This window comes from Streptococcus infantis, assembly GCF_019929575.1.
GTDB classification, from domain to species: Bacteria; Bacillota; Bacilli; order Lactobacillales; family Streptococcaceae; genus Streptococcus; species Streptococcus infantis_L.
In genome coordinates this window covers 56661-98791 of sequence record NZ_JAHZPU010000004.1, presented here as the reverse complement: position 1 = coordinate 98791, position 42131 = coordinate 56661, and the positions used below count along the sequence as shown (strand labels likewise).

At 40.4% G+C, this 42131-nt stretch carries 32 protein-coding genes (1 of these 32 only partly in view); 3 read left to right on the top strand and 29 right to left on the bottom strand.

The window, feature by feature from the left end:
* Nucleotides 1–111: 111 nt before the first annotated feature.
* From K1I67_RS02905 to K1I67_RS02810, 20 genes are all read right to left on the bottom strand, one after another.
* The gene (locus tag K1I67_RS02905; protein ID WP_004252288.1) at nucleotides 112–315 is read right to left on the bottom strand and encodes a helix-turn-helix domain-containing protein; all 204 of its coding nucleotides are present in this window, start codon (nucleotides 313–315) and stop codon (nucleotides 112–114) included.
* Between the two features lie 17 nt (nucleotides 316–332).
* On the bottom strand, nucleotides 333–809 hold the full coding sequence (locus K1I67_RS02900; protein WP_223338683.1) for a DUF2975 domain-containing protein: 477 nt from the start codon (nucleotides 807–809) through the stop codon (nucleotides 333–335).
* A 67-nt stretch (nucleotides 810–876) separates the two neighbouring features.
* Nucleotides 877–1368, bottom strand: a complete 492-nt coding sequence (locus tag K1I67_RS02895) for a hypothetical protein (RefSeq protein WP_223338682.1) — start codon at nucleotides 1366–1368, stop codon at nucleotides 877–879.
* Nucleotides 1369–1647: 279 nt separating this feature from the next.
* Nucleotides 1648–2763 carry a peptide-methionine (R)-S-oxide reductase MsrB gene (msrB, locus tag K1I67_RS02890; protein ID WP_223338681.1) on the bottom strand — a complete coding sequence of 372 codons (1116 nt, stop codon included), beginning with the start codon at nucleotides 2761–2763 and terminating at the stop codon, nucleotides 1648–1650.
* Nucleotides 2764–2772: 9 nt separating this feature from the next.
* The gene (locus tag K1I67_RS02885; protein ID WP_223338680.1) at nucleotides 2773–3333 is read right to left on the bottom strand and encodes a redoxin family protein; all 561 of its coding nucleotides are present in this window, start codon (nucleotides 3331–3333) and stop codon (nucleotides 2773–2775) included.
* Nucleotides 3334–3490: 157 nt separating this feature from the next.
* Entirely contained in the window at nucleotides 3491–9544 is a 6054-nt protein-coding gene (locus tag K1I67_RS02880; RefSeq protein ID WP_223338679.1) for a ZmpA/ZmpB/ZmpC family metallo-endopeptidase, read from the bottom strand.
* 1 nt (nucleotide 9545) lies between these two features.
* Entirely contained in the window at nucleotides 9546–10109 is a 564-nt protein-coding gene (locus K1I67_RS02875) for a TIGR01440 family protein (RefSeq protein ID WP_061862798.1), read from the bottom strand.
* Nucleotides 10110–10614: 505 nt separating this feature from the next.
* The gene (gene mecA / locus K1I67_RS02870) at nucleotides 10615–11352 is read right to left on the bottom strand and encodes an adaptor protein MecA (protein ID WP_049526248.1); all 738 of its coding nucleotides are present in this window, start codon (nucleotides 11350–11352) and stop codon (nucleotides 10615–10617) included.
* A gap of 478 nt (nucleotides 11353–11830) precedes the next feature.
* Nucleotides 11831–13090: a TRZ/ATZ family protein gene (locus K1I67_RS02865; RefSeq protein WP_223338678.1), complete on the bottom strand. Its 1260-nt coding sequence runs from the start codon at nucleotides 13088–13090 to the stop codon at nucleotides 11831–11833.
* 117 nt (nucleotides 13091–13207) lie between these two features.
* Complete coding sequence (locus K1I67_RS02860; RefSeq protein ID WP_223338677.1) at nucleotides 13208–14956, bottom strand: ABC transporter ATP-binding protein; 1749 nt, start codon at nucleotides 14954–14956, stop codon at nucleotides 13208–13210.
* Nucleotide 14957: 1 nt separating this feature from the next.
* A complete protein-coding gene (locus K1I67_RS02855; RefSeq protein ID WP_223338676.1) occupies nucleotides 14958–16682 on the bottom strand; it encodes an ABC transporter ATP-binding protein in 1725 nt (574 codons plus the stop codon).
* A 49-nt stretch (nucleotides 16683–16731) separates the two neighbouring features.
* Entirely contained in the window at nucleotides 16732–17670 is a 939-nt protein-coding gene (gene msrB / locus K1I67_RS02850) for a peptide-methionine (R)-S-oxide reductase MsrB (RefSeq protein ID WP_045763190.1), read from the bottom strand.
* 276 nt (nucleotides 17671–17946) lie between these two features.
* Nucleotides 17947–18816 carry a homoserine kinase gene (gene thrB / locus K1I67_RS02845; RefSeq protein WP_223338675.1) on the bottom strand — a complete coding sequence of 290 codons (870 nt, stop codon included), beginning with the start codon at nucleotides 18814–18816 and terminating at the stop codon, nucleotides 17947–17949.
* A 1-nt stretch (nucleotide 18817) separates the two neighbouring features.
* Entirely contained in the window at nucleotides 18818–20104 is a 1287-nt protein-coding gene (locus K1I67_RS02840) for a homoserine dehydrogenase (protein ID WP_223338674.1), read from the bottom strand.
* A gap of 140 nt (nucleotides 20105–20244) precedes the next feature.
* The gene (gene yaaA, locus K1I67_RS02835; RefSeq protein WP_223338673.1) at nucleotides 20245–20967 is read right to left on the bottom strand and encodes a peroxide stress protein YaaA; all 723 of its coding nucleotides are present in this window, start codon (nucleotides 20965–20967) and stop codon (nucleotides 20245–20247) included.
* Nucleotides 20968–21012: 45 nt separating this feature from the next.
* On the bottom strand, nucleotides 21013–21423 hold the full coding sequence (locus K1I67_RS02830; RefSeq protein ID WP_070458965.1) for a peptide deformylase: 411 nt from the start codon (nucleotides 21421–21423) through the stop codon (nucleotides 21013–21015).
* A 104-nt stretch (nucleotides 21424–21527) separates the two neighbouring features.
* A complete protein-coding gene (locus K1I67_RS02825; RefSeq protein WP_223338672.1) occupies nucleotides 21528–24212 on the bottom strand; it encodes a cation-translocating P-type ATPase in 2685 nt (894 codons plus the stop codon).
* A gap of 190 nt (nucleotides 24213–24402) precedes the next feature.
* The gene (locus K1I67_RS02820; RefSeq protein ID WP_223338671.1) at nucleotides 24403–25371 is read right to left on the bottom strand and encodes a glycosyltransferase family 2 protein; all 969 of its coding nucleotides are present in this window, start codon (nucleotides 25369–25371) and stop codon (nucleotides 24403–24405) included.
* Nucleotides 25364–26368, bottom strand: coding sequence for an acyltransferase family protein (locus K1I67_RS02815; protein WP_223338670.1), 1005 nt, complete (start codon nucleotides 26366–26368; stop codon nucleotides 25364–25366). The genes K1I67_RS02820 and K1I67_RS02815 overlap by 8 nt, the downstream gene beginning before the upstream one ends.
* A 28-nt stretch (nucleotides 26369–26396) precedes the next feature.
* A complete protein-coding gene (locus K1I67_RS02810) occupies nucleotides 26397–28007 on the bottom strand; it encodes a hypothetical protein (RefSeq protein WP_223338669.1) in 1611 nt (536 codons plus the stop codon).
* Nucleotides 28008–28164: 157 nt separating this feature from the next.
* On the opposite strand from K1I67_RS02810, the gene K1I67_RS02805 reads away from it, so the two are divergent.
* Nucleotides 28165–29355 carry a cation diffusion facilitator family transporter gene (locus K1I67_RS02805; protein WP_045615335.1) on the top strand — a complete coding sequence of 397 codons (1191 nt, stop codon included), beginning with the start codon at nucleotides 28165–28167 and terminating at the stop codon, nucleotides 29353–29355.
* Between the two features lie 39 nt (nucleotides 29356–29394).
* Here K1I67_RS02805 and scrK read toward each other — a convergent pair whose 3' ends face one another.
* Both scrK and K1I67_RS02795 read right to left on the bottom strand, forming a co-directional pair.
* Nucleotides 29395–30282 carry a fructokinase ScrK gene (gene scrK, locus K1I67_RS02800; protein WP_223338668.1) on the bottom strand — a complete coding sequence of 296 codons (888 nt, stop codon included), beginning with the start codon at nucleotides 30280–30282 and terminating at the stop codon, nucleotides 29395–29397.
* A 140-nt stretch (nucleotides 30283–30422) separates the two neighbouring features.
* Nucleotides 30423–32306, bottom strand: coding sequence for a sucrose-specific PTS transporter subunit IIBC (locus K1I67_RS02795; protein ID WP_223338667.1), 1884 nt, complete (start codon nucleotides 32304–32306; stop codon nucleotides 30423–30425).
* A 361-nt stretch (nucleotides 32307–32667) separates the two neighbouring features.
* Here K1I67_RS02795 and K1I67_RS02790 point away from each other — a divergent pair, with 361 nt between their 5' ends.
* Entirely contained in the window at nucleotides 32668–34122 is a 1455-nt protein-coding gene (locus tag K1I67_RS02790; RefSeq protein WP_223338666.1) for a sucrose-6-phosphate hydrolase, read from the top strand.
* Nucleotides 34103–35068, top strand: coding sequence for a LacI family DNA-binding transcriptional regulator (locus K1I67_RS02785; protein ID WP_223338665.1), 966 nt, complete (start codon nucleotides 34103–34105; stop codon nucleotides 35066–35068). The genes K1I67_RS02790 and K1I67_RS02785 overlap by 20 nt, the downstream gene beginning before the upstream one ends.
* Nucleotides 35069–35219: 151 nt before the next feature.
* On the opposite strand, the gene K1I67_RS02780 is transcribed toward K1I67_RS02785, so the two are convergent.
* The 7 genes from K1I67_RS02780 to rsmB form a co-directional block, all read right to left on the bottom strand.
* Nucleotides 35220–36494 (bottom strand): hydroxymethylglutaryl-CoA reductase, degradative, encoded by a 1275-nt coding sequence (locus tag K1I67_RS02780; RefSeq protein WP_223338664.1) that lies wholly within the window; start codon nucleotides 36492–36494, stop codon nucleotides 35220–35222.
* Nucleotides 36494–37666 carry a hydroxymethylglutaryl-CoA synthase gene (locus tag K1I67_RS02775; protein ID WP_223338663.1) on the bottom strand — a complete coding sequence of 391 codons (1173 nt, stop codon included), beginning with the start codon at nucleotides 37664–37666 and terminating at the stop codon, nucleotides 36494–36496. Before K1I67_RS02775 ends, K1I67_RS02780 begins: the two co-directional genes overlap by 1 nt.
* A 176-nt stretch (nucleotides 37667–37842) precedes the next feature.
* Complete coding sequence (locus tag K1I67_RS02770; protein ID WP_223338662.1) at nucleotides 37843–38292, bottom strand: threonine/serine exporter family protein; 450 nt, start codon at nucleotides 38290–38292, stop codon at nucleotides 37843–37845.
* A 1-nt stretch (nucleotide 38293) separates the two neighbouring features.
* On the bottom strand, nucleotides 38294–39052 hold the full coding sequence (locus K1I67_RS02765; RefSeq protein ID WP_223338661.1) for a threonine/serine exporter family protein: 759 nt from the start codon (nucleotides 39050–39052) through the stop codon (nucleotides 38294–38296).
* Between the two features lie 88 nt (nucleotides 39053–39140).
* Nucleotides 39141–41024, bottom strand: coding sequence for a Stk1 family PASTA domain-containing Ser/Thr kinase (gene pknB, locus K1I67_RS02760; protein ID WP_223338660.1), 1884 nt, complete (start codon nucleotides 41022–41024; stop codon nucleotides 39141–39143).
* On the bottom strand, nucleotides 41021–41761 hold the full coding sequence (locus K1I67_RS02755; RefSeq protein ID WP_223338659.1) for a Stp1/IreP family PP2C-type Ser/Thr phosphatase: 741 nt from the start codon (nucleotides 41759–41761) through the stop codon (nucleotides 41021–41023). Before K1I67_RS02755 ends, pknB begins: the two co-directional genes overlap by 4 nt.
* A 15-nt stretch (nucleotides 41762–41776) precedes the next feature.
* Nucleotides 41777–42131, bottom strand: partial view of a 16S rRNA (cytosine(967)-C(5))-methyltransferase RsmB gene (rsmB, locus tag K1I67_RS02750; RefSeq protein ID WP_223338658.1) — the 3' end only. Its footprint extends 959 nt past the window's final position; the window shows 355 of its 1314 coding nt (coding positions 960–1314); its start codon lies off the right edge, out of view — the gene reads right to left on this strand; the stop codon is at nucleotides 41777–41779.

Sequence of the window (42131 nt, the reverse complement as noted above, 5' to 3'; positions counted from 1 at the left end):
AGTCAGCTCAAACAGCTTGAAAGATACTCGCTTAATCAGAGGAACAACTTTGTTGCACTTGACTTGACAATTGGGGATAAAAAAAAGGTTCAGCTTATGCTGAACCAATTTTTAATCTGGCACATATTCCAATATATCACCAGGTTGGCACCCAAGTTCTTTACAAATGGCTTCTAGCGTTGAAAAACGTATAGCTTTGGCCTTACCTGTTTTCAGTATTGAAAGATTTGCGGGAGTAATACCTACACGTTCTGCTAAATCTCCTGAACGCATTTTTTTCTTTGCTAATTCGACATCTAGATTAATAACAATCATGTGATATTCTCCTTTCTCTAAATTGTAAACTCATTTTCTTCTGCAATTTCGTTTGCTTTTTCAAGGACTTTACCAATTGTCCAAACAACGAGAGCAGTAACCATGAATGTTATATTTAAGAATGAGTAACCATTGAGTGTCAAAATCCCATCTCCTAGAAATGAGGCAATAAAGAGGGAAAGAGAAATACGATTAGCAAGTTTGACATTATGAACTGTAAAAATCTGTTCATTAATGATATTTTGGAAGAACTGTCTAACACAGAATAGTACAAACAGAATGATAAAGCTATTGATAAAGGACAAAGCACTCACTAGTATTGAAGTATTCACCATATCAGGTTTTAAGGAAATAGTCCCAAGGTTAAATAGGCTAATCTCAGTTACATTGAAAACTGTTAAAAGGATGGATATAACTAAAGATACTCCCAAGATAAAAAGTAGGATATTAATAAAACCTAAAGCAAATGGTAAGTAGGAATTTTTCTTAGACATTAATTTCAAAACCTCATTTCTAATCTCTACTATATTATACAATATTAGTAAGTGTTACGTACATGTATTATGCTACTTTATCTGAAAATTTATTTTTGATTGAAGTAAGCACCAAGCTAGCAATAAATAAAAATGCTGCAATCGAAAAGTTAAAAATGATGTGGGCAGGATTCAAAATAAGTTCTGTAATACCTTGGATAGCTCCTACTACAGTCATTAAAACTGCGCCCTTTTTCAAGAATGAAATGGTTGTATTTTCAAAAAGATCACTTTCTTTAAAGTTCTTAGCAAACTGTTTTAATTTGATAAGGCCATAAGTCAGAAGTGTATTACCAGCAACAAAGGTTAGAACAAAGGCATTAACTCCTCCCCACGCTTCGTAGCCTGACCTTGTTACCTCTGCACCTTCAGGCATTAGTTGGCTGATATCAAATTGACCAAGGAGAAGGACTAAGGAAGCGATACTAAAGAAACTAAGGGTAAAGATTCCGAAATTAGAGCCTAATGTAACAAGTGACTTAGTAAAGTTAACGATTTTAGTTGATGTAGTTTTTTTCATGATGATTTCCTCTTTTATAAAATATTTTTAGCTTTAGTAACAAATGAGCTCTTTTTGTTACTACTCGAAAACTTATTATTGTTTATCGATATATCTAGTATAGCATAATTTTTTTGAAATGCAACACTTTTTTATCGTTTTTTGATAATTTTTTTCTTTTAATTAAAAATAACTTTATTAAAGAGTAATTAGACTTCAAATATTAAGGTTAAGACTTCTAAAAAACAAATATGAATCTAAAAGATTTTTCTAGTAAACTCTTTTGTAAGTATATCAGGTTCACTCAACATAATCTAACAAATAACCATAACCCTTTTCTTCCATTTGATCTTTAGGAATAAAGCGGATGGATAGACTATTGATACAATAGCGAAGTCCCCCCTTGTCCTGAGGTCCGTCTGTGAAGACATGTCCCAGATGGGAATCTCCAGTTCTACTTCTGACTTCTGTTCTGACCATATTGTATGACTTGTCTTCCTTATAGGTCGCAACATCTGGACTGATAGGCTGGGTAAAACTAGGCCAACCACAGCCTGATTCAAATTTATCCTTCGAAGAAAAGAGAGGTTCTCCAGTTGCCACATCCACATAAATTCCTGCTTCAAATTTATCCCAGTAACGATTTGAAAAGGCACGTTCTGTTTGACCGTTTTGAGTCACAGCATATTCCTCTGGAGACAGAAGTTTTTTCAATTCATCGTCACTCGGTTTTGGATACTTGCTAGCATCAATGACAGGATAGGCTGCTTGATTGACGTTGATATGGCAATATCCATTAGGATTTTTCTGGAGATAATCTTGGTGGTAGTCCTCAGCCACGATAAAATTAGTTAAGGCTTCCTTTTCAACCGCTAGAGGCTGGTCGTAGTTCTTGGCTACTTCCTCAAAAACTTGATTGATCGTTTCTAAATCTTTCTCATCTGCATAGTAGACTCCCGTTCTGTACTGAGTTCCCACATCGTTTCCCTGCTTATTCTTACTGATTGGATTGATAATGCGGAAATAATGGAGCAAGATTTCTTTTAGAGAAATTTGATTGGCATCGTAGGTCACATGAACAGTCTCAGCATGGCCTGTTTGGCCGATCAATTCATACTGGGTTGTTTCTCCTCTGCCATTCGCATAGCCAGAAACAGCATCTGTCACACCTGCTACTCTTGAAAAATACTCTTCAACTCCCCAAAAACAGCCTCCCGCTAGATAGATTTCATGTAAGTCAGCATCTTTATCTGGCACAGTTTTTTTCTTAACACCTTGACCTTGGCTGACTGCTGCCTTCTCAATTTGAGAGCTATCGGTGTAGATAGAGTTCCTTTTTTCCAAAAGAAACAAAATTCCTATGATGATGAAAATGATCACTCCAATTAAGAATATGGTTTTTAATTTATCATTCATAATAAGCCTCTAATTCATAGTCTTTAAATTCTCTAAAATAGTTTCCTTATCCATAAAGCCTGGTTGAGTCTTCACCAATTTTCCTTCTTTATCAATAAAAGCCTGAGTCGGATAAGAACGAACTCCGTAACTGGATAAGAGTTGTCCAGACGGGTCTAGAAGAACAGGGAGATTTTTATAGTCCAAACCCTGATACCATTTTTTAAAGGCTTCTTCTGCTTGCTCTCCTTTTTGACCAGGAGAAACAACTGTCAAAACGACATAGTCATCACTTGCTTCTTTTGCCAGTTCATCTGTATCAGGCAAACTAGCTAGGCAAATAGAACACCATGAAGCCCAAAATTTGAGATAGACCTTTTTACCTTTGTAATCAGATAAATGATAAGTCCTCCCATCCATAGCCGTGAGTTCAAAGTCCGCAACTGCCTCTCCTTTTTTTACAGTTTGAGAGCTAACTTGCGCCTTTTTATCTCCACTTTGCTTGTCAGTTTCGCTTGTCGTCTGATTTTTACAAGCTGATAGACAAACCAAACTAGTGCAGATCAATACAGATGCTTGCCATTTTTTCATCTTTATCACCTTTCTCATTCATCATATGAATATAGATATTGTATTATAGTTCTATTATATACCTACCATCCTAAAAATACTTAAAATCTGTTTGGAAAATAAGGCATCTTATTAAGTAGCAAAAACTCCCACCTGCTAAGCAGATGAGAGATTTGGATTATTTAAAGATTGAAGTTTTAAAGCTATTTGTCTGTTGAAGAAGTTTCTTGAAGACTTTTTCTTTAAGTGAGACGGTGTTGTCAAATTTGACAGATCCGTTACTTAGAGTAGCCTTATCTTTATCAACTGCTTCAGCAAATGCACGTTTCAAGTCTTCATAGCTATTGTATGTTTTACCATCAATTTCAATAGATTGAATTCCATTTTTGGCGCTTGTTACAACTTCTCCGAAGTATGCTTTCTTCCAATCTTCAAGATTGTTGAATTTTCCTTCAGAAATCTTGTTAATGATGAAGTCATCACCTAGAGTATCTTTACCAGCTTTTTTAGATTCAGCTTTTAGCATGTTAGAAGCATAGTTTAGGAAGCCTTTTTCATAGCCATAGTAACCCCAGATTCTGAAGGTATTGTGTTTAAATGACATAGCTCCAGGAGCACCTTCACTGGTATTTCCACCATAGATACCCGTCATCATTGGAACATTAACATAAGCAGAATCAAAGTCAGTAGGATTATAAACTCTGTTACCTGGACCACGGTTAGTCATAAAGTTATTGGTTACTAAGTCATCTACTGTACGCAAAGGAATAGCTTTTTCCTCATCACTTAAAGGTCGAACCTTATCGAATTGGTTCTTGGTGTTATTTCCTCTGGACTGCTTATCAACCTTCTTGAACCAAGCATTGTTTAAATTTTGATTTTCTTTATCGAGGACAGCCTCTCCTTCAAGATAATCCAGAAGCATGAGGGTGTCATTATAGCCCTTCATGTAACGATCAATTTCGTCACGTGATTTAAGGTCATTTGGATTTGTGTTGTACCATTGATTGCCATCGTTTGGACGTTCATAAGCCATGTTGAGACCTAGGGCTTTGTATTCACCATTTGGATTTGATACTGATGGAGTTTGCAACATTCCTTGTGCAAATGCTTCAAGATCTGTTCCTTCACGGTGTCTTGAGCCACCCAAGTAGACCATACGGTCATTTACGTGAGTTGTTTCGTGGGTAAAGGCAGAAACCCCAAAGTCACTAATCATGTCCGTAACCATGAAGAAGACAGAATCATCTTTATATGGATTCTGATAAACGCGAGCCACAGCTCCCATACGCCAGTCAGTCGCATGATAACGTCCTGTAGGTCCGTATAATTCACGGATAGGCGCCACATCTTTACCACTATTAGTGTGACCGTATTTATCAGTACTAATATCTTTATAGTTTTGGTTATCCAAAACAGGTGTTGGAACCATGTTATTACTCTTCAAGAGTCTGTTTCGAACTTTATCGATTGATAGACGTGACCAGAAGTCTAGATAATTCTGTTGACCTTTTGCAACCTTATCGATTTCAGCTTTAAAGGCATTACGTTCTGCTTCAGTATACTTACCATATTTCTCAAATGAACTATAAGCCATTGTATTGTAAGTTGAAATCAAGAACATATGTGCATCTTTCAAGTTCAAGAGTGGCAAGATCATCTTACCATGCACATCGTTGTTTAAACCTTCGTAAGCTCTGTGTTTCTTATCTGCAAACTCAGGAGTTGTTGTTGCTGGTTCAACGATATAGACATTGTCTTTGGTTGCTTTGATGAACCAATCATTTAGGTCTTTGTCTTCTGTGAATAGACGCATATTATAGTCTAAGAAACTGTTTAACTCGCCGATACCGATAACTCCACCGATAGCTTCACGATAAGCTTCTAGAGTTCTATCACCTTTAATGTTACTTTCTTTAGAACCAATCTGAATCAAGAAGTCTAACACACTTACATTTTTACCATAGAAGTCTGGTTTGAACAACATGAGTTGCTTAATATTGAAGTTATCAAACTTCACTCCGTAATAACGGTTAAGGTAAGATAGACCAAGGAGAACCGCTGCCTTGTTATCATCAATCTTCTTGATCAAAGCACGTTTAGCAGCCTCATCTGTGTTTAATTGATGATCTTCATTTTCAAGCAACTGTTTCACAAATTTAGGCAGATTATCCTTGACTTCTTTGAAGCTTTCTTCTAGGTAAAGATCTTTTATAGCGTTAACTTTATTTTGTCCTGTTCTACCAAGTTTTTGGTAAATTGGATCTGATTGTAGCTCAACTGGACTTAATTTTTCAACGATAGCATTGATAAGATCGCTACGGTCTTTGTCAACGATATTAGGTGTGTAAACAACTTCTCCAAGTTCAGCAATGCTGTACTCTTTCACTTGTTTAACCTTAGATTCTTTCAGCGAAACAGTAAAGATGTCTTTGGTCTTATCAGCATAGTGCACCATAATATGGTCAGCATCAGCCAATTCTGTCACAAAGGCATTGCCTTTCATGGCAGTTACAGACAATACTTCCTTGGTCAAGAGAGGACTACCTGCAGCAAGTTTGTTCCCTTGGTTTACGATCCATTCTTTATTATAGAATGGTTGTAATTTTTCGATATTACGGTAGGCAAGTTCACGAGAGGCGTCGTAATCTTGAGTATCTTTATAAGTATCAGCTTTTACTTTCTTATTATTGAGAGTATCCTCAACAAGAGGTTTAATTTCAAACGTATCAGCAGTGATACCGAATTCAGCGATCTTTTTATTTGCTTCTTCGAGACTGATTTCCTTAATTCTATTGGTACGTGAATATTGGAAAGAGTGCTTCCCTTCACTGACATCTTTAACAACGTAGTTCTTATCGATCCAGTTATTTGTGAAATAACCACCATCATCATCAAGATCCTTAGAACCATAGAACTCTTCACCATTTTCAACTTTCATCATTGAAACGTTATTGAGAACTCGACCCCATGGATAGTTTTTACTGATGTACCCTCCAACCTCGATTGGATTTTTCACCTTGATGGTTCCTTTAACGACCGACTCACTGGTAAAGGCATTTGTGTTGACACCATTTGGATCATAACCGTTATCAGTTCTTGAAACAAGACCACCGACACGAGCTTTATTACCAACGATATCCGCATCTACATAGGCTTTTTTGATGTTTCCTTTCCAAACTTCACCAGCGATACCACCCATATCCCAGCCTTTATCACCAATACCAGTAATCTTACCGATAAAGGCAACATTGGTTAGAAGTCCGCCAACATCGACTTTATTAACAATACCAGCTACACCATCTTTGCCAAGAATACTTCCAGTTACCTTAAGGTTTTCAACTGTCGCGTTTTTGACAACTCTAGCCAGGGCTGAAATGTTTTCAATCCAAGGCATGTTAATGTCCACATTTGCTAAGTTAACGTTTTTAACCGAACCACCTTCTAGGTTATTGAACAACTGACGGCCCATATTATGAATTGAGTACTGTTTGCCGTCAACACTAGTTAGATGACCACTAAATTTACCTGTCACATACTCTTTATTTGGTGTTGGAACATTGGCAGCATTCAAGTCTGCACCCAGTTTAAATGTACCACTTGGGTTAGCTCGCATTGCTTTTACAAGTTCATTGAAATCGTAATAAACATCACCTTCATGGACTTTTGGCTTAGCAAAGTAATGGACATATTCTTCTGCAAACTGATTATTTGCATTGCGTTGGACTAGGTCTGGTGCTTTAGCAGTGACTTTGAACAAGGCTTTACCATCAACTGTGACTTCTTCAATCTTATCAACTGCAAGTTTTGTCACCTTGTTATCATGAGTTGTCACTTTCAAGTAATAAGGTTTTACATCTGATGGTTTAGCTGACAAGAGACTATGATCAGTCTCTACACCCTGGTCATCAACACTGATAAGGCTTGTTTCCTTGATGTTTTTGACTTCGACTTTTTTGAGATCGAGTCGCAGTGGTTCTTCCGTGAGAACTACTTCTTCGTTCCCATTTCCACGATCGTAAACCATCTTGGTCGCAATCTTATAGTCCTTGTAGTATTTCAAGTTTGTAAGATTAGCAGTCAAGTCTCCCTCAGACATGTTGACTGTTTGAAGGTTAGTGTCTCCGTCTTTCAAAACAGCCTCAAGAGATTTAATGGTTACACCTGTTGGTTTGACCAATTGGTAACGAACCTTGGCACTACGATCTAATTCTTCTTTATCAATTTGAGTGATTGTTAACGTTGGCGCAGCGAGGGCTTGATCACCTTTCTTAATCAGACGATCTTGCGCAGCTTCAACAACTTCCTCTGAGATAGTTGGAGCATCAGCAGTTTTCACACCCTTAAGAGTCTTATAGACTTTGGTAATCTTTTTCTTACCGTTTTGACCAGCTTGAGCAACAACTTCTGTTCCCTTCGGAAGAGTGCTGTCTACTTCTGTTTTTGTCTCGAAAGGAATTTCTTCAAATGAAACTTCTTCAACTTTACCTTCAATAGCCTTGGTACCACGACTAATTTTTTCATTTACTGCTGCCTTAACAGTTTCTGTACTCGTGCTGATTGGGTCCCCAACTTTTTGGCCATTGACTGTCTTATAGACACGGTGAATCAGCTGACTTCCTGCTTGACCATTTTGAATCACTGTTTCTTCAGCAGTGTAGCGAGTATCGTCAGTTACATACTCTCTTGTGTATGGGACTTCTACAGTTTCAGTTTCTGTGACAGTTGCTTCAGCTACTTTATACTCTGGCAATTCTGGCTGGACTAGGGATTCACCTTCGTGACCCTCTTCTTGCGTGCCTTTTGCTGTAATCTCGCCAGTATAAGCTGGTTGTTCTGGCTGGACTAGGGATTCACCTTGGTGACCCTCTTCTTGCGTCCCTTTAGCACTAATCTCACCTGTGTAAGCTGGGACTTCTGGTTGAACTAGAGATTCACCTTCGTGACCCTCTTCTTGCGTGCCTTTTGCTGTAATCTCGCCAGTATAAGCTGGTTGTTCTGGCTGAACTAGGGATTCACCTTCATGACCCTCTTCTTGCGTGCCTTTGGCTGTAATCTCACCTGTGTAAGATGGCAATTCTGGTTGAACTAAAGCTTCGCCTTCGTGACCTTCTTCTTGCGTACCTTTAGCGCTGATCTCACCTGTGTAGGCTGGGGATTCTGGTTGAACTAAAGCTTCGCCTTGGTGACCCTCTTCTTGCGTGCCTTTGGCTGTAATCTCACCCGTGTAGGCTGGCAATTCTGGCTGAACTAGGGATTCACCTTGGTGACCCTCTTCTTGAGTACCTTTGGCACTAAGTTCGTCTTTATATGCTGGGGATTCTGGTTGAACTAAGGCTTCGCCTTGGTGACCCTCTTCTTGCGTGCCTTTGGCTGTAATCTCGCCAGTATAAGCTGGTTGTTCTGGCTGAACTAGAGATTCACCTTGGTGACCCTCTTCTTGCGTGCCTTTGGCTGTGATCTCACCTGTGTAAGCTGGCAATTCTGGTTGAACTAAAGCTTCGCCTTCGTGGCCTGCTTCTTGAGTGCCTTTTGCATTAATTTCTCCTGTGTAGGCTGGGGCTTCTGGCTGAACTAAAGACTCACCTTCGTGATCTGCTTCTTGCGTGCCCTTAGCAGTCGGCATTTGCTCTGCTTGTTCTTGGAAGTCTGATGCTTTAAAGTAGCCGATGTATTCGTATCCTTCGATTTGAATGACACCTTTTTCCAAGTCCTCTTGACTACTTGCAGCAATCGTTTGGTTGTAGGACACCAAGATTTTATTCTCAAATGCTTGAGCTGACTGAGGAATAAAATAGCTACCTCCTAGAGCTCCAATAAAGAGAAGTCCCAACATTTTATTACGGTGTTTTTTAGACATCACCACAACAACCAAGGATGCTGTTGCAAAACCAAGAGTTGCCAATGCCAACTCTTTGCTTCCAGTGTTCGGTAATTGTTGAGAATTCACTTCCTTCTTTCTGTAAACAAGATAGACAACATCATCTTGTTTCAGATCTGAAGGAATTTCTCGATGGATCAGAGCTTTTTCTGCTTCTGTCAATTCTTGTTCAGCCAAATAACGGTAATGAACTTGGTTTGGTGTTGCCACTTCATTAGCCGCAACAGCTTCAACTAAAAAGTTATTTGCTCCCAAAAGAAATGTCCCGATTACCGCAGAACCGACACCAACCGAGAACTTCCGAATAGAGTATTTGATGACTCTCTCAAACTGCATTTTTCTAGTATTCAATTTATATCTTCCTAATGTGATCTATTGGATATTGAGCACGCGCCCCTCCAATGAGTTTTGGTCGACTAGCAAGTGCCGTCACATGAGCCTGGCCAATCTCTCTTAAGATTGGTCGAATGGGTACCTGAACATGTTTGATATGCATCCCAATAGCAGTATCTCCGATGTCCAAACCAGCATCTGCCCTGATAAATTCGACCTCCACAGGATCTTTCATATAGCGAAAGGCGGCCAATTGACCAGAACCTCCTGCATGTAAGGTCGGGAGTACACTCACAATCTCCAACTGATGTTTTATAGCTACTTCTCGTTCAACAACTAAGGCGCGATTGACATGTTCACAACCTTGAACAGCTAGGTGAATGCCCTTAGCCACCAACAGCTCCAACAGTGTCTTGACAATTAGTTCACCGATTTCCTGACTCGAATCTTTTCCGATGTGTCCTCCCAGCACTTCACTCGAAGACAAACCCAAGACAAATAGTGCTCCCTCCTGTAAAGAAGCCTTGTCTAATACATCTTCAAGTATCTGCTGTGTTTCTGTTTGAATCCGTATTTGGTCCATATTTCACCTCGCTTTTTTTCATTCTATCATATCGTTTTTCATCAATTTTAGCAAGATTGAAAGGCATTGGAATACCATTTGCTAGGATTCAAAAACTATATGAGGGCGCTTTTTAAAAACTGATTCAAATTCATCTAGTTTCAAATATAAGATAAAATTATACTTTGAAAACAAAAAAAATATAATAGTTTAGTAAAACCGTTGATGTAACAACATTTACACCTAAAAGATTTGTCAGTTGATTCGATTCTAAGCTACCGAAAAGCAACTTCTACCATTCTACCCCATTTCTTCTATTAAAGCTACTACTTTGCTTATTTCTTAGGCACTTTTTCTTCCTTGTAACTTCAGATGATGATTCAGAAAATTTTCATGAAATGATGCTAAAACTTTAATTTTATCCTCAAATTATAATATGACAGTTTTTTGGATACAAACTGAATCCAATTTAAAAAAACTAGATTTTACAAAAACAGAGAAGGGTAGCTTCTCTGTTTTTTATAGATTAAACTTTTTGGAGTCCTTGGACAGCATCATGATTGATGAGTAGTTGCCCATATTCTTGTAGGACAGAACGACTGATATCACTATCATCCGCAAATTCGCGCATACGTGCCAACAACCAAGCTGGATAAAGGCTAGGTTGATCTTCTACATCAACTAATACTGTCAAATAGTACTGGTCATTCATCTTGTAGAGTTCTGAAGTTTCTATTTGGTAGTCAACCGTTTTGGCAAAAGAAACCAAACTAGATAAATCGTCAAAACGTAAGATGTAGTAGATATAAGGCTCTCTTTTTCCTTCTTCTACTTCGAGGGTTTCATCAAGCGCTGCTTCTTCTTCCTTTTCAACCTGCTCTAAAGATTGAATGGCTTCAATATCATCTTTAGTTTTTTCTGCCATGGTTTTCTCCAAGGTTTTTAAAAACTCATCTGGAGACATTTTAGCCAACTCATCCATATCAGGAAGATCTGCCAAATCGTCAAAATCTAAATTCTGGTCGATCTTAGATTTTGTCACAAAAACATCAACCTTGTCTGGCTTAGGTGTTACTCGGAAGCTAAGCATGCCCGTATCCAAGAAACTGTCTGGCATCTCTAACTCATCCAAGATTGCGTAGAAAAATTCTTCTGTTTTCTCTTGTGGAACGAGAAAGTCTGCGATTTCCATTCCACGATCCATCAAATCTTCTAAAGACATGGTGATTTTTAAAGTCGTATCACTGATTTGTTTCATTTTCATAGTTCGTAACCTCATACTTTCAGTTCTATCTATTATACAAGATTTCAAAAATTTTATCAAAAAAATGGCGTTGGAGTATCGATTAATATCTAGTATAGAATACTTATGACGCTATCACCCTCTTTATGATCAAAGATAAAACACTTCATGATGCACTTGACTTAGCTCTTGCTAAGATTAAAAGAGAGAGTGGGACAGAAATCGGTAATTCGTTAGAATTCGATTTCGTCGTCCCAGCCCCGCACAGTTGAGTAGGGCTGTAAAAGCTGATGAAATCAGCGTAGTAGAGCCCACTCAACCACTTCGTCTTGCTCGACAATCCAAAGACAAGTGAGAGGCTAGGACTTTTGTCCCAGCCTCTTTTTCTATGCATCCAACAGCATCACGGACAATAAATACTCGCTCAATGAACAGGTTAGACTATACTTAATCAAGGCTACACTAAGCCAACTTGAAAATATTTTTGGAGAAAATCATTTTACAAGGTTACTGTTAATACCTGCCCTGCTCTTACTACCTGCTCTCCTGCAATGTAAACATCGTCGATATCACTGGATTTGACGGCATAAACGAGGTGAGATAGCATGTTTTCTTGAGGTTGTAGGTGGATTTTGCCTTGGGGTTGGATGACGAGAAAATCAGCCTGCTTGCCGACTTCTAGACTACCAATCTCATCTTCCATTCCTAACACCTTAGCACCCTCGATCGTCAGGGCCTTGAGGGCAGTTTCGATTGGAAATTGGCTGGCATCGCCACTCTTCATTTTCTGTAAAAGGGCTGCTGTGCGTCCTTCCTCAAACATATCGAGGTTGTTGTTAGACGCAACGGAATCTGTCGCAATACCGACTGGCACTCCTGCTTTTTGAAGTTGGACGACTGGTGCAATGCCTGAGGCTAGCTTGAGGTTGCTGATTGGATTATGGGCGATAGCGACTTGCGAATCTGCCAAGCGGGTAATTTCTGCTTCATTTAACTCCACTCCATGGGCAAAGACAGCCTGATGGTCTAAATATCCGAGCTCATCTAGAAAGGCTAGTGGGCGTTTGCCATAGCGTTTCAGGATAATGCCTGACTCTTCCTGTGTTTCTGCAACATGGATATGAAGAGGGATGTTTTCTTCTTTTGCTAGCTCAAGACTTGCCTCCAGCAAATCTCGACTACAGCTGTAGGGCGAATGAGGAGCCACCATAACCTTGAACTTGGGATCCTGATAGCCTTTGATTGTCTCGATGACAGCTCGAGTTCTAGCTATGGTTTCATCCGTCGTTTCGGTTTCTGAAGAAAAGAGGGTCGGAGAGAAATAGCAACGCATCTTGGATGCCTTGACTGCTTCATAAATCTTCTCTATATCCACTCCATTAGGATTGTACATATCATTGAAAGTTGTCGTTCCTGATTGGAGCATCTCTGTTAGCGCCTCTTTGACGGCCTTTGTAGTCATCTCTGGTGTGAATTCTGCTTCTGCTGGCCAAATATAGTCCTCCAGCCATTCGTGGAGATTGCTATCATCACGAATGCCTCTCAAGCCTGTCATGGCAGAGTGAGTATGGCAGTTAACCAAACCAGGCATAATCCAGGCGCCCTGATAGTCTACGATTTGATCTGCCTGATTGAGAATTTCTTGATCTTCCTGACCGACATAGACGATTTGGGATTCTTTAATAGCTAAAATCCCATCCAAATAGACGTGGAAATCTTGGTCACAAGTCACGATATTTACATGCTGAAAGACTTTCATGAGGCTTCTCCTTTTCTAAAGACAATTTTGCATCACAATTTTTCTAGCTATTGTAACAAAAAAGTTACCCCAAGGCAACTTTTCTTGTTGTTTATTATCTTTAAAACCTTTTACCATTTACTCTGGGCTAAAGGCTGCTGCTTGCTGCATTTGATAGTATTTGCCTTTTCTCGCCATGAGCTCCTCATGATTACCATACTCGACAATATCTCCATCTACCAAGACAAGAATCAAATCTGCATCCTGAATGGTCGACAAACGGTGGGCGATGATAAAGCTTGTCCGCCCCTTCATGAGTTTGGCAAAGGCATCCTGAACCAGCACCTCTGTCCGAGTATCGATGGATGAAGTCGCCTCGTCTAAGATCAGAATCTTAGGGATGGCTAGAAAGACACGGGCGATGGTCAAGAGCTGAGCCTGACCGACAGACAGTGATTCACCTGCATTTTCAAGTTTGGTATCATAGCCTTGTGGCAATTGTTGGACAAAGAAATCTGCGTTCGCTGCCTTAGCTGCTGCAATGACCTGCTCTCGGCTAGCATCAGGATTTCCAAAGGCAATATTGTCATGAATGGTTCCTTGCTTGAACCAAGTTTCTTGGAGCACCATTCCAAACTGCTGTCGAAGAGAAGCTCGAGTATAGCCATAAATCGAATGACCATCTAGCAAAATATCTCCAGAGTTAATCGGGTAAAAACGCATGAGGAGATTGATAAGGGTGGATTTCCCAGCACCCGTTGGTCCAACGATGGCAACCTTACTGCCAGCTGGAATGTCAATAGACAAGTCCTTGATTAAGATTTTTTCAGGATTGTAACCAAAGGAAACATGTTTAAAGGAAATTGCTCCACTGACTTGGTCGCTGTTCAATTCTTTAAGGCCAGTTTCTGTAATCTCAGGACTTTCTAAAACAGTATAAACACGTTCTGCACAAGCCAATGCACTCTGCAACTCGGCTAAAACCGATGAAATATCATTAAAAGGCTTAGTGTACTGCTGCACATAGTTTAAAAAGGTCACTAAACGTCCAACTGTCAAAGTGGAGCCCATCATGATACGGAAGGCCCCTACTCCAGCAAGGAGGGCATAAATGAGGGCATTGACGAAACGAGTCGAAGGATTGACTGTTGATGAATAAAAGATGGCCGACTGAGAATAGCCTGCATAAGTATCGTTTGCCTCATGAAGTTTTTGGATAAATTCTTCTTGGGCATTGAAAGACTGGATAATAGTCTGTTGGGTAAGGGATTCCTCTATCAGCTGGGTTTGAATACCCCTAGACTCTGTCTGTTTTTGAAAGAGATGGTAGGATCTCTTGGCAATAAAGCGTGAAATGACCATAGACAGAGGTGTTAAGAGCAGAACTAATAAAGTCATCAAAAGATGAATTTGAAGCATAGCAAGGATGCTGACCAAAATCATCAAAACTCCTATGAAAAATTGGTTGAAAATCATATTCAATCCCGCTGCCAACTGTTCAATATCTGTCGTCACACGGCTAACCATTTCTCCGCTCCCCTGTCTGTCTACAAGGGCAATCGGGAGACGATGGAGTTTTTGAATGATTTTTTCACGTAAATCTCTGGTATAGGAGAAAATAAGACGGTTATAGAGGAGAGGATTGACCCATTGTACCAGTGTATTTCCTATGACCACCAATATCATCTGGAGGAAAATCTGCCAAAACACCTGAGATGAGCCCGTCACTATGACTTGGTCAATTACTTGTCCAATCAAGATTGGAAGATAGATTGATAGGGCCACTTGAGCAATGGTTCCTAAGAAAGCCAGGAAAAGAAGGACGGGATGACTTGCTAAATCTTTTGCCAATTGTTTGAGGGTTTGACTTGCATGTTTGCCTTTCATTCTAGTCCTCCTTTCCATGTTGGGATGCATTGATTTCACGATAGACTTGGCTAGATTTCATCAATTCCTCATGATTTCCAAGCGCTGATTGCTGACCTTTCTCTAAAAGAAGAATCTGGTCTGCAATCTTCAAGGTTGAAGTCCGTTGGGAAATCAAGATTAAGCTAGTATCTGGCAAGTTCTCCTGAATGGCCTTCAGAAGATTGGATTCAGTAATGGTATCAAGTGCTGACGTCGCATCATCCAGGATGAGAAAAGGAGCTTGACGTAAAACTGCTCGGGCAATCGACAAGCGTTGCTTTTGCCCACCTGAGAAATTTCGACCGCCTGCTTGAACCTCTGCGTCCAGCTGACCTTCCTTATCGCTGACAAAGTCCTTGGCCTGAGCAATTTCCAAGGCCTGCCAGAGTTCTTTGTCCGAGACAGGCTCTTCCATACCCAGAGTTAAATTAGAACGAATAGTCCCTTTAAAAAGTTCAACCTTTTGAGGGACATAGGCCATCCAAGAACGCCATTCAGAAAGATCGCGAGGACTACGTTCATCTCGATAAAGGGAAATGCTTCCCTTATCTGCCGGATAGAGGCCAAGTAGGACCTGCACTAAGGTTGACTTACCAGAACCAGTTCCTCCGATAATCCCAAGAATCTCCCCTTGTTGCATATCAAAAGAAATATCCCTTAGCGAAGGTTGAGCAGCATCTGGATAAGTAAAGGTCAAGTGACTAACTTGTAAAACTCGATGTCCAGATACTTTCTCCACCTGAATCTCAGAATGAATATCTTCAGGTTCTTCAGTGAAGACTTCCTCAATCCGCTTAGCTGATATATAGGACTGGTTGAGTGAATTAATCAGCATGGCTAGTTTAATCAACTCTACCAAGATCTGTAAGAGATAGTTGATTAGGGCAATCAAGGCACCCTGACTGAGCCAGCCTCCCTGGATAGAAAGATAGCCATTCCAGATAATCACCAGCAGAGTTCCGTTGACGATCAAATAGGTCAATGGGGTCAAGAGACTAGACCAGTATCCTGTTTTCATTTGGATAGCCGTATAGATTTGGTTGAGTACTTGGAACTGTTCAATCTCTCGTTTTTCTTGACCAAAGGCACGAATCACACGCATCCCTTGTATCTGTTGGCGCGTTTCCTGAACCAGCTGGTCTGTTTTCTTTCTCAAACTACTGTAGAGGGGATTGACCAAGCGTGATAACACGACAATGACAAAGGACAAAATGGCAACCATGACCAAAAACCAGAAGGTCAATTCAGGCGAGAGACGATAAGCCATAAAAATGGCACCAAAAACAATAATAGGAGCCCTTAAAAATAGGCGTAAAAATTGATTGATCCCTGTCTGAATCTGATAGGTATCTGAAGTCAAACGCGTCACCAAACTCGAGGTCGTTAAACGGTCTCTACTATCCTTGGGCAAGGAAAGAATATGACGATAGAGGTCATTGGTCAACTCCTTGGCAAATCCTACTGCTGCCTTGGCTGAGTAAAACTGAGCAACTAAGGCTACCAAAACACCGATAACCGCAAAAATAAAGAGGAGCCCCATTTGCATCCAGAGATGACCCTGATCTTTTTTGGGGATAGATTGGTCGACAATCCCAGCTATCACCATGGGAACCAAGAGTTCAAAAACGGCTTCTAGCAACTTAAACAAGGGCGCTAGGAAAGACTCCTTGATATAAGGTTTAAAGTAATAAAGTAAGTGTTTCATGTGTCCCTTCTATTTCCAAAATGAAGAAGGTGGAAAAACCACCATCTTTTTACTTACTCAAATATGGAAGCAGGTAGCCGTAGCCAGCTTCCTCCATTTCATCCTTAGCGATAAAACGTAAGGATGCAGAATTGATACAGTAACGGAGACCACCTAGTTCACGAGGGCCATCTGTAAAGACATGTCCCAAATGAGCATTTCCTGAACGTGAACGAACTTCGATACGCTCCATACCGTGACTCAAGTCCTGGTAGTAATGAATGAGTTCCTTGGAAATAGGACGGCTAAAACTTGGCCAACCACAGCCTGAGGCAAACTTATCCTTGGCAAAGAAGAGGGGCTCACCAGTCGTGATATCGACATAAATTCCTTCCTCAAAAGTTTGGTCATAAGCATTGCTAAAGGGAGCTTCCGTAGCAGCTTCTTGGGTAACTCTATAAGACTCTTCTGACAAATTTTCTCTTAAAACTGCCTGACTCGGTTTTTCATAGTTGGCGGCATCTATGAGTGGTTTCTCAGCATCTCTCACATCAATGTGGCAATAGCCACCAGGATTTTTCTTGAGATAGTCTTGGTGATAGTCTTCAGCTAAGATATAGTGGCGAAGCTTCTCCACTTCCACTGCAATTTTACAACCGATGAGGAGTTCTTGTTCACGAACTACTGTATTGATAGTCGGTAAATCCTCTTCATCTTTGTAATAAATCCCTGTGCGGTATTGACGACCACGGTCATTCCCTTGTTGGTTGACAGATAAAGGATCAATGACTCGGAAATAATAGAGTAAAATCTCACGGAGCGAGACCGCCTTTTCATCGTAGACAACTTGCACAGTCTCTGCGTGATCTGTTTCTTTGATCAGTTGATAATTGGTGGTTTCTACCTGACCATTGGCATAGCCAACACTGGTTTGCAACACTCCAGAAATACGGGAAAAGTATTCCTCTAAGCCCCAAAAACAACCACCTGCTAGATATATTTCTGCCATTTCAAATCCTCCTTGACCGTCTATCGGTCGATAAACACGGGAAACATTTCATACTCTTCGAAAATCTCTTCAAACCACGTCAGCTTCGCCTTGCCGTAGATATATGTAACTGACATCGTCAGTCTTATCTACAACCTCAAAGCAGTGCTTTGAGCAACCTGCAGCTCGCTTCCTAGTTTGCTCTTTGATTTTCATTGAGTATCAGTTCCCATGTTTCATTTTCAAAAAAAGGACAGGAAGCCTCTAATAGAGAGTTTCCCCATCCCATTGCTCTGTTTATTTTGCTTCGACGCGAACGCCTTGTGTATCTACTTGCAAATCATGAAGTTTGCCTTTGAACGGTTGCTTTTCAAGCTCAGCCTTAATTTTAGGCATCTTATCAGGCTCAGCTAGAACCATGACAGTAGGCCCAGCACCAGACAAGTAGGTCGCATAAGCACCGTTTCTCTTAGCAACTTTCTTGATCGTCGCAAATTCTCTCACCAGTTCTTGACGGTAACGCTCATGGAAAAGGTCACTCTCAATCGCCTGGCCTGCTTTGACCATATCTCCAGTCAGTAGGGCTGCAATAGCCACATTGGCGATAGAACTTGCTGCAACAGCTTCTTTATAAGAAAGTTTCTTAGGCAAGACACCACGACTATCTCGAGTACGCAATTCATAATTTGGAATGTAGGCTAGAAAGGCACACTCTGGAAAAGGTGCCACTACTGCTGAAACCTGACCCTCGACTGAGCTTGCAATGACTAGATTTCCATAGATAGCAGGTGCAACATTATCAGGATGTCCTTCAATCTTAGTCGCCAATTGCAACTTATCGTGATCCGTTAATTTTAGGTTCCCTAATTGATTTGCCAACTCAATTCCTGCAACGATGACTGAACTAGAAGAACCAAGTCCACGCGCAAGAGGAATATCGCTGACCATCTTCAGACGTCTTGGTTGTAAATCTGGAACAATTTGTAGAGCAATCTTTAGCAAAAGATTACGTTCGTCACGTGGAATCCATTTGCCTAGTTGGTGTTCAATCATCCATTCTTCACGTTCTTCACAAACCTGAATCTCTAGATATTTGGTTACAGCTACACCAACCGAGTCAAAACCAGGACCCACATTGGCACTTGTAGCAGGTACAATAATCTTCATCTTAGTCTCCTAAAACCTTGAAGGTGTTGAGAAGTTCAAATTCAGCTACACCCTTCAAAGCATCTGTAATATTTTCAAGCTGTGCCTTGTTAATCTTATGGGTAATGATGACAATACGAGCTTTGCCTTCTTGCTTACCATCTTGAAGGATTTGCTTGAAGGAGATATCTTCCGCATTAAAGAGTTCAGCCAATTTCAAGACTTGACCTTTTGAATCTGGAGCCAGGATTGAGAAATAGTAGTTGGCTTTGACATCTTCTGGCTGAGCCAAAACAAGGTCACGATGGTATTCGTTAAAGGCTTTGCCAATGGTGCCGTCATTCAAACGACGAACGATACGGGCAATATCAGCCACAACACTTGTTGCAGTTGGTTTTTGACCTGCACCTGGTCCATAGTACATAGACTCGCCGATACCGATAGATTCCACAAAGACCGCATTCATAACACCGTTAACACTGGCAAGTGGATGAGCTTTAGGAAGGAAGGTTGGAGTAACCTCGGCAGCGATTCCAGAAGGTGTTTCTTCAATAGAACCTACTAATTTAACCACGTACCCAAGATCTTGGGCAACTGCCACATCTTCTGGAGTGATATTGCGGATTCCTTGATGGGCAACATCTTCAAACTTAACATTCATTCCAAAGGCGAACTGACTGAGGATGACCATCTTGTAGGCTGCATCAATCCCGTCAACGTCATTGGTAGGGTCGCTTTCAGCAAAGCCAAGTCGTTGGGCTTCTGCCAAAGCATCTTCATAAGACCAGCCTTCTGTTACCATTTTGGTCATCATGAAGTTAGATGTTCCATTGACAACACCAAGAACACGAGTGATTTTGTCTGATGCTAGTGAGTTAACCAAGGTACGAAGGATTGGGATTCCTCCCGCAACAGCTGCTTCATAATAAAGAGCAACATTATGAGCTTTGGCAATCTCAAGCAATTCTGCACCATGAACAGCCAAAAGGTCCTTGTTGGCTGTCACGACATGTTTCCCTGCTTCTAAGGCACGAGTGATAAATGTTTTTGCCGGTTCGATACGTCCCATCAACTCAACAACAATCGCGATGTCTTTATCTGACAAAATTTCGTCAATATTTGTTACAAAATTAAAATCATTTCCTGCTTCAAGCAAGCGTGCTTTCTCTTGATCGTCTTTGACCAAAACTTTGGCTACTTCAATTTCTGAATGTGCTGCTTGAACAATTTTTTCTCCATTTTCCTTTAGCAAGAATGGTACGCCACTGGCTACTGTACCAAATCCAAGTAAAGCAATTTTAACTGACATGTTTGTCTCCTTGAAATTTTCTAATAGTCCTATTATACCAAAATTGTGAGAAAATTCCTACCATTCTGAACTAAAAATAGAAGCATCAAATCATAAAAAAGCCTGCCCTGATTCAATCAAGAGCAGACGCTATTTTCAATCTATTTTACAAAGACCATTTCCTTGTCACTAGACAGGTCGTCTCGATAAGTAAAACCTGCAAAACTGAGCTTTTTAATCTCTTCTACCGAAGTTACCTGACCTTCCATCAGGGCTGTCAAAAAGGCTCCTCGGGATTTTTTAGAAATAGTAGAGTGGATTTTAAGTTTACCATCTCGCTCTTCCATAAACTTAAAGGTCACCATTTTTTCACGGATATCTTTTGGAAAGACAGTTTCAAACTCCGAAGACAAGAGTGAAAAGATTAGTTCTTCACCCTTCACCAACTCTTCATAAGCTGATTGCCAGTGACTTTTCAGGCTTTTCCCAGCAATTTTAAGCTTCATCAAAAAGTCTAGTCTGTGAGGTGCAATCGGTGCAAAGGCTGGAATCACACCATAGAGAGCTGACGTTATCATGAGGTGTTTCTCCAGATAGGTTTGCTCCTCCTTGGTGAGATTGTCCCGTTTGATGTTGCGATACATGAGTCCATCAAAGAGGTGCAAGGCTGGATAGTTTGTCGCAGTTTCATCTTTCAAGGCCTGGATATGGTCATACTCCTCTTGTGCTTTTTCAGCAGAAATTTTGTAAAAACTTTCCAGCTCTTGGGCAGAATATGTCGCTAATGCATCCAATACAGCCTGACTTTCAGGACGCAAGGGATTTGCTTCAAAACTAGGAACATTTGTATTCATTTCTTTTGCAGTTGGGATTAGAATTTTCATAGTCTTAGTGTAGCATATTTTTTTATGACTACCAAGGATTTGAGCCTAAATAATACGACCTTCTAAATGATCCAATTCATGCTGACAAATCTGAGCTGGAAAACCTGTCAGGCTAATGGTTTGCTCTTGCCAATGGATATCTCTGTAGCTTACTGTAATCTTCTCATACCTAGTTGTCGGTCTGACACCTGTCAAAGACAAACATCCTTCCTCCGTTTCATATGGCCCTTCAAAGGATTGAAGAACTGGATTAAACATAACCATGGGAATCATGCCGATATTAAAAATAATAACGCGCTTTTGCACTCCAATCATATTGGCGGCTAGTCCAACACAAGTTTCTCGATTAGCCTGTAGGGTATCCTGCAAGTCCTTTGCTAGCGGTAAATCTTCCTGACTAGCAGTCTGGGATATCTGCGATAAAAATATCATATCTCTTACGATTTTCTTTTCCAAGTCTTCTTTCCTCCATCTTTTTCTCTACTTGATTATAGCACAAAATCTATTGACATTTATCTTATATAAAAGCAAAAAAGCCATCCGAAGATGACTTTTTATGCTTAAATCGCGTTTTTATCTTTACCAAGCGCACGTTGAACAGCTTTGACAATCTCAACCAAAACAACAATCATAAGGGCACCTACAGCAACAACCAACCATTGTGTCAAGCTCAAATGAGACACGTGGAAGAGTTTATTGAATCCAGGTACCATAATGGTCGCCATTAAAAGAATGAAGGCAACTGGGATAGACCAGTTAAAGGTCTTATTCTTGAAAAGTCCCACTTTAAAGATCGATTGGTAAACTGATTTAACGTTAAAGGCATGGAGCAATTGGATCAATCCAAGAGTTGCAAAGGCCATCGTCAAAGCATCTGCATGAATTTCTGCACGAGTCGCATGTTCTGGAGAAAGCAAGGCCCAACCATAGACACCAAGAACCAGCATAGTTTGGAAGATTCCTTGATAAAGGATAGCCCCAAAGACTCCACCATCAAAGAAGTTGGACTTGCGTCCACGAGGTTTGTGGGTCATGACACCTGGTTCAGCTGGTTCAACGCCAAGAGCGATAGCTGGGAGAGTATCCGTTACCAAGTTAATCCAGAGAAGATGCACTGGTTGAAGAACATCCCAACCAAAGAGGGTTGCAAAGAAGATAGTGAAGACCTCAGCCATATTGGCAGACAAGAGGTATTGGATGGATTTTTGGATATTGGAGAAGACCTTACGTCCTTCTTCTACCGCGACGATAATGGTTGCAAAGTTATCATCAGCAAGGACCATATCAGAAGCCCCCTTAGAAACCTCTGTACCAGTAATCCCCATACCGATACCGATATCAGCTGTCTTAAGTGAAGGCGCATCATTAACCCCATCACCTGTCATGGCAACAACCTTGCCTTCTTTTTGCCAGGCTTTCACAATCCGAACCTTGTGTTCAGGTGATACACGCGCATAGACAGAGTATTGTTTGAAGACTTTTTGGAATTCTTCATCAGAGAGTTCGTTCAACTCTGCACCAGTGAAGACATGGTCTTCTGTATCATTTGGATCGATGATTCCGAGACGTTTGGCAATGGCTTCCGCTGTATCTTGGTGGTCACCCGTGATCATGATCGGACGGATACCTGCTTCCTTAGCGACTCGGACAGCTTCTGCAGCTTCTGGACGTTCAGGGTCAATCATGCCGACCAAACCAGAGAAGATGAGGTCAGATTCAACAATTTCTGATTCCAAGGTTGGGATTTCATTGCTAGTTTTATAAGCCATCATCAAGACACGAAGGGCTTGTTTGGCCAAGTCTTTGTTGGTTGCAAGAATAGCTTTCTTGTCTTCTTCTGTGATGGGGCGAACTTCCCCATTGACTTCAATACGAGTCACGCGCTTGAGCAGCTGATCAGGTGCACCCTTGACAGCGATAAAGTAAGAACCGTCTGCTTCCTTATGAATGGTAGACATGAGTTTACGGTCTGAGTCAAATGGCAATTCAGCTACACGTGGTTCATCCTTCAAGACTTCACGAACATCAAAGTTGTGGTCCAAACCAAACTGTACAAGAGCTGTCTCCGTTGGATCCCCAATCAACTTACCAGATGGATCCACCTTGGTATCATTGGCAAAGTTCATGATACGGAGGGTATTGTTGCTAGCAGCAATCTCGGATGCTGAGCTTTGCAATTGACCGTTGGTATAAACTTTTTCAACCGTCATTTGGTTCATGGTCAAAGTACCTGTTTTATCAGATGCGATGATTTCTGTTGAACCAAGTGTTTCAACCGCTGGCAATTTACGGACGATTGAATTCCGTTTGGCAAGGGTTGTAGTTCCCAAAGATAGAACGATGGTTACAATGGCAGGGAGACCTTCTGGAATCGCAGCAACCGCAAGAGCAACCGCAACCATCAAGCCTTCTAATGGATGTTCACCACGAACGAATACACCAACCAAGAAAGTAATAACGGCAATCACAATGATTAAGTAAGTCAAGGCCTTAGATAATTGTTCCAAGCTTTGCTTCAATGGTGTTTCTGTCTCATCGGCATTGGCCAACATGTCCGCAATCTTACCAACTTCAGTATACATACCAGTGTTAGTCACGACACCAATACCACGACCGTAAGTTACGTTTGAGTTTTGGTAACCCATGTTAACACGATCTCCGATACCAGCATCTGCTTCAACAAGTCCTGTCACATCTTTCTCAACTGGGACAGACTCCCCTGTAAGAGCTGCTTCTTCTATTTTTAGAGAAGCTGCTTCAAACAAGCGCATATCTGCAGGCACGACATCTCCTGCTTCAAGCAAGACAATATCTCCAGGTACTAATTCTTTCGAGTCAATCTCAATCACATGATCATCGCGACGGACACGAGCCATCGGGCTAGACATATTTTTCAGAGCTTCAATGGCTGCTTCTGCTTGCCCTTCTTGGTAAACCCCAAAGGCAGCATTCAAGACTACAACGGCCAAGATGATAATAGCATCCGTTAGACCGTCCATTCCTTCTGTAATCACAGAAAGTGCCGCTGCCGCAAGCAAGATGATAATCATCAAATCCTTAAATTGATCAAGGAATTTAGCTAGTAGGCTACGTTTCTCTCCCTCTTCCAACTCATTACGACCATAAGTCGCTAAGCGTTCTTGAGCTTGAGCAGTTGACAAACCTTCGATAGATGAGTCCAAGTTCTTTAGGACTTCTTCTGAGGCTTGTGTGTAAAACAAGTCTTTATTTTGTTCTTTTGACAAAACAGTCTCCTCCTTTTTGGCCTCTTTTTACAAAAAAAGAGACCTGTTTTTTAAAAAAACAAGTCTCGCTGTTTAATATAGTGCCGGAAATAATTCGTAATGACGACACTATCGCGGTTAACCGCCAGCTACTCCCTTGAGTAGTTCTATTATATCAGAATTTCAAAAGTTTTCAAGTTTTGAGGTGGGGTTACTCATCACTATCATCATAGGTGCGGTCGCTGATGATATATCTTGGACGTTGTTTCGTTTCTATATAAATTTTTCCGATATATTCCCCAATTACACCAAGACTAATGAGTTGAACCCCGCCAAGTAAGCTTACAATGGCGTAGGTACTGGCCCATCCGGCTACTACTGTACCAGCAAATTTGCTCCACAAAACCCAGATGATCAACAAAAAACTAAAAAGTGAAGTCATAACTCCCAAGCTAGTAATCAAGCGAATAGGTTTAATAGATAGGCTAGTAATTCCATCCATAGCTAGACCAAGCATTTTAGAGAGTGGATAGTGACTTTCTCCAGCAATTCGTTCATGACGTTTATAAGTCACGTAGGAATATTTAAATCCTACAAGAGGCATAATGCCTCGAAGAAATAAGTTTACTTCTTTAAATTTAGCAAGTTCATGAATAAAACGTTTGGAGACTAAACGATAGTCAGCATGATTAAAGACAACATCAGCTCCAAACAGATGCATCACCTTATAGAATCCTTCAGCTGTGATTCTCTTAAATGCTGAATCAGTATCACGATTGTCTCGAACCCCGTAAACAATCTCTGAACCATCTTTATATTCAGCAACCATTTGATCCATACAGTTGATATCATCTTGACCATCTGCGTCAATGGTAATCACGATATCCGCAAATTCTGCAGCTTCGTACATACCAGCAAGAACACTACTTTGATGACCGCGATTTCTGCTTTGTGCAATACCAACAACATGACTATTTTCTTTTGCATATTGTTGAATTAATGACCACGTCTCATCTTTACTACCATCATTGACAAACATCACTTTACTGTTTGAATGCACTTGTCCAGTATTGATTAAAGATTCAATCTTTTCAATAAACATTGGATTTGTGTGAGGTAATACTTGCTCTTCGTTATAACATGGAATCACGATATATAAAATCGGATTATTTCTACTCATTTTTGACTCCTAACCTTTTAATCCCAAAGGGAAAGTTTGTCCCTCTAAATACTCTGACAATCAATTCACACCCTACCAAAGTCAATATTGTCACAACACTTGTTGTAACGTAGCCATTCACAAAAATACCGGTGTATCTAGTAGATAATTGTAAAACTAATTTTTCTACCAATACTAAAACAATCGGGGCATGGACACCATAGTAAATCAAGGTTCTTTGACCGATTGATTTCAAGAGAGTCATTTCAGGAATTGACTTAAAGAATATGAGGGTGGACCATATACCTGAAATTGCAGCAATGTAAAACAAGAGATGGTTTCCTATTTGCTGATAGTAAAGATCAACAATCTGTTTCCCACTCCAATGATAGTTCAATCTACCAACAAATATAGTTAGCAATAAGGCAAGTGGCAAATAATAAATTGCAAAAAACTTTTCCATCTGCGCTAAATATTTTCTCACTCCGACACCTAAAAGTGTAAAGATAATGGCTACAGGGACCAGGTCAATATTCCAGATAAGATAAAAATTCCAAGCATAGATTTTTTGTCCCAAAACGACTAAAAATAAGAGTGATACACTAATCAAAAGCCATTGAATAATGGTCCATTTTTTTCTGAGAATAAAGTAACTAAAAACATGTGCTAAAAACATGACATTCAGAAACCATAACTGAAAATAAACATGCAAGCGGTCTGACAACAATAACTGTTTAGTAAAATGAATAAGATTAAAACTAAACACTTGTTCAGGATACATGACAAAGAGTTGAAAGAGAAAAACAAAAATATTCAGGCAAAAAAAGGGAACGACCAAACTTTTCACCTTGCTAAGAAAATATTCCTTAAATGTTTTGTATTTAGTGACATTTAAAGTAAAACCTGACAAGAAGAAAAATAAGGGGATATGAAAAACATAGAGGAGTATTTTTGCACGAAGAGGCACAAAACTACTATGCCCTATAATAACAAGTATAATCGCTAGCCCCTTAGCCATATCTAGGTAACCTATGCGCTTTTTCATCCTATCTCCCTTCTCCTGTTCTTAGTCGATAAAGATTCATATCAGAAGTGACCACCTCAACTTCTTCGAAATAAACATCTTTCTGGTAATGTTCTTTCATTATTTTCTTGACTTGATCCATCTTTCCTGAAGAGGGTGACCAAAAGAATAGGATATTCTCCTTATCAATAGCAGAAGAAAGAAGATTACTAGGCTCCTCAACATTATACTTTTTCATTAATTGATAATAATGTGGCGAAAAAGTTTGCCAGTTACCTAAGGTTGTTGTGTTTTCAAGCAACTGATCAGGCTTCCTTCTAATCGTAGCCAAGCTCGGTTGAGAATTGACAAGTGTTCCATAACCGCCAAAAACAAGCAATTTATCAGAATGTTTTTCCACTACATCATGATACTCTGATACCATGGATGATTGAATGATTGGGAACCAGTAAAGTTCTTGTCCCACACTATTTACCCAGGCCATACTCGCCAGCATTCCTACAAGTTGTAGACTATAAAAAATTCCTCTTTTTTTCAACAGTTTACGCTTATTGTAAAATAAGGGCGCATAGTAGATAAAAAAGATTAAAAAGCTAACGATAATCGGGATATAAACACGTTCTACCACTCTCTGCCTAACAAATAGAGCTCCAATTAGTGCAAATGGAACAAGCGGGAGTAACCAGCCATAGACTTTCTTAGGCTTGAAGAACAAAAACCAGCCAACCATAACAAAAAGAAAGGTTGTCAAAATAATATTTTGGAAATAATCTTTCACCATCTGAAATACATTAAAGGAGTACTTCTCAGAGAAAAAACGTACGGATTGAATTTTTGTTAACAACTCATTGTTCAAAGCATCTTTTTCTGCAAACAACCAGTAGGTTGAAGCAGATAAGTCGTTTTCACTGATCCCCAATTCCTGAAATTCCTTGGCATGTTTCTCATACTCAATCGCAGGGAAATCTCTCAAATTGGTACTTAGAGTATTCCAATTTAGGTATTCTTGAACATCTGGTCGCATTAAGGTATAAATTTTATTGGAAGCAAAGATAAGTAAAATGACAGCAGATAACAAGAATAATTCTTTTTTCTTTTTTCCTTTGATTACTTCAAAAGCTAGGAAGGGGAGTAAAAGCAATAATAAACTGGCAATAATTTGTAGCCTAATCGATAAACCTATCAAAGATAAGAGCACTCCAGTTATATATTTTCGATCAAATAATAAAAGTATAGCTGCAGTCGATAATAAATAAGCAATGACTGAAAACGAGAAATACTTCATTAAAACCATTTGAAGTAACATTACTAAGGGAAGTAAGAAATAATGTTTCTTTCTAAAAAAGAACTCCAAATAGATGCTAAAACTCAAGCAAAAACTGAGAGCTAAGAAAATAAAATAAATATTCCAATTTGTAAATAATTGCTGAAGAAATACTAAAGCAGATGATAACAAAATTCCAATATAGGGAAGCAACATATTATCACCAGATAATATGGTTTGATTGACCATGATATCATCAACCACTGGATAATCAAACCCCTTAACTACTCTATAGCCATAAAAAATAAGAAATGGTAGCAACAGCAAACCAATTCGAATCATTCTATCTGTGATTTGTTTATGGGTCATGGAAAACTCTCTCTAAAATTATGATTACTTTATATTCTATCATATTTCAATCAAAAAATCTGTTGAATCAATGCAAATCTCCCCAACCCCTCCATTTGAATTTTCCTTGAAAAACCAGTATAATGAAAGAATACTAAAATGCTAGAAGGGGAGTTAGATGAATCAATCGGTTTCAAACTTAAAATTAGCTGAGCGTGGTGCCATTATCAGCATTTTGACTTATCTTTTCTTATCTGCAGCTAAGCTAGCGACCGGACACCTCCTCCATTCATCCAGTTTGGTGGCTGATGGTTTTAATAACGTTTCAGATATTGTTGGAAATGTTGCCCTTCTCATCGGGATTCGTTTGGCTCGCCAACCGGCAGACAGGGACCATCGCTTCGGTCACTGGAAAATCGAGGACTTGGCAAGTCTCATCACTTCCATCATCATGTTTTACGTTGGATTTGATGTCCTACGTGATACCATCCAAAAGATACTCAGCCGAGAGCAAACCGTCATCGACCCTCTTGGGGCGACTCTGGGAGTCATCTCTGCCATCATCATGTTCGCCGTTTATCTCTACAATACCCATCTGAGCAAGCAGTCTAAGTCCAAGGCCCTCAAGGCTGCAGCTAAGGACAATCTATCAGATGCCGTGACATCTCTTGGAACTTCTATTGCTATCCTGGCTAGTAGCTTCAACTATCCAATAGTGGATAAGTTGGTTGCGATTATCATTACCTTCTTTATTCTTAAAACTGCTTATGATATCTTTATCGAGTCATCCTTCAGCCTTTCTGATGGTTTTGATGAACACTTGCTAGAAGATTACCAAAAGGCTATCATGGAAATTCCTAAGATTAGCAAGGTCAAATCACAACGAGGTCGTACTTACGGAAGCAACATTTATCTGGACATTACTCTCGAGATGAACCCAGATCTCTCTGTTTTTGAAAGTCACGAAATTGCGGATCAGGTCGAATCCATGTTATCAGAACGCTTTGGTGTCTTTGATACAGACATTCATATTGAACCAGCACCAATCCCTGAGGATGAAATTCTAGATAATGTCTATAAAAAATTGCTCATGAGAGAGCAACTGATTGACCAAGGAAATCAACTGGAGGAATTACTTGCAGAAGACTTCATTTATATTCGCCAGGACGGACAAGAACTGGATAAGGGAGCCTATACGGCTGAAAAAGAATTAACCTCTGCCATTAAAGAGCTTCATTTGACTTCTATCAGTCAAAAGACTAAACTCATCCGCTACCAAGTCGGTGATACCATTCATACCAGCATCTGGCGCAGACATGAAACTTGGCAAAATATTTTCCATCAGGAAACAAAAATAGAAAAAGACTAAAGAAAGAGGCCGAGATAAATCTCGACCTCATTTTTTTACTTATTTTGCTACGCTCTTAGCAAGAACGAAGTTTCCTAGTGTAGCTGAACCATTGCCAGCAACAGCTGGAGTCACGATATAGTCACGTACATCTGGAACTGGTAGGTAGCCATTGAGTAGGGCTGTGAATTTCTCACGTACACGGTCAAGCATATGTTGTTGAGCCATAACCCCACCACCAAAGACGATAACATCTGGACGGAAAGTTACAGTCGCATTCACTGCAGCTTGGGCGATATAGTAAGCTTGAACATCCCAGACAGAGTTGTTAAGTTCGATGTTTTCACCACGAACACCTGTACGAGCTTCCAAGCTTGGACCAGCCGCAAAGCCTTCCAAACATCCTTTATGGAATGGACAAACACCGTTGAATTCTTTTTCCTCGTCCATTGGGTGTTTAGCGACATAGTAGTGACCCATTTCAGGGTGACCAACACCACCGATAAACTCACCACGTTGGATAACACCAGCTCCGATACCTGTACCGATTGTGTAATAAACCAAGTTTTCAATACGACCGCCGGCATTGTTACGAGCTACCACTTCACCGTAAGCAGAACTGTTTACGTCTGTTGTGAAATACATAGGCACGTTTAGAGCGCGACGGAGGGCACCAAGCAAGTCAACATTTGCCCAGTGAGGTTTTGGTGTAGTTGTGATAAAGCCATATGTTTTTGAATTTTTGTCGATATCAATTGGACCAAATGAACCAATTGCAAGACCTGCAAGATTATCAAATTTTGAAAAGAACTCGATCGTTTTATCGATTGTTTCAATAGGAGTCGTTGTTGGAAATTGTACTTTTTCTACAACGTTAAAGTTTTCATCACCGACAGCACAGACAAATTTTGTACCGCCCGCTTCCAAGCTTCCATATAATTTTGTCATGATAAACCTCTAGTTTTTATTTTCTCTATTATAGCATATTTCCAGAAGGAAAGTTGCTCAATACTTTAGTTTTTCCTCTGTAAATTTTAAGATTCAATCAAAAACGAACAAACATAACATTTGTTCGTTTTTTTGATTTATTAAGCTTTAACTTCGATGATTGCATCACCCTTAGCAACTGATCCAGAAGCAACTGGATTTACTGAAGCAAAGTCCGCAGTGTTTGTCACGATAACCATTGTTGTGTTATCAAGGCCTGCAGCAGCAATCTTAGCTGAGTCAAATGTTCCAAGAACATCTCCAGCTTTAACCTTGTCACCTTGAGCAACTTTATGGTTGAATCCTTCACCGTTCATTGAAACAGTGTCGATACCAACGTGGATCAAGATTTCAGCTCCGTTAGCTGTTCTTAGGCCATAAGCATGTCCTGTTGGGAAGACAATTGTCACTTCAGCATCAGCTGGTGCGTAAACGACATCTTCACTAGGTTTTACAGCGATACCTTGTCCCATAGCTCCACTTGAGAAGACTGGATCATTCACATTTGAAAGAGCAACGACATCACCAACGATTGGTGTTTGAATAACACCTTCGCTCGGTGCAACAACAGCACCAGTAACTGCTTCGTCAGCTAAACGTTCAGTCGTAGCTTCTGAAGCCACTTCTGCTTCATCTTCATAACCAAACATGTAAGTAAGAGCAAAACCAAGAGCGAATGATACAGCTACCATAAGAAGGTATTGTGGAAGTTGTCCGTTACCAATGTAAAGCATTGTACCAGGGATGATTGTGATACCATTACCAGTACCAGCAAGACCAAGGATTGAAGCAAGTCCACCACCGACTGCACCAGCGATCAATGAAAGGAAGAATGGTTTACGGAAACGCAAGTTAACCCCGAAGATAGCAGGCTCAGTAATACCTAGGAAGGCAGAAAGAGCAGCTGGGAAAGCAAGTGTTTTAAGTTTAGGATTTTTAGTTTTCACACCAACGGCTACAGTAGCAGCACCTTGAGCAGTCATGGCAGCTGTGATGATAGCGTTGAATGGGTTAACATGGTCAGCAGCAAGCAATTGAACTTCAAGCAAGTTGAAGATGTGGTGAACACCTGATACGACGATAACTTGGTGAACTCCACCAATCAAGAAACCACCAAGACCAAATGGCAAGTTAAGGATAGCTTTTGTTCCAAGAAGGATATAGTTTTCAACAACGTGGAAGACTGGTCCGATAACAAACAAACCAAGAATTGACATTACGAGGAGTGTTACGAATGGTGTTACCAAGAGGTCAAGAACATCTGGAACAACCTTACGAACAGCTTTTTCAAACTTAGCTCCGACAACCCCGATGATGAAGGCTGGAAGAACTGAACCTTGCAAACCAACAACTGGGATAAATCCGAAGAAGTTCATAGCAGTTACTTCTCCACCAGAAGCAACAGCCCAGGCATTTGGAAGTGAACCTGAAACGAGCATCATACCAAGAACGATACCAACGGCTGGGTTACCACCGAATACACGGAAGGTTGACCAAACAACCAAACCTGGCAAGATGATAAAGGCTGTGTCAGTCAAGATTTGAGTGTAAGTTGTCACATCTTCTGGAAGTGTCATTCCAAGAGCATTCAAGAGACCACGAACTCCCATGAAGAGACCAGTTGCTACGATAACTGGAATGATTGGAACAAAGACGTCACCGAAAGTACGGATGGCACGTTGGAACCAATTTCCTTGTTTAGCAGCTTCTGCCTTCATCTCATCCTTAGATGATGTTGGCAAGCCAAGAGCTACGACTTCATCGTACATCTTGTTAACTGTACCTGTACCAAAGATAATTTGGTATTGACCTGAGTTAAAGAAAGCACCTTGAACTTTTTCCAAGTTCTCAATAGCATCTTTGTTAATCTTCGCTTCATCTTTAACCATAACACGAAGGCGAGTCGCACAGTGGGCTACACTGTTAACATTCTCACGTCCGCCCAAGGCTTCGATGACTTTTTTTGCAATTTCTGTATTCGTCATTTGCAAAAATCTCCTTATAAAATTTTTTCTTGTTTGAAAGCGATTTTATCCGCCCTACGAATATTATTCTATCACGTTTAAAAAATATGTCAAGCGTTTTGCAGAAAAAATTTTGCTATTTTTTATTTTTTGATTGTTTTTGCTATTTTTTCATCAATGCAGCAATAAACACCCTATAAACTCAAGGTTCTTACTTTAAAATTTTCAAAAACTTTCATATTTTCATTATTTTCCATAAAATAGTGCTTCTATATTCTGTCAAACGTTTGACATTTTTTTCGTTAATTTAGTGTAAAAGACTTGCTTTTTTATAAGGAAACGTTTACTATAAAGATAGTAGAATTTTATGGAGGAAATAGAAATGGAATGGACTACTGAACGTCGTTACAGACGTTACGAAGATTGGACACAAGAAGAAAGAAAAGAAATCCAAGAAAAGATGGCGCAATCCCCATGGCATGTCAGCTATCACATTGAACCAAAGGAAGGACTTCTCAACGATCCAAACGGTTTTTCTTATTTTGATGGTAAGTGGATTGTCTTTTACCAAAACTTCCCCTTTGGAGCAGCCCACGGCTTGAAATCTTGGGTTCAACTTGAGAGTGACGATTTGGTGCACTTTACTGAAACAGGTGTAAAAATCTTACCTGATACTCCACTGGATAGCCACGGCGCTTACTCAGGATCTGCTATGCAGTTTGGTGATCAATTGTTCCTTTTCTATACAGGAAATGTCCGTGATGAAAATTGGGTTCGCCACCCTTATCAGATTGGTGCCTTGATGGATAAGGACGGTAAGATTGAAAAAATTGACAAAGTTTTGATTGATCAACCTGCTGATACTACTGACCACTTCCGCGATCCACAGATTTTCAACTTTAAAGGACAATACTACGCTATCGTTGGTGGTCAAGACTTGGAGAAAAAAGGTTTTGTCCGTCTCTACAAAGCGGTCGATAACGATTATACAAACTGGCAAGAAGTTGGTGATTTGGACTTCAACAATGACCGTACTGCCTATATGATGGAGTGCCCGAACCTCGTCTTTGTTGGAGAACAGCCTGTCCTTCTCTACTGCCCACAAGGTTTGGATAAAAAGGTTCTTGACTATGACAACATCTATCCAAATATGTATAAAATCGGTGCTTCCTTTGATCCTGAAAATGCTCGTATGGTAGATGTTTCTGAACTACACAATCTAGACTATGGTTTCGAAGCATATGCTACTCAAGCCTTCAATGCTCCTGATGGACGCGCTCTTGCTGTTAGTTGGCTTGGTTTGCCAGATGTGTCTTATCCATCTGATCGTTTTGATCACCAAGGGACTTTCTCATTGGTCAAGGAACTTACCATTAAAGATGGCAAACTCTATCAGTATCCTGTAGCTGCTATCAAAGAACTCCGTGCTTCAGAAGAGGAATTTTCAAATCGTTCTGAAACTAAGAACACCTACGAACTTGAGCTGAACTTAGAGGCTAATAGCCAAAGTGAAATCATCCTTCTTGCTGATAAAGACGGAAAGGGGCTATCTATCAATTTCGATCTTGTCAATGGCCAAGTAACCGTTGACCGCAGTCAAGCAGGTGAGCAATATGCTCAAGAATTTGGAACTACTCGCTCATGTTCAATCGACAACCAAGCTACTACTGTAAATATCTTCATCGATAATTCAGTCTTTGAAATTTTCATCAATAAAGGAGAAAAAGTATTTTCTGGTCGTGTCTTCCCTCACAAAGATCAAAATGGAATCCTCATTAAATCTGGAAACCCAACTGGAACTTACTACGAATTAGAATATGGTCGCAAAACTAACTGATGTCGCAAAATTAGCTGGCGTCAGCCCTACTACTGTTTCACGTGTCATCAATAAAAAAGGTTATCTGTCAGAAAAAACCATTCAAAAGGTCAATGACGCTATGCGTGAACTGGGCTATAAACCCAATAACTTAGCTCGAAGTCTTCAAGGAAAATCAGCCAAGTTAATTGGGTTGATTTTCCCAAAAATCAGCCATGTTTTCTATGCTGAATTGATTGACAAATTGGAACACGAACTCTTCAAAAAAGGCTACAAGACGATCATCTGTAACAGTGAGCACGATTCGGAAAAAGAACGTGAGTATCTTGAAATGCTAGAAGCTAATCAAGTGGATGGCATTATCTCTGGTAGCCATAACTTGGGAATTGAAGACTACAATCGCGTAACAGCTCCTATCATTTCTTTTGACCGAAACCTATCACCAGACATTCCTGTCGTTTCTTCTGATAACTATGCTGGTGGAGTCCTTGCAGCTCAAACTTTAGAGAAAACTGGAGCTAAGTCTGTCATTATGATTACAGGTAATGACAACTCCAATTCACCAACTGGACTTCGCCATGCAGGCTTTGCTTCTATCTTCCCAAAAGCTCCCATTATCAATATTTCCAGTGACTTTTCACCCCTCCGCAAGGAAATGGAAATCAAAAGTATCCTGACCAAACAAAAACCAGATGCTATTTTCGCATCGGATGATTTGACTGCCATCTTGGTAATGAAGATTGCTCAGGAACTTGGTATTTCTGTTCCAGAACAACTTAAGGTTATTGGTTATGATGGAACTTATTTTATCGAGAATTTCTATCCTCACCTTACTACCATTAAACAACCTTTAGGAGAAATTGCTCGCCTGACAGTTGATTTACTCCTTCAAAAAATCGAAGGAAAAAAAGTTGCCACAACCGGTTATTTCTTACCAGTCAGCCTCTTACCAGGTAAAAGTATTTAATACTCTTCGAAAATCTCTTCAAACCACGTCAGCTTCCATCTGCAACCTCAAAACAGTGTTTTGAGCAGCCTGCGGCTAACTTCCTAGTTTGTTCTTTGATTTTCATTGAGTATAAACAAAAAAACTCAGACTAGATTCGTCTGAGTTTTTCTTATGATCTTAATTTTTTCAAAAGAGTCTGGGCTTTTTCTAAATTAAAGGTTTTTTCAGCAATCAAGCTTTCAACCAACTTAGGTACTTCTGCCTCAGTCGCACCTGCTAAAAGTGCTAACGATTTTGCCTGAAGTTTCATGTGTCCATGCTGAATCCCTGTACTAACAAGAGCTTTAAGGGCCGCAAAATTCTGTGCAAGACCAATTGACACGATAATTTGAGCCAATTCTTTGGCAGATGGATGACCTAGCAACTCATGACTGAGTACGACTCGAGGATTGAGACCAATAGATCCACCCTTGGTGGCAACTGGCATCGGCATGGTTATCTCTCCAATAAGCTCTTCGTTTTCCAAATCTATAGTCCAACGACTAAGTCCTCGATAGGCGCCATCATGACTTGCATAGGCATGCGCTCCCGCTTCTATAGCACGCCAATCATTTCCAGTAGCAATCAAGAGAGCATCGATTCCGTTAAAGATTCCCTTGTTGTGAGTCGCTGCTCGATAAGGATCTGCCTGAGCAAACTGACTGGCTAAAACCATTTTTTCCGCTAGTTCACGCGCTTCATCCTTCTGGCGACTCAAATAACGAAAGGCGATGCGACAAGTTGCAGTTACTAGAGAATCTGTGGCATAGTTGGATAGGATCCCCATTAAACTTTGCCCTTGACTGAGAGCCTCTAGACTTGGTTTTAAAGCTTCAAGCATGGTATTGAGCATATTAGCTCCCATGGCTTCCTGAGTATCGACATGGAGATAAACTACTAAAAAGTCAGCCTCACCAGAAATTTTTTCAACTGTTAGCTCTCTCGCTCCACCACCACGTTTGACAATAGAGGGATAGGCTTGATTTGCCAGTTCCATCAGTTCCGACTTTTGACTCAGAATAGCCTGACGAGCTTGGTCACTATCTGGGACTTGATAGAGAGCCACTTGACCGATCATTTGACGTTGGTGAACCTGAGCAGTAAAACCTCCAGCACGCTTGATAATTTTGCTGGCAAAACTAGCTGCAGCAACTACAGATGGTTCTTCGGTCACATAGGGAACTGTGTATTCTTGACCATTCACCAGAACTTCTGGAACGATTGAGTATGGAAGTGAGAAGGTTCCTACCACATTTTCACTCAGTTGGTCCGCAACTGCTAGACTGAGATTCTCATTTTGCTCAAGACTTTCTTGGGATTCAATAGTAGTAAGCGCCTGAGACTTAACGAACTCTAGGCGCTCTTGAATTGATTTTTTAGCAAATCCATTCCAATTTTTTTTCATTATTTTTCAACCTTGCTGTAGCGACGTTGGTGGTCTACAATTTCAACAAGGGCATAGTCTTGCCCTTCATAACCTGACATCGTTGCAGATCCAGACTCATCTAAGTTGGCTTCCTCAAAGAAGATTCGTTCATAGTCAGCAACACTCAAAGCTTGACGTTGATCTAGCAAGTCTAAGCGATTTTTCCGCAATTGCTTTTCAAAACCTTCAACCAATTCCACACTGAAGAACTCAGATACAGCACCACTTCCGTAGCTATAGAGAGCTAGCTTGTCCCCTGCTTTGAGACTATCAGAGTTTTCAAGAAGAGACAAGAGTCCTAAAAAGAGTGAACCCGTATAGATATTCCCAACCTTTTGGCTGTAAATAATGGACTCATCAAAGTGTTTTTGAAGTAAATCCTTTTTCTCTTGAGGTAGAGATTTATCAAGGATTTTTTTCAATCCCTTGAGAGCTAGCTTTGGATATGGCAAATGGAAACAAATAGCTTCAAAATCATTCAAGTCGCAATCATAACGCTTTTGGTACTCTTCCCAAGTCGTTTTTAAGCTATCCAGATACTGCTGTGTTGAGTAGACTCCATTTACAAATGGTGTTGTTGAATAATTTGGACGCCAAAAATCCATAATATCACGAGTCTGCGCAACGTTATCATTATTAAAAATCATAACACTCGGATTTTGGCTAATCAACATGGCAACACAGCCTGCTCCCTGAGTTGGTTCTCCAGGAGTTTCGACACCATATCTCGCAATATCACTCGCAAGCACCAAAACCTTCGATTTAGGAGAATTTTCTACATGTAACTTAGCATAGTGAAGGGCCGCAGTTGCACCATAGCAAGCTTCCTTGATTTCAAAACTACGAGCAAATGGTTGAATTCCAAGCAAACCGTGTACAAAAACCGCAGCCGCTTTACTCTGGTCAACCCCAGATTCTGTCGCTACGATAACCATATCAATCTCTTGCTTATCTTCTTCTGTTAGGATAGAATTTCCTGCACTAGCAGCCAAGGTCACAATATCCTCTGTTAACGGAGCAATACTCAATTCTTTTAAAAGGAGTCCTTTACTCAATTTTTCAGGATCAATTCCTCGGGTTTCTGCTAAATCTTGTAATTTCAAAACGTATTGACTGGTCGCAAAACCAATCTTATCAATACCGATTTTCATATTTACCTCTATTTTTATCATTCATTGTAAAAATTCGTTCACCTCTATTTTATCATAATTGAGGTCAAATGCGCGAAAAAAGACTTGATTCACCAAATCAAGTTCATTTTAAAAACCTTAGCTCATTTTGAAACTAGCTCAACAGACAGAACTAAGAACCCAAAAAGAATCGAGCTCTAGTTAACTCGATTCTTTTTGAGATAATAGTACAATTTCAACAAAACTGTTCCACTGGCCATTCCAATGGAGATAACCAGGGCCAACATCATAACTAACATAGCACTAGAAATGGCGTGACCGTAGTCACCTGTAACGAAGAAGGAAGTCGTTCGATAGGACAGATATCCTGGTACTAGAGGCGCTAAGGTAGCAAGAGCAAAGACAACTGCTGGTGTTTTATAGAGAATACTCATAATCTGGCTAAGACAAGAACCAATCACAGCAGCGATAAAGGTCGCCAAAATAACATTTGTTGGCTCCTTGAGCATCAGATAGAGCAACCAGATAGACATTCCCAAGACTCCACCAGGGATGAGCATGGAACGTTGGACATTTAAAACGATTAGAAAAGTGATAATAGCCAGCAGACTCGCAAGAGCTTGCAATAAAAATGTTGTTAGAGTCATATTAATTCATCAGTACTAGGGCGACAGATGTGCCTGCCCCTAAAGCAAGGGTAATCAGCAAGGATTCAAACATCTTGCTCATACCAGAGTTGATGTGGTTGGTCATAATATCTCTTACGGCATTGGTCAAGGCAATTCCAGGTACAAATGGCATGACCGCACCTGCAATGACCAAATCAGCTGTTGATGGTAAACCGGAATAGCGCGCCCAGAATTGTGCAATCAAGCCAAAGACAAAGGCTCCTGCAAAAGCTGTCATAAAGGGAATACGGATAAATTTTTCTACATAGAGCGAACAGGTGAAGGCAAATAAGGTCGCCACTCCCGCTCCAATCGCATCGTAGGTATTGCCGCCGAACATGATTGAAAAGAAAGGAGCACTGAGGGTAGCAGCAACCGTCAATTGAACATTGGTATAAGGTGAGGGCTTGGAATTCAATTCCTTTAGTTGGATAAAGGCTGTCTCCAAATCAAGCTGTCCCGACACAAGTTGCCGTGAAATCTGATTGACATCACACACCTTTTCAATATTATAAGCAGAGGAGGTTACTCGCTTCATGCGAGAAATATTTGTATTTTCAATGGAGAAAAAAATGGCGGCAGGCATGGCTAAAACATTACAATCCATAATGCCCTGTGAATGAGCAATCCGAATCATGGTATCTTCAACACGATAAATCTCAGATCCATTTCGAAGCAGAATCGTTCCTGCAAGCATAATGACATCAATCACTGCATTCAGTTTTTTTGATTCGTCCATGTTTCCCTCCTTTGTCAAACTCCATTTTATTTTATCATAATTTCGGAGGAAAAAAAATCTTTGTCACAAAAACTGTGACAAAGATTGGTTAGTTATCTGTGTTATGTTCGTTCACATGAGTTTGCGAAGACGAAGATGGAGTTGTTGAACCTTGTGATGGCACTGTATTGTCCGTTCTATTAGTATTGCGCTGGCTTGAAGATGGGACAGAAGAAGATGATGGTGGTGTTTTCGGTTTATAGATAGAAATCTTAATACGGGTCGTACTTAAATCTATTTTTTCACCTGATTTTGGACTTTGACTAACTACTGTATCTTCAGCAGTGCCTTCTGGAGCTGTAGAGACTTCTACCACTTCAATATTAGCCTCTTTTACACCTACTATCTGAATCAAGTTATTCTTGGTAAATTCAAGACTTGATCCAATATAACTTGGCATGGTCACGGTCGTCACCTTCTTAGCAACGGTCAAGGTAATCTCTGTCGCCTTACTAAGATCATAAGTGGTTCCTTCTGACAGACTCTGTTTCATAACAAGGCCTGCCTCTGTTTCATTTGATTCCTCTTCTACAACTTTGATGAGATTTTCAGGAACTTTTTTCGCTATCAACTCTGCAATGACATCAGTAGATTTTCGACCAATGTAATTGCCAATCTTAAAGGATTGCTTACCAGATGAAATAATCAAATTAATCTTACTTCCCTCTTTACGGTTACTACCTGCTTCAGGGTCTGTTCGAATAACTCGCCCTACCTCCACTGTTTCGCTAGCCTCAGTCTTTTCATCACCAACTTCAAAGTTGGCTTTTTTCAAGGTTTCCTTGGCTTCAGCGACTGTTTGTCCTGCCACATTTGGAATATCGATGGTAGCTGGTGTTCTAGATAAAATCCACACCAGAGAAGCGGCAACCAGTACAAAACTTGCCAGTAGAACTAGATAACGTGCTTTAAAACGACGTTTTTTCACTGGTTTTTCCTCGGATTTTTTAGCATCTACTTCTGGGATAGCTTTAGTTGCCTGATGGTTTTCTGACTGTGGTTGAACCTTAGGAATAGAGGTCAAGGTTGTCTGAGAAACCTTTGGTAATGTCTTTGTGTCTGCCTTAGTGGTATCATCAAAAACAAGTTTAGGTTCATTTCTGCGGTTATAAGATAGACTGCTAGATAAATCAACATACATCTCTGAAACCGACTGGTATCGATCTGTAAGCTTTTTAGCAGTTGCTTTGATGACCACATTCTCCAAAGCTTGGGGAACAGATGGATTTTCAGCTATAACTGACGGAAGAGGTTTTTGGAAATGCTGGAGTGCAATAGTCACTGCACTATCACCATCATAAGGGATATGGCCTGTTAGCATCTCGTAGAAGATAATCCCCATGGCATAGATGTCACTTTGGAACGTTGCTTTTGAACCACGAGCCTGCTCAGGTGACAAGTAGTGAACAGAACCCAACATGGAGTTGGTCTGAGTCAGACTGGTCTCTGCAAAGGCTACGGCAATCCCGAAATCCGTTACCTTGGCCGTTCCATCAGGAGTTAAAAGAATATTTTGAGGTTTTAAGTCACGATGGACAATACCTTTAGTGTGCGCCAAGCGCATCGCCAAGAGAATCTGACCCATGATACGGACAGCTTCTTCATTTGAGAGGGGATAGTGTTCTTTGATATAGCGCTTGAGATCAAGACCAGCTACATATTCCATAGCTAGGTACTGTTGACCGTCCTCTTCGCCGATATCCGTTATCCGAACGATATGGGGATGATCTAAGTCAGCCATTGCACGTGCTTCACGCTGAAAACGAGCAACAGCAATCGGGTCAGTCTGGTAGTTAGTCCTCAAGACCTTTACAGCTACCTCTTCCCCATCTAAAATCAAATCCTTGGCCAGGTAGACATCTGCCATACCTCCACGGCCAATTTGTTTGATAATCCGATACCGCCCGGCAAAAATCTTGCCGATTTGGATCATTCTGCCGCCTCCTCCTTAATCGAAACAAGGGCTACTGTAATATTATCAAGCCCTCCGGCATTGTTGGCAAAGCGTACCAAGGTGGCTGCCTTATCATCAAGAGAGATATCGCTTGTCACAATATCATAGATCTCACTGCCTGAAATCATATTGGTTAGACCGTCACTATTCATGACCAGATAGTCACCTGCTTCCAAGCTGACAATTCCTAAGTCAGGTTGAATTTCGTCTTTTTGCCCAATAGATTGGGTGATGATATTCTTTTGTGGATGTGCTTCAGCCTCTTCAGGTGTCAATTGACCTGCCTTGAGCAATTCATTAACCAAAGAATGATCACTTGTCAGTTGACGGTATTCTTCACCACGAATGAGACCAATTCTAGAATCTCCAATATGGGCATAAATAGCCTGATTATCAATAATAGCAAGTGCCTCTAATGTTGTCCCCATTCCCTTATAGGCTTCATCACGACCCATTTGATAAATCTTTTGATTTTCAACTTCTAGATGGTGGGCAAACCATTCGCGAACTTCATTAACGGTGTCAATATGAGTATCAACCCAGGCAACACCTAAATCAGTTACCGCCATTTCGCTAGCAATATTACCTGCACGGTGTCCTCCCATCCCGTCAGCCAAGATGATCATTGTACGACCGGCACGGTTGACAAAAAGATTGACATAGTCTTGATTATTTGTACGTTTCTGACCCACATCTGTTAATAATGAAATCTCCATTGTGTCAGTTCCTTCCTACTTGGATATCTTGCGAAATTGGCTGATGAAGAATCCATCACTTCCGTATAATTCCGGAGTAATGAGGATACAACCATTTTTCACGATATCCTTACATTCGTGTTCTAGTTTAACCTGCTCGAACTCTGGATGACTTTCTAAAAATGCTTGAACAACTTGAAAGTTCTCTTCAGAGACAATAGTGCAGGTACTATAAGTTATTATACCACCTTTACGTAGCGTTTGACAAACACTACCTAATATTTCCAACTGAATTTCCTGTAATGACGCGAAATCTGCTGTCTCTTTATTATATTTGATATCTGGTTTTCGACGCAATAGACCAATCCCTGAACAAGGGGCATCAACAAGA

Bases quoted from the DNA above. Each gene is read 5' to 3' on its own strand.
- K1I67_RS02905 (WP_004252288.1), bottom strand. From the start codon at position 315: ATGATTGTTATTAATCTAGATGTCGAATTAGCAAAGAAAAAAATGCGT.
- thrB (WP_223338675.1), bottom strand. From the start codon at position 18,816: ATGAAGATTATTGTACCTGCTACAAGTGCCAATGTGGGTCCTGGTTTT.
- K1I67_RS02855 (WP_223338676.1), bottom strand. From the start codon at position 16,682: ATGAAACACTTACTTTATTACTTTAAACCTTATATCAAGGAGTCTTTC.
- yaaA (WP_223338673.1), bottom strand. From the start codon at position 20,967: ATGAAAATTCTAATCCCAACTGCAAAAGAAATGAATACAAATGTTCCT.
- K1I67_RS02790 (WP_223338666.1), top strand. From the start codon at position 32,668: ATGGAATGGACTACTGAACGTCGTTACAGACGTTACGAAGATTGGACA.
- mecA (WP_049526248.1), bottom strand. From the start codon at position 11,352: ATGAAAATGAAACAAATCAGTGATACGACTTTAAAAATCACCATGTCT.
- K1I67_RS02865 (WP_223338678.1), bottom strand. From the start codon at position 13,090: ATGAAAGTCTTTCAGCATGTAAATATCGTGACTTGTGACCAAGATTTC.
- K1I67_RS02875 (WP_061862798.1), bottom strand. From the start codon at position 10,109: ATGGACCAAATACGGATTCAAACAGAAACACAGCAGATACTTGAAGAT.
- msrB (WP_223338681.1), bottom strand. From the start codon at position 2,763: ATGAATGATAAATTAAAAACCATATTCTTAATTGGAGTGATCATTTTC.
- K1I67_RS02810 (WP_223338669.1), bottom strand. From the start codon at position 28,007: ATGACCCATAAACAAATCACAGATAGAATGATTCGAATTGGTTTGCTG.
- K1I67_RS02885 (WP_223338680.1), bottom strand. From the start codon at position 3,333: ATGAAAAAATGGCAAGCATCTGTATTGATCTGCACTAGTTTGGTTTGT.
- scrK (WP_223338668.1), bottom strand. From the start codon at position 30,282: ATGACAAAATTATATGGAAGCTTGGAAGCGGGCGGTACAAAATTTGTC.
- msrB (WP_045763190.1), bottom strand. From the start codon at position 17,670: ATGGCAGAAATATATCTAGCAGGTGGTTGTTTTTGGGGCTTAGAGGAA.
- K1I67_RS02840 (WP_223338674.1), bottom strand. From the start codon at position 20,104: ATGTCAGTTAAAATTGCTTTACTTGGATTTGGTACAGTAGCCAGTGGC.
- K1I67_RS02775 (WP_223338663.1), bottom strand. From the start codon at position 37,666: ATGAAAATCGGTATTGATAAGATTGGTTTTGCGACCAGTCAATACGTT.
- K1I67_RS02795 (WP_223338667.1), bottom strand. From the start codon at position 32,306: ATGACGAATACAGAAATTGCAAAAAAAGTCATCGAAGCCTTGGGCGGA.
- K1I67_RS02785 (WP_223338665.1), top strand. From the start codon at position 34,103: ATGGTCGCAAAACTAACTGATGTCGCAAAATTAGCTGGCGTCAGCCCT.
- K1I67_RS02780 (WP_223338664.1), bottom strand. From the start codon at position 36,494: ATGAAAAAAAATTGGAATGGATTTGCTAAAAAATCAATTCAAGAGCGC.
- K1I67_RS02755 (WP_223338659.1), bottom strand. From the start codon at position 41,761: ATGGAGATTTCATTATTAACAGATGTGGGTCAGAAACGTACAAATAAT.
- K1I67_RS02895 (WP_223338682.1), bottom strand. From the start codon at position 1,368: ATGAAAAAAACTACATCAACTAAAATCGTTAACTTTACTAAGTCACTT.
- K1I67_RS02815 (WP_223338670.1), bottom strand. From the start codon at position 26,368: ATGGCTAAGGGGCTAGCGATTATACTTGTTATTATAGGGCATAGTAGT.
- K1I67_RS02900 (WP_223338683.1), bottom strand. From the start codon at position 809: ATGTCTAAGAAAAATTCCTACTTACCATTTGCTTTAGGTTTTATTAAT.
- K1I67_RS02805 (WP_045615335.1), top strand. From the start codon at position 28,165: ATGAATCAATCGGTTTCAAACTTAAAATTAGCTGAGCGTGGTGCCATT.
- K1I67_RS02820 (WP_223338671.1), bottom strand. From the start codon at position 25,371: ATGAGTAGAAATAATCCGATTTTATATATCGTGATTCCATGTTATAAC.
- K1I67_RS02765 (WP_223338661.1), bottom strand. From the start codon at position 39,052: ATGGACGAATCAAAAAAACTGAATGCAGTGATTGATGTCATTATGCTT.
- pknB (WP_223338660.1), bottom strand. From the start codon at position 41,024: ATGATCCAAATCGGCAAGATTTTTGCCGGGCGGTATCGGATTATCAAA.
- K1I67_RS02770 (WP_223338662.1), bottom strand. From the start codon at position 38,292: ATGACTCTAACAACATTTTTATTGCAAGCTCTTGCGAGTCTGCTGGCT.
- K1I67_RS02860 (WP_223338677.1), bottom strand. From the start codon at position 14,956: ATGAAAGGCAAACATGCAAGTCAAACCCTCAAACAATTGGCAAAAGAT.